Origin of the sequence: Spiroplasma endosymbiont of Megachile willughbiella (genome assembly GCF_964273395.1) — a bacterium.
Taxonomy (GTDB): Bacteria; Bacillota_I; Bacilli_A; order Mycoplasmatales; family Mycoplasmataceae; genus Spiroplasma_A; species Spiroplasma_A apis.
In genome coordinates this window covers 922,744-980,414 of record NZ_OZ187005.1, presented here as the reverse complement: position 1 = coordinate 980,414, position 57,671 = coordinate 922,744, and the positions used below count along the sequence as shown (strand labels likewise).

Here is a 57,671-nt window from a genome sequence, read left to right as displayed (position 1 = left end):
ATCATTTAATATTTTCTCACTAACTATTTTAGAATTTTCTATTGGAATATAAACTAAAAAATTTATATTGCATTTTAGTTTATGTCTTGCTTCTTCCCCCATGGCAATTAGTTTTAAACTTTTCAAATTATAGAGACAATAAGTGGGCTCCTTATGCAATAACTGACCATCTTTGTATATGTATAAAACTCTATAATCAAAGTCCAAGTAGTACATTAAATTTTCACGCTACTTTCATTTAAACTATTTTTTAATTCATGAAAAGGAAAGTTCTCTTTTAAATATAGATAAATACCAGAGTTTAATTTCATATAAGGGTAGAAATTATCAATAAAGTGATTCAAGGCTAAGTTAAAATCTTCAATATTGATTATATTTTCTATAATTAAATAAATGAAAATCAGTGAGGCACTTCTACTAACTCCTAATTGACAATGAACATACACACGCCTTTGTTTTATATTTTGTTTTATAAAGTTAATTGCAAATAGAAAATAATGTTTATTTAAAATAGTTAAATGATAACAATCTACAATGTTTGCTGCTAATTTATCTTTCGTTATTACTACATTGCTATTTTTAAATATGACGTTTTCTCGTTTGCAAAGATTTCTGTAAAATATATCACTCATTTTGACTTCACAATCTATTTTTAGTGTGTTAGAAAATTGATCGCCTAGATATAAGTTATCTAAAATTTTTTTGAAAGGCATTACTCAATCACCCCTAGAAACTCTCTTAAATCTGTTGCTAAGTTTACTACTTTTGGACCATAAATAATATGAATTTGATTATTACCAATGTCTTTGATTCCATAAGGTTTTGTTTCTTCTAACAGGTTTTTATTAATTTTATTTATATCTTTTACTGTTACTCGAAGCCTTGTAACACAGTTACCCATAATTATTATGTTTTCTTTGCCGCCTAAACCTTCTATAATTTTTGAAATATGTTTTTCTTTATTATCTTTTATTTCTACTTTGTTCAAATCTTTTGTTATTGCATCTACTCTTCCTGGAGTTTTTAAATTGAATTTCAATATACAGTAATAAAAGGTTATAAAGTATGTTCCGAATGCAATTGGTCCGATTATGAATAGCCCTCAAACATTTTGTATTTTTTTTCAGTTTATTCCATTTACAACAATTCAAGTTATTAAACCTGATCCTCTTGTTGATACTTGGGCAAAATTACAAAGATACATAGACATATAAACAAAACCAGTAAAAAAGATGTGAATAATATATAAATATGGTGCAGTAAATATGAACGTAAACTCAATCGGTTCTGTTGTTCCGGCTAGAAATGATGCTAAAGCAGCTGAGATAACTGCACCACCAACTACTTTACGACTTTGTTTAGGTATTGTAAAATACATAGCTAAGGCTGCACCAGTTAAACTAAACATATTTGTAGGAAACGTTCCGTTAACAATTCATGTATCTTTCGCATAAATCATTTCATTTAAACCAAGTTTTGCTATTGCTATATTGTAGATACCATTGATGATTTTTCCATCAGGAGCTATTCAAGATGCACCAACCTCTGTATAATACAAAAAGTAATTCATGACTTGATGCAATCCAAATGGTATCAATGCTCTATTTGCAATTCCATACAGAAATGGCGAACCAGCACCCATATATTTTCATCCTTCTCCAACAGCTACTAAACCTTTAGAGATATATATCCATACTATTCCGAGTGGCATTCCTATTATTCAAGCAGACAATGTACTTGCAACAGGGGAAAATCTCGGCCCTCCAAAAAAGGATAGAAATTCTGGGAACTTCAGTTTATAAGTTCATTTATGTACTTTGTATCCTATAATCCCAGCAATCATACCTCCAAAGGCACTATACTGAAACGACATAACTCCAAATCTAAATGCCAACCCAGCTTCTTTTGGATTTTGTAACATATTTGGTTGTAAAACTTGGAGCATCAAGTTTGCAGCAAAATGTAATGCAGCATAAGCCATTAAACCAGATAATGCAGCTGCTACTTTTTCACTTTTGGCTAGACCAGCTGCTAAACCGATAGCTACTAAAAAGTCTATGTTTGTTATTGCAATCATACCAATATTTTTTATAGCATCTACTGCTATTTTTACACTACCTTGATAGGTACCCACTTCAGTTGCAATTGCTTGACCCGCATAACCAATTGCTCCTATTAAAGCTAGTAACGGAATTACAGTGACAGGTACCAATATGGCTCTTCCGAAGTCCTCTAAACTTTTTCTTATATTAGATAAAAATCTCCTAATAGGGATATTCTTTATTTTCAAATTTGTTCACCTCCATTATTATTTTATTTAGTTGTCACTAACTTGAATTTCTAAAGAATTTAATTATTTCAATATTTTCTTTAAATATTTAAAATCAACAAATAAATATGCAACGTATTTAACCACTCACAAAACTTTTTCTTTTAACACTTTTGTGTTAACATAGGAAAAGGGAGGGTATAAAATGAAAAAATTATTAAATATATTAGGGAGTTTGTCTATGACTATACTGCCTGTAACTTCGATTGTTTCATGTAAAACTAAAAATGAAGCAAGTGAAAATAAACCAAGTACAGAAGAAAAAGAGGAAGCGCCAGACTTTTCTTCTTTAATTTCTCAGTTTAAAAAAGAGGTTTCTACTATAATATCTGAAGAATTATTCAAAACTAGAGAAAAACTTTTCGAGTTAGAGAAAGATGCTAAATTAAGAAATAAATTTTTAGTAAAAGAAAACATTGAAAAAAACTCAAAGCAAAAGAATTTAAGTGAAAACGACAAAAAGAATTTTGAATCTGACATAAAAACATTATTATCAATAGATAATATCAAAAGTGAACTAAACAAATTAAAAAATAAACCAGAATATAACGTTATCCTAGATGGTTTAGAGGACATTTTTGAAAATATGAATGTAAATTTTGAAAGTGCAGAATTCAAGTATAAAAATTTCTCAAATCAAGAAGGACAAAAATCTTTAAAACAAAATAATGCTAGCACAAAAGATGATGATTATACATCAAATGTTATTGTAAACTTTGATATTAACACTAAATATAAAGATCAAACCAGTCAACAAGCAGTTTATAAAACTACCAGTAAATTTGTTTACTCATTAACAAGTAATGAAGCTTTAAAAGAGTTTGGTACTACATCAGTTAAAGAAATACAAAACAAATACTTTGTAGATGAAAATGAAAGTACAGAAAAAGGAATTTGATTAGATGCAAAAAATCTAGGTTTAGATGAGAAAAATGGTTTATTGTTAGATAATAACAATAAAGTTGGAGAATACTTTAGAAATAAAGAATTTGGGGATAACTTCTTGAAATACTTTAAAAAAGAAGTTTTAGAGACTTCTAAAAATCCAATCATACAAAAATTGAATTTATCTTTGGACAACGAGAATGCCTTTTCTAAAATTGACTGAAACTTAAAATTAGAAAATAAAACATCCACTAAATATGAATGACAAGATGAAAATGGCAACGGGAAACCTATGTTTAATGAGATCTTTAGAAACAATCCAATAAAAGAAGAACTAGTTTTAGCAGGGGAAAAAGCTAGTGTAAACAAAGGTCTATACAACTATGTAAAGAATGAATCTGAGGAATGATTCAAAAAATATAACAGTGGAATAGATACTTTCAAATCTAAAAATCAAATAGATTTCAGCAAAAAAGATTTGTCTTCTACATCAAAGTTGGGGTACGTATACTTAAAAGGCTTACAATTTAAGATAGATGATGATTACACTCAAGAGTTACCAGAATTCAAATTGTTAACTGGCTATTCAGTAAATAAAAAAGAAAAAAATTGAGAAGCTAATAAATATAAATCTATTGAAGAATCAAAAACAGTTGCTTCTATTTATAATAATGCTAAACAAGGAATCGATGCCTATATTGAAACTTTTGGTATAGGAAAAACAGATAATACAAAGATCTTAGCTACATTTAGTGGTAAAACTCCAACTATGGGAAAAAACTTGTGAGAAACCATACAAAACACAAATGATTTTAATAAGCAAGCTCTTAACTCATCTTTATCTTTAAAAAATGATTCACAAGATCAATTTAATCAAAAAGCTTACAGAGATTACTTATTAAAAAAAGGGAATCAAGAAACTTTTAGTTGAAGATTTGTTAGAAACTCATTCAACATGATATTCAACATTAATAATACAGGTGTAGTATACGAGTATAGAACTTATCAAAATGGTAGGTATACAAAAGAAACAGGTGAAGAGAATCTTGAAATAAACTTTGCATTAGATTTTGTTAATATAACATTTAATGTTGATAAAATTTGATTAGAAAAAGAATTGACAACTTTCCTAGTAAAACAACCTTAATAGAAAAATAAGAAACTAAAAAAACTTATGTTGTTTTCGAAACAAACATAAGTTTTTTTAATGTCTATCTTTCGTTTAAACTTAAACCCACTTGAAGTGAAAAAACTATATTTTTAAATAAATTAAAAATAAGTCAATTATCATTCAAATAGGAGTTTTTTCGCCAATAGGGAAAACCTTTCCATCCTTGCTAAAATATGTTGAGCAACTTCCATATATATGTAAATCAAGAAATTCCTTGAAGTTACAACTAAGTGTTGAGGTGATTGAAACTATAACAAGGGGATTTTGTTGTTTTACCAGTTTTAAAAATCTTGAGATTTTATTATTATTACCAGAGATGCTAAAAACTATTACTATTTTTGATTCGACATCTAAAAGTTCAGAATCATATAGTGAAGAAAAAACCTTACAATTGATGTTATTTTCTAATAAATTGAAGTATAAAAAATCTACAATTTTTTTCGTTTTGCCTGTCGAGTAAAGTATTATTTGTCTGTAGTTTTCTGTTTTTATTATGTTTATTAATTTTAATAACTGATCTCTAGTTTTGAGTAAACTTGAAGTTTTTTTTATATCTTTAATAATTTGTTTCTCGTATGTATCAATAATATTTGAAGTTTTGATATGTTCTTGATAGCATTGATTATCAAGGACATATCTAAAATTTTTAAATCCACCTAAACCAATTTTTTTAAGCATACTAGATATTACTGATTTCTGTATTTGTAGTTTGTTTGCAATTGCTTTTAATGAAGAAGTGCTAATTGTTGATAAATTATTTAATAAATAGTCAGCTAGTTTTTTTTCTTGTGGAGAATAATTACTCATACCCTGCAAGATAATACCTCTTATATCCATGGTTATATCCTCAACTAAACTTCTTATAAAATAGACTACACATAATATAAAAAAATACTAGAAATAATATCTCATTTTTTTTATATTTTTGAAAACCTTTTTTATCATAAAACAACTTTTAAGTTATTTTATGATATTATAAATTTGCAAAAGGAGAAAGTACAAAGTATGAAAAAATTATTAAATATATTAGGAAGTTTGTCGTTAACAGCTTTACCTGTAACAACCATTATATCATGTGGTTCTAAAAACAAAAGTACTGAAGAAACACCCGAACCAGGTACACAAGAAGAAAAACCTGATTTTGCATCAGTTATTGCTGAATTCAAAAAAGAAGTAAGTACTATTGTTTCAAACGAATTGATTAAAGCTAACAAAAACTTGATTGAGGTAGAAAACAAAGGTCAAGCAGCTAATAACGAGTTCTTAAAGAAAGATGTAATACAAAAATATAAAGGTGATGAAGCAAAAAAAGTAACAGACGAAGACAAAAACAAACTAAAAAACGATATAAACAAAAAATTAGCAATAGATAATATCAAGAATGAATTAAATAAATTAAAAGAAAAAAGTGAGTATGATATCATTCTAAAAGGTGTAGAAAATGTTTTTAAAGATTTTACATTAGATTTTGATAATTTGAAAATAGACTATAAAAGCTTTAAAGACCAAGAAACTATGCAAAGGGATGGTTCTGAAGTTCAACCAAAAGAATCATTTACTTCAAATATAAAAATTCCCTTTAAAATAAAAGCACTTTTTAAAGATCAAGAGTCTAAAGATGATGAAAGCACACTTATAGAAAGTAACTTTATTTATTCTTTAACAGATTCTAGTAATATAGAAAAGTTGGGGAATTCTATTGTACAAACTTTACAAAACCAATTTTTTAAAGACAAAAAGGATGATAATAGCAGTGCTTGATTAGATGCTAATTCATTAAAAATCTCTGAAGATGATAAGTTATTACATGATAATAACAAGGTATCTGACTATTTTAGCAACGTGAATTTTAAAAATGGACTTGTAAGTTATATACAAAGAGACTTAGAAGAAACAAAAAATAATGAGTTTGCAAAAACTTTGACATTTGCTGAAGGGGTTGAAGTTTTATCAAAGATTGAATGATCACATTCAATCGAAAATAAACAACCAACTTTATACGGTTGAAAAGATGAAACAAATAACGGTAAAAAAATGATGGATTTATTATTTAAAGGACTTAGCGATAAAAAGACAAAATCATTAGGTTCATCAGAACAAGAAGTAGAAGAATCATTATACAATTATATTCAAGAAAACTCTAATAGTTTATTCGAAAATTACAAAAGTAACACAGAAAGCTGAGTTGCAAACTTAAAAGATGATGCCATTAAAGGAATTGATTTATCTTCAACATCAAAAATTGGATACGCTTACTTAAAAGGGTTACAATTCAAAATTGGAGATGATTATACTCAAGAATTACCTGAGTTTAAAATTCTAACAAGCTACTCAGTTGATAAAAATGAAAAAAATTGAGAAAATGATACATTTAGTGCGATAGAAAAATCAAAAACTTTAGCAGCAATATATCACAATTCATTAAAAGGAATAAACAGTTTTAAAAACAATTTTGGTATTACTAATACAACTGATAGCAATGCAATTACAGCGTTTAGTGGTGTTAAACCTAATAGAGCTAAAAACCTATGGGATACATTAAAAAACACCGGTAACCAATATAAACAAGCCTTAAACTCATCGCTTTCTTTAAAAGATGATGATCAAAAAGAATTTAGAGAGATTTTACTTAAAGAGGGAAATCAAGAAACTTTCGAGTGAAAATTCGATCGTTCAACTTTTAATCTAGTATTTGGTATTGATGAAAGAGGATTATTTAATAAAATTGTTTACTATGCTGGTGAAAAATATCTAGACATCAATTTCGCATTAGATTTTGTTAACATCAACTTCAGGGTAGATGGCATTTGAACCACAAAACATAAAAATCAAATATTATTCGAAAAAAAAGCGTAAAACAAAGAAACAGGTAGCAAAACCTGTTTTTTTTTTTTTTTTTGAAATAACACTTTTAAGTTATTTATGATACTATAAAAACAAATATATAAGGAGGAAAAACAAGAATGAAAAAATTACTGAATTTATTAGGGTCTGTCGGTTTGTTGGTTACACCAACTACAACTATTGTTTCTTGTAATTCAAAAAACAAAACAGAAAGTGTACCTAAAGAGGAAACAGATAATACAAAATTCTTTTCAGAAGCTATTAAAGATTTTAAGAATGAGGTTAGCGAAATCGTAACTTCGAATGTTCTAGAGGCTAATAAAAGTTTGATGGAAATCGAAAATAAGTCACAGCAAAATAGTTTTCTAAATAAAGAAAACATTAGAGAATATAGCGGCGGGAAAGAAAAAGATTTAAACAAAACAGATAAAGAAAATCTTCATAAAGATGTTTTTACTAAAATGTATGTTTCAAAAATAAAAGAAGAGATAAATAATTTAAAAAATCTCAACAAATATACTTTAATTTTAGGAAATATAAATGAAGTTTTTGAAGATTTGGAAATTAAGTGACCTTCTCTAAGTATTACTTATAATGAAAATTTTGAGGACTCGGCAAATCTAAAGCAAGTGGGTAACGAGGATAAACCCTTTGCATCAAATGTATATTTAGAATTTGAAATCAAGACAACATATATTGATCAAGCTAATAATAAAGCTGACTTCAGTGTCAAAAAAGATTTTATATATTCTTTAACCAACTCAAAAGTAATCGAATTATTAGGTAAAACTGTTTTAAATGATATGGAATATGGTTATTTAATGAATGGTAAAGAACAAAGTAAAGCATGATTAGATTCTTCATCTTTAAAAATGGAAGATAAGGATAAAAACTTACTAGATAATAATTCAGTAGTTGAGAACTACTTTAACAATAATTCGTTCAATAAGGACTTGACAGACTCTGTTAAAAAAGTTCTTGAAGATAATAATCATGATTCTCCTTGAGTAAAGAATGCAAAGCTTTCTTTCTCTGAAAATAAAGGTTTTTCTAAGATTGAATGAAAGTCTAAGCTTAATTCAAATAGGATGCAAAAACCAAAACTTTACTATATTTCAAATACTTTATATGGTGATGCTGAAAGACTATTTAATTATGTTTTTAATAGAAAAGAAGAAATTGAAAAAGAAAATAAAGTTTTGGGAGGGGTTTCTCAAGAAGTTGATGTTCAAATCTACAATCACTTAAATAGTGTTTGGACAGAAATGGTAGAAAACTATAGAAACGAAATTGATTTATTCAAGGAGAAGGCTAAGGAAAAACTTGATTCAAATAATTACGAGAAATTTAAAGCTTTTGATTTGTCTTCAACCTCTAATTTCGGTTTTGTTTATTTGAAGAGTCTTGAATTAAAAATTGGAAGCTATAGTCAAAAACTACCTGAGTTTAGATTGTTGACTGCCTATTCTGTTGACAAACAGAAAAAAAACTGAAATGGTAGCGAAATCAATGATTTCAAAGAAAGTAAAGCATTTGAATCTGCATACCATAGTACAATCAAAGGTGTGAATAGTTTTAGACAAACTTTCGGAATTGTGGATAAATCTTCTGCTGGTGGATTTACATCAATTACAGGTCAAACACCTGGTATAGCAAAAAATCTGTGATCAACTTTCAATAGTAGCGAAGCATGACTTAAATACGGTGTTAATGATTCACTTTCTTTAAATAACGGTATTCAAAAAGAACACAGAGAATATTTACTAAAAACAGGGAATCAAGAAATATTTGGATGAACCCTTTTTGGAGAGAGGTCAAATACTAAAGTTAAAGTTACTTCAAAAGGATATATTAATAGTGGAACTGTTTTAGAAGCACAGGGTAATCCTACCGAAGATGTTAATTTTAGACTTGATTTTATAAATATTAATTTCAGAATACCAGGTTATTGAAATATACCTGCTAAAGGCAAAACAATCATCGGACGTGTTTAAATATTTTTTCTTAAAAAATGTCTCAATTTATTAGAGACATTTTTTTATTTTAAAATTACATATAATGATTTTTCTATAGTAAATCATAGCAGAGAGTACTTTATTTGGTATATAATAGTTAATAGATTGGAGAAAGCTAATGGAATTTAAAACAATTGCATTCGATGTAATGGGTTCAGATAATGGTTTAATTCCAGCAGTTGATGCTGCTATTAAACTATTAGGTGAGCAAAAAGGGTTAAAAATAATTTTCGTTGGAGACGAAAAAGAGATTAAAAGTTGCCTACACAAGAAAAAGTATAACCACGACCAAGTTGAAATCTTTAACACTACTGAAGTAATCGATATGAAGGGTGATATAATGGACATTCGAAGAAAAAAAGACTCTTCAATGGTAAAAGCCCTAGAACTAGTTAGAGATAATAAGGCCGATGCTGTAACCACTGGTGGAGCAACAGCACCCTTTATAGCTGGTTGTCATTTTATATTGGGTAAAATTAAAGGTATAGAAAGACCTGGTTTTATGCCTGTTATTCCTACCATCATTAAAGATAAAGTAACCTTATTACTTGATGTCGGTGCAAATTTAGAATGCGACCCAGAGGATATCGAGAAGTTCGCTATTATGGCAACTGCATATTCAAAGTCAGTAAGAGGTGTCGATTCACCGAAGGTTGCATTATTAAATATTGGTGAAGAAGAATCAAAAGGCTTTGACATGCACAAAAAGGCTTATAAACTTTTAAAAGGAAATAAAGATTTAAACTTTATAGGAAATATTGAACCTAGGTATTTAACATCAGGTATCGCAGATATCATAGTTTCGGATGGATATTCTGGTAATGTTGCTCTTAAATCAATCGAAGGGATTGGTAAAATGTTGCTTACCGAAATCAAAAGTGCTATAACTAAAACACTTTGAAGAAAAATGGCAGCGTTAAGACTTAAAAAAGCGTTTAAGGAAGTATCTGTTAAGTTCGATTATAAGAATCACGCGGGAGCAATACTTTTGGGAGCTAAAAAAATCGCATTCAAATCTCATGGATCAAGTGATAAAAAATCTTTTTATGCTACATTAAGAATGACTTATGAAGCAATTGAAAACGATGTTTTAAATAAAATGACTAAAGCTTTAAAATTATAATTATGCAAAATTTCTTTAAGCAATTTGATATAACAATAAATAATAAAAGTTTTTATAACGAGGCACTAACTCATAACTCTTACTCAAATGAAAATAGACTTACAAAGAATTATCAACGTCTTGAATTCTTGGGAGATGCTATTTTACAAATGAATGTAAGTGAATACCTGTTCAAAAAGTTTCCAAATTATAATGAGGGAATTTTAACCAAGTATCGTAGTTCTATGGTTAGAAGGGAGAGTTTGGCTCAAATTTCTAAAAATATTGGTCTAGGAAAGTTTATTAGGTTAGGTGTTGGAGAGTTGGAATCTAAGGGTTATGAGAAGGAGTCAATTTTATCTGATATTTATGAATCATTAACAGCAGCTATTTATTTAGATGGAGGTATTGTTGCCTTAAATAAGTGATTAGAGGCCACTATATTTAGTAAAGAAAATACTAATGATTTTTTAGAGCATGTAACAGATTACAAATCTGAATTACAAGAAATCATTCAGCTTGAAATGAGAAGTCAATTATCTTATTCCACTGTAAAACAATCTAAGGTCGAAGAAAATAAGACTCTATTTATAGTGAAGGTCATGATTGATGGGATGATTTATGGAACCGGTGAAGGATTCAATAAAAAGCAAGCAGAGCAACAAGCGGCAAAATCAGCTTTATCAAAAATTAAAAAAAAAGCTAAATAGTAAATTATGTCCCTTATTTGGGACTTTTTTAGTGTGGAAAACTTTTAAAAAAGTTTTTGGTTTTAGTGAAAAGTCTATATAATAACAATTGTGTTATATAGGATGGCTATATACAAAAACAAGAGGTAAAATAAATGATATTTTTAAAACGAATTGAAGCGTTTGGTTTTAAGTCTTTTGCTGAACCAACCACTTTAAATTATGGTTATGCAATGACTGGAATTGTAGGACCAAATGGTTCAGGAAAATCAAATATTACAGATGCTATTATGTGAGCGCTTGGTGAACAATCTTCCAAATCATTAAGAGGTGACTCTATGGAAGATATCGTTTTCTCAGGAAGTTCTGAACACAAAGCTTTAAATATGGCAGAAGTAACCCTTGTTTTTGACAACAGCACTAGAGCGTTTAGCTCATTGGAATATAATGAAGTATCCATAACAAGAAAATATTTTAAATTAAATAAAGAGTCTGAATACTATATAAATGGAACAAGAGTTAGACTTAAAGATATTCAAGACGTAGCTCTTGAAACTGGCTTAACAAAATCTAGCTTAGCGATCATATCACAAGGTTCAATATCTTCTTTTGTTGAGTCAAGCCCAGAACAAAGAAGAAGATTATTTGATGAAGCTGCTGGTGTTGCTAGGTACAAAAAGAGAAAAGAAGAAGCCCTAAGAAAATTAATAAGATCTCAAGAAAACTTGGACAGATTGAACGATATCATAAACGAAATTGAAAGAAAATTACCAAGCCTAAAAAGACAGTCTTCAAAAGCATTAGAGTATCAAAAAAAATGAGAAGAACTTAAAAATATAGAAGTTTCTATTCTTGTTAAAGACATTCAATTGTACAAAAAAAGAATATTAGAGATTGACGAAGAAAAACTAAATCTTAAGTCAAAAATCTCTTCACTAGACAAAAACATTGTAATCAAAGCAGAAGAGTTTAACAATTTAAACAAAAAAAGTTTTATGAATGAAAAGGAACTAGCTTCCTTGAATAAAGAGTTTACTGAAATTGTTGACAATATTGGTAAATTAAAAATATCTAAAATCAATTTAGAATCAAAAAAATCTAAGCTTGATATCGATGAAAAAGAATTTAGAATTAGTGAATTGAAAAACAAATCTAAAGAATATGAAGTAAAACTAAACTCTGAAGAACAAAAGCTAGCAAGGTTATTGAATGAAAAACAAGATAAGAAAAAACTTGTTGACTCTTTAAGTAAAGAAAGATTTGATTTTAATAATAAACTTGACTTACTGAGAAAAGAAATAACTAAAAGTGAAATATTATTAGAGAATATCAATAATAAAAAGAATTCACTTGAAGGTTATTTTGAAGGAGTTAAAAATGTTTTAGAGAATAAAAAAACTTTAAACGGAATAATAGGAACAGTTCAGGAAATCATAAGTATTGACCAAGAACATGAGTTAGCTATGAGTAGTATATTGCAGAACTCAGTTCAAAATATTGTTGCAACCACAGCAAACGATGTAAAACAAGCTATAAATTTTTTAAAATCGAACAAGGCGGGATATGCAACATTTTTACCACTTGATACGCTAAAACCAAACTTAATATCTGGTGAAAAAAAATTTGCAATTCAAAACGCAAACGGGTTCTTAGGATTCGCAAATGAACTTATAAAAACAAACAAAAAATATCAAGTAGTTCTAGATTATTTAGTTGGTTCATTTATAGTAGTGGATACTTATGATAATGCTGTTGAATTAGCTAAGTTGATAAATTACAAATTCAACATTGTAACGTTAGATGGAGAGAGAATATTGCCACACGGTGCTATTGTTGGTGGAAGTAGAAAAATTAAAAGCACTTTAACTTTCGACGCATCTAAATTAACAGAATTAGAAAAGCGCAAACTTAGTCTTGATCATGAAGAGAGTTCGATCGTCAAAAAAATAGCATTAATAAATGAAAAAATAGAGTTACTAAGAGAAGAGTTAACAGAAACACAAAGTTCCATAGGTGCAGCGAAAAAAGCATCGGAACATTATGAAAAAGAAATTTCTGATGTTAAGGAAGAATATCGAATCCTAACTGGAAAAGAATTAAATAGTAACGTTGATTTAGTTCAATCAATTGATGAACAAATTATTGAAGTGGTAGAAAAGATTTCGCAGCTAGAATCAAAAAAAGAAGAAATAAATCAAAAAATAAATGTTATTCGCTCAGTTAAGGATAAATCTGTTGAAAAACAAAACGATTTAAATTTAACTATTGATGAAGAGCGCAAAATGTTGCAAAGGTTGAAAGATAATTACTCTAGCTTATCTACCGACAGATTGCTTCTATTTGAAAAACAATCTAATCTTACAGAAAGATTAGGACAAAACTATAATTTAACTTTTGAATCTGCGATAGAACTTGAAAAAGTTGCTATACTAGATGAAGATGAAACTAGAAAGAAAATAAATCTTTTAAGAAGCGAAATAAAATCCCTGGGAAATATTAATGTTGACGCAATTCAAGAATATGAAGAAGAGAACAAAAGGTATCAAAATTATGTTGAGCAAACTAATGATGTTCAAGAATCGATCGGAAGTTTAAAAACCGCTATCAACGATATGGACATTCAAATGACAACACAATTCAAAACCATAATTAAACAAGTTAATGTTGCGTTACCAAAAACATTTGCGACTTTATTTGGTGGGGGTACAGCATCTATTGTATACACAACCCCAAATGATATTTTAAATTCAGGTATTGATATTAAAATATCTCCACCTGGTAAAAAAATAAGTAACTTAAACTTATTATCTGGTGGAGAGAAATCAATGGTGGCTTTGTCTGTACTATTCTCTATCCTTAAAGTCAAACCTATTCCATTGGTTATATTGGATGAGGTCGAGGCTCCTTTGGACATAGCAAATGTTGAACGCTTCGCAAAGTACATTAAAACTTTTACAGAAAATACACAGTTTATGATTGTAACTCATAGAATTGGAACTATGGAAAATTGTGATATATTATTTGGAGCAACAATGCAACAAAAGGGTATTACAAAGCTTGTTCAAATTAAATTACTAGAAGCAAGAAAATTGAGTAATTCAAATTAATTTATTTTGGATTAATAAGGAGAAGAAATGAATAAAAAAATTAGCATTTCACTCATACTTATAGCTATAGCGATGTTATTGCTTTGAGTATGAACTTTATTTATAAAAAACTCTTCCATTATAATTGGGGGAAGTACGAGTGTGAACCCGTTTATGCAGGAGTTAACTAAAAATTATTATGAGCATAATGGAAGTAAAACGGACTTCGTTTATAACTCAACAGGTAGTCAAGCTGGTGTTAGTGGGGTAGAAAAAAATATGTACACCGCAGGATTTATTTCTAAGGAAGTAAAAGAAGAAACATTAAGTGAAAATAACAGTTTTTCTAAAAAGATAAACTATCAAGATGTCCTAAACGAAAATGATTTGAAGGATAGTCTTAAAGCCGATAAAGTTAGTGGTGAGTTTGAAAATAACTCATTTGCTTCATTGGAGTTTGCACTTGACGCCATCGCAATAATTTATAATGCTCCTGAATGGTACAGAACTTTTGAATTCAAGTCTAATGTAGGGGATAATAAAATAACACTTGAAACACTTATGAACTTTAATTTAAAAAAAGATGATAATAATATTTTGAAACAGATATATTTAGGTAAACTAACTTGATTAGATCTTGCTAAGCATTTGCTAAAAGAGAAAGGCTATAATATTAGCCTTCCGAATTTTGAAGACCAAAAAATCAATACAATAACTAGAGAAAGTGGTTCAGGAACACGAAGTGCATTTACAGATCTAACAGGAATAAAGTCTTCTGATATGAAGTCTTCTGAAGTTAATTCTAATGGAAGCATGTTTAGGAATATAAGGGATAACATCGGTATTGGATATGTTTCTTACGCATTTGTATCATCTGTTTATGAAGAAGTTGATGCTTCTGGTAAAGTGTCTAAAAATAATGTAAGAATTGCAGGCATCGGTGGTAAAAAATTAGGCAATAAAGCGGATTCAGGAAGCGAACCAGAAAATTGATATGGTTTAAAACAAAAAAATGATGGCAGCTGAGAACGAACTGAAGAAAAAAATGAAGAATTTATAAGATGATGCTATGAATTTAAAAGACCTTTCGTGTCTATTTTTAATCTGAAAAATAAAAACTTTAAATACTTATTAGAGTTATTTGTTTATATGATTTCTGATGAATCAAATGAAAGTTTTGAAAAAGAAGGACTTGTGAAAAATTTTGTAATTAATCCACAAGCAAAAAATAAAGTTAAAAGAGGTTTTGAAAATGGTTAACCAAAAGAAACTAATGGGTAGTACAAAGTTTAAAAAAAGAAAAGCAGATATCACAAATAAATGAACTGTTATTGCATTTACAACATTTGTAGTGTTTATCCTTGCTGTATTAGTTGGTTTTATTATTTATAAATCTATTCCTGCATTACAAGGAAACGACTTTTTAAATTTTATATTCTCAACTATTTGAAATCCTGGTAAAAATAACGATCATGATGCTAAATACGGTATTCTATCTATAATTGGTTCGACTATGATGATGCTTTTGATTTCTCTGATGTTTGCAATTCCTTTAACTATATTTAGTGCTCTATTCATCACAGAATATCTTAATAAAAAACTTAAAAATTTTGTAATAACAATCATTCAGTTACTTGCAGGTATTCCTTCAGTTGTGTTTGGTCTGTTTGCTTTAGATCAAATAGGGCCTTTAACAACAATGATGGGTGCGAAAAATGGTTCGAATATGATGACTGCAAGTATCACTTTGGCATTTATGGCACTACCCACAATGATTACATTATCTATTAATGCTATTGAAAGTGTCCCTGATAGTCATAGATTTGCATCGTTAGGGCTTGGCCTAACGAAAGAAAAAACAACTTTTGGTGTAGTTTTAACAAGTGCAATGCCTAAAATTATTACAGCTATTATTACTGGTGTTGCAAGAATAATCGGAGAAACTATGGCAGTAATATTAATTGCGGGTAACTCTACACAAGGATTGAATACTACCGGTGGGTTTCTTGACTTCATATTTTCTTCAATTAGGACTTTAGCTGGAACGATAGGTCTAGAAATGTTAGAAAATAACGGATCACATCATGAGGCGGCATTGTATGCAATCGGATTAGTTTTATTCTTTTTAGTAATAATAATCAATCTTTTGATATTAGCAATAGGGAATTTTAATAAAAGAAAAAGAAAAAGTATTAGAGAAATTAAGCGCAAAAATAAAATGCGTACAAAAAATACGCAAACTTCAAATATATATGATTCTTACAAATTAACTTTACTTGTTAAAAGTTGCACTGATAAGAGAATTAAAAAAAAGGTATATAGTTCAACTATGAAGTTCTTTATGATAACTTCGACCGCGATAATTGTAGGATTCACTTCTTGAGTAATTCTTACGGTGCTATTTGATGGTCTTAGACATTTTGACGCTAGTGCATTTATTCAAATAAAAGGTCAAAGATCTGGTATATTTGCTACCATTTTCACTACAATTCTCCTAGTGATTGGTTCCATATTATTTGCAATACCTTTGGCTTTATTTGCTGCAATTTATCTTGCTGAATATGCAAGAAAAGAAAGTAAGTTTGCAAAAACAATTAGATTTTCAATCAGTGTATTGTCTTCAACTCCAAGTATTGTTTTTGGTGTATTCGGTTTAAGTTTATTTGTAATTGCTTTTAAAATCCCAATGTCTATTTTTGCTTCAAGTTTAACAATGACAATAGTTATATTACCTTCATTGATTTCAGTTTTTGAAGACGCGATGACGAGTGTTCCTGAAATGTATAAAGAAGCAGCATATGGTTTAGGGATGACAAAAACGGGTGTCATTTGAAAAGTTGTTTTACCAAACTCTATGCAAGGGATAGTTACAGGGACTATTTTAGCAATTGCAAGAATCATAGGAGAATCAGCACCAGTTTATCTGACATTAGGAACCGCTGTTAGAATGCCAAGTGAAGGATTTTTATCATCAGGTGCAACTTTAACAACGCAGATTTATATGATGGCTTCAGAAGGAAGTAGTCCAGACACTTTAAATGTTGCTTATCAATTAGCATTGGTTACGGTACTAATGGTACTATGCTTAAATTGATTTAGTAAGTACATCGCTAAAAAATTAGAACCTACATACAAGAAAGTGAAGTTTAAAAATAAATTAATCAACTACTTTAATAAATTGTGAACCTTTAACTACATGAAGGTATTTCAAACAATTCGCTCTTGAACGTTAAATATAGGAAGTAACATTAAAAATATATTCAGTTTCAAAAAGACTAAGGCAAGCATAAATGTATCACGGTCACGTAATAAGTTAATCAAAAACATAATTAAGGAGGCAAGGGAAAATGACAGAAAATCAGAACTTAGAGAAAAAAACAATAGTTAAAGATGATACACAAGAGTTGAGTTTCGATAAAAAAGCTCTAAGTAAACCTAAAAAAGTGCCAATGAAAAATAGAGAAAATGTTATAGAAATAAATAATTTGGATTTCTTTTACAATGGAGGAACCAAACAAGCATTGTATAATATTAATATGAGTATTAAAGAAAATACAGTAACAGCCCTTATTGGTCCTTCTGGTTGTGGAAAATCAACTTTACTCAGATCAATAAATAGAATGAATGACTTGGTCGATAATACTTCGATAAAGGGCGAAATTGTTGTTAATGGTGACAATATTTATAAATATGGAACAGATGTGGTTAAATTAAGAACCGAGGTAGGTATGGTTTTTCAAAAAGCTAATCCTTTTCCAATGTCTATTTATGATAATGTTGCTTTTGGTCCGAGAAACCAAGGTGTTAATGATAAAAAGGCATTAAATCAATTAGTTGAAGATTCTTTAAAAAAAGCTGCACTGTGAGAAGATGTTAAAGATTATCTAAAGGACTCAGCACTTGGATTAAGTGGTGGACAACAACAAAGGTTATGCATTGCTAGAGCAATAGCAATGAGGCCAAAAATACTCTTAATGGATGAACCTACAAGTGCTCTTGATCCAATAGCTACTTTAAAGGTTGAAGAGTTAATATTAAAATTAAAAAATGAGTATACAATAGTAATAGTAACCCACTCAATGGCGCAAGCAACAAGAGTAAGTGATTTCACTGCTTTCTTCTTGCAAGGTCAGTTAGTGGAACACGATAGAACTAAAAAAATATTTACCAATCCCAAAAATAAAAAAACAGAAGATTATATCTCTGGAAGATTTGGTTAGGAGGAAGAAAGGATGTCTTATAATAAAATATTAGACAATGATATCAATACAATTAAAAAAGACTTAATCAACCTCGTTGAGGAAACAAAGTCTCAGTACGCAAAGACATTTGAAGCCTTGAAACATCAGAATATGGAGTTTGCTGAAGAAGTCATAGTAAGAGATCTTAAAATAAATGATTTACAAAATAACTTCACAAAAATGGCACTTTGAAAAATAGCAAAACAACAAATGGTAGCTGGTGACTTGAGACTAGCTGTGGGTGGGGTTTTAATTAGTAGAGAAATAGAGAGAATTGCAGATGTCGCTAAACACATTTGTAAATTCACTATTAAATATAAACCTGAGCCAATTGAAATAAATTATATCTCTAAAATGTTTGATTTAGTAAATGTGATGCTAAATATCATATCTACACTTATAGATAATTATGATAGTGACCAACATCAAAAAGTTATTAAGATAGAGCATGATTTAACAAACGAGTTCTCAAATTTAAGTAATATATTAGCAGAAAAATTAATAGATGCCAAAGACAAAGGTCAAGCACGAAAAATTATAACAATCGTGAGACAGTTAAAAAATCTAGAACGTGCTGGTGAACATCTTATTAATACAGAGGAAACACTTCAGTTTATTAGAACTGGTAAATTTGAAGAAATTCCCACAAGTGTCGAGAATAATCTTGATATAAAATAAGTGGAAATTATATTGTATAATAACCACAAGGAGTGAGTGAAATGAAAAATAAAAAGAAACCAGTAATTGCTAGTTTAGATGGACTATGCAAAGCTGGAGCAATACTAGGTCTTGTTTTTGCAGGAATTGCAATCGGTTCATCAATTTTATCATTGTTGCTTTTATCAATCAATAGTAATATTTACTTTAAGTTTAATATTAAACCCTTTATGGTTGCAATCTATATATTTCTGATAATAATTATTGGTTTACAAATTGGAACCATATTTATGTGTTTATCTATAAAAAACGGAACAGCAAAATCAAATATTGCGGGAGGTATTTATTGTTTAGTTCTTACTTCGCTTATAGCCGGAATATTTATATTAGTAGGAAAGTATGTTTTGAAAAACAATGATAATTTGGAACCAGCCGCTAAGGATATGCCAATCAATACAGACCCTGGAAAAGATAATAGCTCTGAATGAACTAGAAATCAACAATTCGGTAACGGGACACAATGAAACAATCCACAATGAAACAATCCACAATGAAACAATCCACAACCTACCAATATGGAGCAAGATCCAATTGAAAGTAAAAAAGAAGACCCAACATCCGATAAAAAAAGTGATTAATAAAATTGAAAAAACTATCTGAGATACTTTGTAAACGAATATATCTAAGATAGTTTTTTTTATTTATTAAACAAAGAATATAATTAATGTTTTAGCAAGTAACAAACAGTTTAACATTTTAGTAATTTTATTACTAAAATTTGTCCTGTAAAAAAGTTTTCATTAAGTTTTATTTCTATGTGTGTAGTTGTATTTCCAATTATTTCAAAATATTTTTCATAATGTTTTTCATTTAAATCTAAACCTGTATACTTAGATAAAATTTTTCCAAAAGCTTTTGAAGGATCTTCCTCTTTAGATATTTTTTCACTTTTGAAGGTGTTATCATTTAAAAAATCAGTGTTTAATTTGTAATTGAATTTAACTATTGAAGAGTTTAAAAAATCCGCTTTCAAGAAACTTCCATTGTTTGTTATATAGATACTATGGTCAAAAACCAAATAGTCAAAAAAGTTTTTCTCATCATTTAGAAAAATTCGTTTATTAGCTAACTTATTAAATTTTTCTTTGACATCTTTACTTATTAAATTGATGAAATCTTGTTCATTCTTTTTAAGAGCAGGTAAAATTAACTCCATTTTAGTTTTTTCTATTAATTTTATAAAATTATTTATTCGATCATAATTATATAAAAAAACATCAAACTTAAAAGTTACAGGATGTCCTAAGCAATAGTAACCATCTTTGTCTCTGAATGTTAAAGTTACACTATAATCTGAACATTTTTCTACTATAAATTCTGTAGAGTTTAATATTTTCTTTCCTATTGTATAATCTTGAAAATTATCTTCTACGATCTCTTTAATATTTTCTTCAATGTAGACATTAGGGTTTTTGTTTTTTATAAAATCATAATGACTATATAAATCAATGTCTCCATTTTTCAAAAACTCTTGAGCTTCGTTGTCAACTACTTTTGTTGATGCGCTAATAAGTCCTGATAAACTTACGCTAAAATTCATTGCAAACATAATTTTTAATCATTTCTTCATTACCACACCACCATATTTTTTAATTGTTCTAGAAATATTAAAATTATTATACAATTATATTGCAAGAATAGGAGAAAAAAAATGGGTTTTTGAAAGAAAATTAAAGAAAAAAAAGCCTTAAAAAAGCAAATAAAGCAACATCAAAAAGAGCATAAAAATACATTAACCTTTTCGAAAGATATTAAAAATTTAAGTAAAAAATACAAGGAAGCAGATAATGAGTTTTTTGAGGAGCTTGAAAATGTTCTGATAAAAACCGATATGGGTATGAAAATGGTTTTAGAAATATCAAATAAAGTAAGAAAACGTGCAAAGGCTAAAGACGGTTTCTCAAAAATAAAGCAATATCTTGTTGATGCACTATATTCTTCATATAGTGAGTCAAGTAAAACTAATAATAGTTTAAATTATAAAGATGGTCGCCTTAATATTTATTTGATTGTGGGTGTTAATGGTGTTGGTAAAACAACAAGTATAGCCAAAATTGCAAATTTTTACTCCAATGAAGGTAAAAAAGTGCTGATCGCTGCGGGTGATACATTTAGGGCTGGTGCCGTGGAGCAGTTAGAAGAATGATGTCATAAACGTTTAAAAGGTGTTGACTTAATCAAATCAAACTCTTCTGACCCAGCAAGTGTTGTATTTGACGGTGTTAAAAAAGGTATTAAAGATAACTATGATATATTACTAGTTGATACAGCGGGTAGATTGCAAAATAAAGATAATCTTATGAGAGAACTTGAAAAAATAACAAAAATCATAAAAAAAACAGTAAGTGATGGTCCTCATGAAAGGTTATTAGTGATAGATGCCCAGACAGGACAAAATGGTATAAACCAAGCGAAGGCTTTCTCAGAGGTTACTCAAGTTACAGGTATAATATTAACTAAGATGGATGGTACAAGTAAAGGTGGGATTGCTTTAGCAATCAAAGATATACTAAATATCCCTGTTAAATTAGTTGGTTTTGGTGAAAAGCCAGAAGATCTTAAGCCTTTTGTTGTTGATGAATATATAAGTGAGCTAACTAGCGATTTTATGGAAGATGATGATAATGAAGGAGAATAATATCAACAAAACTATTGAGCTAACAAGTCTTTATGATTATTATAAAAAACTTCTTACAGATAAGCAGAAAAAGTATTTTGAGTTATATTTTTTTGAAGATTTAACACTACATGAAATAAGCCTAGACATGAGTGTTTCAAGAAACGCAGTTTACGATAGCATATCAAAGACAATAGCAACACTAAATGATTTAGAAAAAAACTTAAAACTTTACAAAAAATCTAATATCATTAAGGAAAAAATTGAAGAATATCAGAAAAATAAAATTTCAAAAGAAGATTTTATTTCATTTATTGAAGGAGTAGTTTAATGAATATACTATTGGTTGGTGATGTATACTCTAAAAGTGGTAGAGATGCCATTTCTAAGTATCTTAAAGATATTATAATAAAAGAAAAAATAGATTTTACTATTGTTAATGGAGAAAATATTTCTCACGGTAAAGGAATTAACAAAAATCATTACACTTTTTTAAAAAAAATGGGAGTCGATGTTATAACTAGTGGTAATCACATATTTAAAAGCTCAGATACAGTGGATTTTATTGATAATGTTGATGACCTACTAAGACCAGCAAATATGAATTCATATTTGCCGGGTAAAGGTTCAAATGTTTATAAAGCAAAGGGAAAAAAAATTAGAGTAACAAATTTGATGGGTAAAACTTATATGGAACATGTAAATAATCCATACGAGTCAATGGACAAAATACTTTCAGAGGATAATAGTGATATTCATATTGTAGACTTCCACGGTGAGGCGAGCGCTGAAAAAATCGCATTTGCATGAAATTATGATGGGAAAATAGATGTTTTAGTTGGAACACATACCCACGTTCAGACTGCTGATGAAAGAATTTTAAATAAAGGTACAGCCTTTATTACTGATATGGGTATGACAGGAGCTTATGACTCGATCATAGGTGCTAACCCAGAAGAAGTGATAAAAAAAGAAAAACTTGGTATTCCTACTAAGTTTGTACCAAGCACAAACGAAGGAATGTTAAACGGGGTTATAGTCTATTTCAACGAGAATAACCAGCCAACCTCAATTAAGAGAGTTTTTAAGTATAACGAGCATAAAAAATAAATATATTAATCGATTATTAAATATATTTTGCGAGTGTAGAAATATTCTTATAAGAGTGCTTTTATTAAGTTGGAAGCATTTTTTTTTTTTTTTTTGAGAAAACAAAAGTAAGGTTTTCCTTAATATCAATAGCTTTCTTAGATATTTTTAAACATTAATCCAGTCATCATTGATGATATTAATGAGTTCAGCACCTTCTTTCTTATATTTGAGCATAAGTTACTTTTGTGAAATTAAAAATTTTTTAGAGTTTAAAATGATTATTAGTGACAAATTCTAAAACTCTAAAAAAAATTACTTTTTTGTCTAAATTAAAACTAATTTTTTTAGTATCGTTGTTATTAAATATATTTTATATATATCAATTTTACTAGTACGGTTAACTTATAGACTTCCTTTATGTTAAAGGTTAAATTTTTTGAGATGTTTCATAAACTTGATTATTTATAACTTTTTGTATAACGCAACTTTAAAGAATTCAAACTTGATTTATTAGACTCACATAATATAAAAACTTGATATAAAAAAGTTCTCCTTATATATCCTTATGTTTGAAAACATAAAGTATACTTAGAGAACTAATTTTTTTATTAATTATTATTACTCATTTAAAAAAGTTTGTGTTTCATTAAAGTAAAGGTTTTTTCCTATAAAAACTCCTCTTTTTTTCAGACGAACACTTTTAATTATAAAACAAGGTATTCAGAAAAAATAATGAATAAATGGAATATAAATCGTTGCTTTACACAACTTGTGTAATTTGATATCAAAATTAGTTTTCAAATCTACTTTAAAGAAATAAATTATTTTAATCTTAACATAAATAGAACAAAACTCAAATAGTACTAAAACTAGCACATAAACTATAAATGAGTTGTTTCCTAAGCTAAACACATTTTGATTTATGCTTATAGAATAAATAAACCCTAGCTCCAAAAGTAAAGAACATAAATAACTGAAGTAGAAAAGTACACGAAAGTTTTTAATCTCAATATTTGACTTTTGGTTTTTATCGAATACACTTTCTTCACGCGTATTTTCATTTATTTCCATTTTAAGTATATTGGATTTTTTAATTATTAATTCTTTGCCAAGAAATAAAATTGCCAATAGAACAAAGAAGGGTATAAAAATTATAGTAACCCCATTTCTGGTTGTTAAAATTGATAATCCAAGTAATATGAAACCCACAGTTGAAATCAATCCTATGATTTCTGGATAAACCTTAACTTTTTTTAAAGTTATTATTATCAAAGCAAGCGTATTAATTAATGCATAACCAATTGAGAATGAATATAAAATAACGACTCCTGTAAAATTTTGAGTAATAGTAGGTTCATAGTCATTTATTAAGTTATAAATTATAGTACCAATTGCAGATCCTATATAAAGCAACCAAACTGATGACATAAGTAATTGATAGTTTTTTTCTTTCATATTAGGTCAACTCCTTTCTGAATTTAATTGATTAATTTGTTAATCATTATTGAGAGCCGATTTACTATAAACCTTTATTTTGATGAATTATTGAGGAAACTAAATTGTTGTGTTGCCGCAACACTAAACACCCCAGTTGAGCATAGTAATTATTTTTCATTTTCATCCTTCTTTCAAGAATAACCCTTAAACATATATTATTCTTTATTTTGTAAAAATATTTTTTATCCTTTAAAAAAGTTTTTTATTTTTTTCAAATTGATATTAGGTCAACCATTTGTCAATTTATTACAAAACACTTTTAAAAAAGTTCGTCACTAGTTTGAATCTGATGAATTAGATAATATACCAGCTTTTAGAGTTTATTCAATCATAAAATGATTTAGTTCTTTCATTTATAACCCTTTTACTCATATTTTGTTTATATGTGACAACTCATTTTGTTATAAAATATTAGTTTTTCTAAACTGCCAAACTTTATTTTATATTAACTCAAAATAAGGAAGTATATTTAATGATTATTAATCAAAACAAATATAAAAAAGTTTCGCTCCCGTTTTTACTTAAATTCTTCCGACCTGATAACAGTCTTAAAATAAATATAAAGCATACAAATTTCGCGTTAGTGAGGCTTTTTTGTTAACTTCATCTATATGTAGTATTTTTAGAACTAACTATAGTTTATATACCGCTGAAATAATTATTCATGCCCACAAATTATTCAAGCGCAATCTTGGTAGCACAAACTAATTTACCCGAAATCAGGTTCACATTTTGCATTCTTTAAGTTTGTAAAAAATAAGGCAAGAGTAATCATTTTCATGCATTTTTAAAATATTGAAAAATTAATTTGCTAATTCTTATTTTACAATTATAATGTTAATTATAAATACAAAAACAGATATGAATATATAAGTGAACAATAATTAAAAGGGAGAAATGAAAATGAGTCTAGAAAAAAAAGAATATAAAGATTTAATCAAAGAATTTACACAAGTAATATCTATTAAGAGTAATGATATTAAAAATGAAAATGCTAATATGAATAGTAGTACAGCAAGCGGTAAGATGATGAAATTTGCGTCTGTCAGTGCTAAACAGTTCGCTCTAAAAAACTTAGTTGATAAGTTTCATGCAAACTTGCATGAAAAGTCTATAATACATATACACGATTTAGATTATTATCCTACAAAATCAACTACTTGTGTTCAATACAATATTGAGGAAATATTCAAAAATGGTTTTAGAACTAGAAATGGATTAATTAGGGAACCACAATCAATTGGTGTTTATTCAGAACTAGCAGCAATAATATTCCAAACTACTCAAAATGAAATGCATGGTGGTCAAGCTATTCCTGCTTTTGATTATTTTATGGCACCAGGTGTTAATAAAAGTTTCAGAAAAGCATTATTGAGAAATATTAAAAAGTATTTGGAATTTAATGATATCGAATACAATGTAATGAATATAAATCTTTTATTAAAAGATGATGAAATAACTTTTGAAAATATTAATAGTCAAAAATTAAGCAACTATTTAGATGGTCAAAAACTTAATGAAAAAGTTCTAAATAAAATAATAAAAATTTCTACAAAAGAAGTAACTGCAGAAACAGATCAAGCTATGGAAGGTTTTATATATAATTTGAATACCCAACATTCAAGAGGAGGTAACCAGGTGGTTTTCTCTTCAATTAATCTTGGAACCGATACCTCAAAAGAAGGTAGACAGGTAACAAAATCATTGTTAAAGGCATTAAGAAATGGTTTAGGAAATGGAGAAACTTCAATTTTTCCAATAGTTATTTTTAAAGTTAAAACTGGAGTCAACATTGATGAAGAAAGCTACAAAAAAGCTATGAACCTATCGCAAGATGTTTGATTTGATGAAGCCAATGAATGAAAAACTCCAAACTTTGACTTATTTTTAGACGCAATCAGAACAACCAGTTTAAGACTATTTCCAAACTTTATGTTTTTAGATCAACCTTATAACAAGCACCCGCTTTGGAATCAAAAGGATAAAAATTCTTGATATTATGAGCCAGCAACAATGGGTTGTCGTACAAGAGTTTTCGAAAATGTAAATGGAGAAAAGACTTCAATAGGTAGGGGAAACTTAAGTTTTACTTCTATAAATTTACCATATATTGCGCTGGACCTACTTAGAGCTGAAAATCTAATACAAAACAATGAAATAAACTATAATATGATTGACTTCGACAATATTAAAAAAGAATTTATTGATAGGGTCGAATATTACGCAAACGAAGTGTGTGAACAAATGTACTCAAGATATCAGTACCAATGCTCAGCATTAGCCAAGGAATTTCCATTTATAATGAATAATAATATTTTAAGTGGAGGCTCAAAATTGAAGCCAAATGATAAAGTTGAAGAGGTATTTAAACAAGGAACTTTAACAGTTGGATTTATTGGTTTAGCAGAAGCGTTGAAAGCTTTATTGAATGAACATCATGGTGAATCTGAAACTGCTCAAGTATTTGGATTGGAAGTAATAAAAACTATCAAAAATGTTACAAATTTATGAAAACAAAAATATAAATTAAACTTTGGAGTAATTGCAACACCTGCAGAATCTGTGGCTGGAAGAATGCTAAAAATCACAAGAAAAGAGTTTGGTGAGATTAGTGGAGTAACAAGTAGAGACTATTTCACAAACTCAAATCATGTTCCTGTATATTACAATACAACAGCGATTAATAAGATAAAAAAAGAAGCCGCTTATCATGAATTAACTTTGGGTGGAAGTATCAGTTATATTGAATTAGACGGAGAGGCTAAAAAAAACTTACACGCTGTTCTTTCTATCATCAATGCAATGAGAGTTAGTGGAATCAATTATGGAAGTTTAAATCATCCTGTTGACAGATGTAAAAATTGTCATTATACTTCTTTGATAGCTTCGTGTTGTCCGGTCTGCTCTAACGATGATATTTCAAGAACTAGAAGAATAACTGGATATCTAGTTGGAGATCTTGATGGTTGAAATCAAGGTAAACAAGCAGAAGAAGCAGAAAGGGTTAAACATAAATTATAGTTTATGAAAATTTTGAAAATTTACAAAGAAACTATTAGTGATGGTCCTGGTCTTAGATACTCAATCTACTTATCGGGTTGTTTGCATGCTTGCAAAGGATGTCATAATATAAGAAGTTGAAGTTTCAAAGTAGGTAAAGTTTTTGACAAAGAATATGAAAAATCTATAATTGAGGATTTGAAAAGTAACCCATTACTAAATGGTGTTACCTTTAGTGGTGGTGATCCTATGTTTAGTGCGATCGAACTTTTACCATTTATAAAACTTATAAAAAAAGAAACTAATTTAAATATTTGACTTTATACTGGATTCACTATCGAAGAACTAACTGAACAAAAAAATATAAATGAAGATACGCGAGCAAGATTTGAAATATTAAAATATATTGATACATTAGTTGATGGTAGGTTTGTGAAAGAATTACTAGAGCCAAACGTTTTGTATAGAGGAAGTAGTAATCAAAGGTTAATTGACACTAAAGAGTATTTAAAAAAAATATAATGTAACTCCTTGCGGAGTTTTTTTAATGTAAGTTGATTTATAAACTACAATTTTTGTTTCTTTTGTGTATGATTGAGGCGAAAGGATGTGGTGAGGTGAAGAATTTATTATAGAAAGATAAATATGAAACACGATAACTCGTTGAAAGATAGGTTGTGAATAAATAAACATGAATAATTCATTTGCTGGAATTCAAAAAGAAGTTTTAAAGAGCGAAGAAGAGCTCACCAAAATAGTCAACGACATTTTAAGTTTTAGTGACTTGATTCAAATACTAAAGAGTGATTTTGCCACACAAAAAAATGATTTGGCAAGTTTGTTCAAAGAAAAACAAGTTACACACGAAGAATATGTCCAGGAATTAAAAAAACTTCAATCCGTTTATAAAATTCATATAAGTGATATTAAACAATCTGTTGGAGCTACTCAAAAATATGCTTTCGACAAGTACGAAAAAAATATAAAGTTCAAAAAAGAACATAAACAGGAAATAAAAAATATCTTAAAAAGTCTTAGTGATGAAATAGATGAATTAAAAAAAGTCGATAAGAAAAATTCAAGTATATCTACTTTGAAAGAAAAGAAAAAAAGTTTAGTTAAGCCAATAAGTACAAACTTTTTAAAAGTATTTAGTATTATTGCAGTCCCTTTAATATTGGTATGCACACTTTTGGTTAATTACTTTGTTTACTTTCCTAATACAAGAAATGGAGAGCTTGACTTATCTAAATCAGAATACTTAATAGCATTTATTATTGTTATTTTAACCCTAGTAATAACTGGTATATATTTTTATTTCTTAGTATTCAAGGTTTTAAAAAAATCCTATATTGATAGAGAGAATAATATATTCAAACTTACATCTATCGGTGTTTGTGGTTCATTCCTTGATACTATTGGAGTTGGTTCATTTGCTGTTGCAACCGCCGGTTTAAAAGCAACAAAAACCATGAAAAACGATGCATTATTACCAGGTACTTTGAATGTAGGGTTAGGTATACCTAACTTAATTGCAGGTACTGTATTTGTGGCAGCAATTGATGTTGGTACAATCACATTGGTTTCGCTAGTTTTAGCGGCAATTATAGGAAGTTTTTTAGGAGCTGAACTTACCAAGAGAATAAGTGCGAAATATATTAGCGTAACTATGGGAACATTGTTAGCTATAGTTGGTATATTAATGTTTTTGATACAACTAGATATTTTACCTAGTGGTAACGCAACTCGTTTGGAAGGTTGAAAACTTGGTTTAGGTATAGGGTTATTCTTTGTTTATGGTGGGTTACAAGCATTTGGTATTGGTCTTTATGCTCCTGCATTAGCAACTATTACTTTATTGGGTATGGATATAAAAGTTGCATTTCCAATAATGACACTTGCATCAGGTTCTGCGTTTCCACTTGCTGCTTACTCATATTACAAAAATAACAACTACTTGCCAAAAACTAGTTTTGGATTAATGGTAGGAGGAACCTTGGGTGTAGCTCTAGCGTTCTTAGTAGTTTTTGTGGGTATTGAAGTAGGTGCAGAAGTGAAAACTGCAGTGTTCACTAATTATTTAAAATGATTAGCTATACTAGTTGTATACTATGTGGCATTTGTATTAATCATGTCATATGTTAAGGCACGAAAAAAATCCGCCAATTCAACAAAAATAACAGAGCATCAAATAATTTATGCAATTAATAATCGCTCTACGTGAGATGTAGATATTAATCATCATTTATCAATCTTATTAAAAAACTTTAATGAGAACAAACAAGCTTATGAAAAATCTTAAGACTTGTGGAAGGATGATAATGTATGAAAATTGGAATACCTAAAGAAATTAAACCCCAAGAAAACAGGGTAGCAATCACACCTGCTGGTGTAAAAGAATTAATCAAAAATAATCACCAAGTATTTGTAGAAAAAAGTGCAGGTATAGGAAGTGGCTTTTGTGATGAAGACTATAAATTGGCAGGCGCCAAAATTATCGATGACGCAGCTGAAGTTTGAAAAAATGATATGATCATAAAAGTTAAAGAACCTCTAAAGTCAGAATATAAATATTTATATGAAGGACAAATTGTTTTTACATACTTACACTTAGCATCAGACAAAGTTTTAACAGAAGAACTTTTAAAAGCAAAAGTTACTTCAATAGCTTATGAAACCATACAAACACCCGATGGTGCAATCCCACTATTAAGACCTATGAGTGAAGTTGCTGGTAGACTTGCTGTAATCAACGGTATGTACTTCATGTTCAAAACTAACGGAGGAAATGGACTTTTAATTAACGGTACACCTGGAACAGATCGAGCAAAAGTAACAGTTATTGGTGGTGGTGTTGCTGGTAAGGCAGCAGCTAGAATGGTAGCAGCCATTGATTGTGATGTAACAGTAATTGAAAATTGTGAAAGAAAAATAAGAGAGCTTCATGATTTATTTGGTAATAAAGTTCAAATACTAAAATCAAATCATTACAACATTGAAAAATCAGTAGTTGTTAGTGATTTGGTAATTTCAACAGTTTTAGTCCCTGGTGCATCGGCTCCAAAACTAGTGACAGAGGACATGGTTAAAAAAATGCAAAAAGATAGCATAATTGTCGATGTAGCTATTGACCAAGGTGGTAGTGTAGAAACAATAGACCATGCAACAACTCATGAAAATCCTACCTTTAGAGTTCATGATGTAATTCATTATTCAGTAGCCAATATGCCTGGGGCTGTTCCTAAAACAAGCACCATAGCATTAACTAATGCTACAATACAATATGTTATTGAAATTGCAAACAATGACATTAAAAAACTTATAAAATCAAATGAGCAAATTAAAAAAGGAATACAAACTATAGAAGGTAAGTTAGTGTTCAAAGGTGTAGCTGATGCTCATGGCATGAGCTTAACAGATATTGATAAAATCTAAAAACTAAATTTAATCGGATAATACATTCTTTATCCGTAATAATTAGAATACTAAATTTATAAAAAATGTGAATGTATTATTTAATAAATAAAAGTGTAAGAAGTTTTCTTGAGTTAGAAGTTGTTTTGAATATAAAAAAAAAAAAAAAAAGAATGAAAAGTTCTTTTTTTAAACTCTGCAAAAAAAGCGAAAGAATGTAGAGTTTATGAGTCTGCTAAATTTATTTGATGTATGGTACAAAAAATCTTTTTTTGCATAGGAAAATAGAAAAAGTTACTGCTCTTTTAAAATACAATTACTAACTAAAAAAATATTGGAAACTTGAAGTGTTTTGTTATTCCAATAACACACTAATTTTAAAAATTAATTATAATGCTTAAAAAAAGTTAGAAAGTTTTCAAAGTTAGTGAAAAAATTGAATTTTGAAATTACAAATTATATAACTCGAGAGACAAGAAATAGAATTAAAAAAAGTTTTAAGTGCAACAAAAAAAATAATTAATATATATTAAAAAGGTTTTAGAAAGTATACAACTATCGAATTTTCAGAGAGAAAAGCTAAATTAAATCTTAAATAATAATAAAACTGGAAACTAAAATTTAAATAATTTATTAAATATAGAATGGTGCGGTACTAAAACGCAAACTATAGCACATTAAAAGGTCTGCCTACTAAATAAAAAGGCAAGATAAAAAGTTTTAAGAAGTCTGCTTATGTTAGCGAAAGTTAGTTAAAGAGAAATGAATTACAAAAGTATAGAGAAATAATATGACTACAAATCGAACAGTGGGTTGCGTGATAAAATTGTACTTAGCAAGGGAAAGAAAGTTTCAAAATGTTAAAAGCTAGAGTCTCTTTCGTTAAATTTAGAGGGTGGAGATGTTCTTTTATGTTTTTCTCTACAAAATTGATAAAGTGATAGTGTAAGAATACTTTATATAAAAAACAAGTTGCCTAAAAAAACAACTCGTTTTTCCTTTTTTATAAATTCTGTTTGTCAGTAGATAGTTTTTATGTGTTGCTTTTATTTACACGCTTTTTTTATTTATTGTGTCACCAAATTTGCTAACAATATCTTTATTTTTAATATAATTGATCAAGTAATATATTCAGAAGAATACAAGAACAGAAATAATGAAAACGGCATCTATTATTAGTAGTGAAAGGTATATTTTTTTAGATTTTCAGATCTCGTTGTTAACAAGAAACAAAATTGAAATTATTAAACTTATTAGAAATAAAAAACCTGCTACTCAAAATAATACAAAAGCTAATATAAAGTTTCCATAATTTACTTCTCCTATCACAGAAATTAATATTCATAATAAATTAGAAATGAAACCTATCGCTGACACAATGATCAAGGCACAAGATACCTTCTTAGCAGTTTTATTGAATAACATAATTAATTTGACCCCCAACCAACATCAAATATTACACATCCATAAGTACCTATTCATACACCACTACCATTATCATATGAACTAAAAATAAAGGAGTTAACTACCAAAAATAAACTTAGCAAAGAAACGGCTACAGCAGTACCAGGAAATCACCCAGATATTGCATCTACAACATCTATTACATTTGATGCCGTATCTAATATATGAGCTGCTGTTTGACTTTTTTCATGATCAAAAATTATTTTTCCTCACCCGAATCAGTACCACTTAAATTCAATTGTAATTCCATCTATTCTAGGTTGTGGCTTTGAGTCTAAATAGTTTAAGTTATTTTTGAACTTTATTAAAGAAATATACTCATTGCTAAAATAAAAACTTTTATAAAGTTGTTTTATTTCTTTTGTGAAAATATTATTATTTAAGCTATCAACATTGATTAATATCAAATTATTTTTCACATAGATAGATGCTAAGAAGTTTGCTTTCGCCGCTTCTCTTACTTCGTGATTTAAGGATTTGAAATAATTATCTAAATAATTATATTTACTAATATTATCTTGCTGTTTGATACTATTATTTAAAGTCATATTATTTTTGATTTTATCGTTTAATACAAGGTTATTTGATAAAAGAGATAAAGGAGATGCTATAATGCTTGTTATTCCTATTATGCTCAGCAATTTTTTCATTGTTACCTCCTATAACGTGTAAACTGTTTAGTGCTTTACAACGGGATAATTTTAATAGAATCAAATAAAATAGCAACATATTTATTAACTTTGAATTTAAATTTCATATTTTCTTAAGTTAAAACTGCAAAAGTATTTACAAAACTTTTTTAGTGTTAATTTATTGTCAAATGCACGCAATTCATTAACATCAAACATTTTGGTAGCGAGTAAGTATCAAAGAAAAAAACAAGGCTAGAAGCTTTTATTTTTTTTAAGTACCACTTGCAAAAACTAAAGGCCCTTTAGTAAATTAATTTTTGTAGCATTAAACAATTATATGACAAAACGACAAAACCACAAATCCTCTCATGCTGTTTACATAAATTTAAGAATACAGTAAAACAATTGTCTTTCAGAAATAAAAACAAAGTTGTGCAAGTTAAAAAAAGAAGGGGCTTTAAAATTTGAAATGCAACGGTAACGAAAAAAAGTTCAAGAACTATTATAAAAACTAGGAAGGATAATAAAAAGCAAATGATTATTACGTAGAAATGTTTTTAAATAAAGTTTCTTACTAGGTGTAAATATAGCATATGAAATGAAAAGAGTTATTTAGTATTAAAAAAATAAAAGCATCCAATATTTCACACTGCCTGAATACTTTAAAAATATTTATTAAGATCTTAATAACTACATTCTTATACTTTAGTTATAAATAAACTTAATATTGATTTGATTGTTTATCATTAATGGAGAGGAAACTCAAAAAACTTTTTAGTAGTCTGATTTAATTTTATTTGAGGAATTATTTAACTTGTATAAAGTCACTCTGAGTAAATTGCTTTTAGGAGAGGCAAGGTTGATTTTAATAAAGTTATACTAAGATTGGTACAATTAATTTTAATGCCTTCGTATTTATTGTTTAAATTATTCCTTTATAATTTTAACAAAGACAACAAAATAAATTGATATTATCTTGTGAGTACAAATCTCAGAAATTAATATAGTAAACTAAAAGTAACAATTAACACTCCTTAAGTAGTGTTAACATCTTATTTTGTTATTTTAGAGATGAAATTTGAGTTTATATGAGAGTCTAATTTTACAATGTTTTTAAAGATATTTTAATATCTTGTTAGAACAAAAACGTCCATAATTTGTAAAAGTAGTAATTAAACAAAAAAGAAGGTATAATTATACCAATCATAAAGCTAGTCTTTATTAAGATAACAGGAGTTGATGTTATGAAGAGACACGATAAACTGAGAAATTTACACGAAGCACTTTTTGCATTGGACAAAGAAGTTAAAAATGTTTGTAAAGGTGTTGAACAAAGGTTGAGAACTTTACCAAAGTATAGAGATACTTATGAAAGAATATTGACAGAAGTAGAGTTTGAACGTAAAAATGAAATGTATGGTAGATCAACAATTTATGACTTTGAAAGAATGAGAATAAATTTGGAACAGGATGCAGGTAATGTCATTTATGAAGCTATCAATGTAATTGGTAACGACGAATTCATCAATAGAAAGCAAAACGTTATCTTTGCTTTTTGATTTTTAGGTCAATTTGACGTTTACGCGCTTGATCTTTCTCACGAAGATTAATATTGATAAATACAATAAAGTTGTATTTTTTTTATGCTAAAATCACAATAATGTTTAGGAGCGGTATTATGGAACCATGAACACTGATATGAAGTTTATTGAGTAAGATATTATATACAATTGGTGGTATCACTATTTTGCTACTTATTTTGCTACTTATTATAAGACTTGTGAAACTTAATTCTTTAAGTTTTAAACCCACTGCCTTTCAAAAAGGAGAGTTAATCAAGAAAAAAATGTTCAAAACAAAAGATTTATACGAGCTTGCTTGATACGGAGATATTGATCCAGAGAGTGAATACATATTGATTGGCGTACATGACTTAAATAGAAATCGCAAAGATTTTGAGCGCTTAAGTAACTATTTTGCTCAAAAGAATAACTTAATATCTGTTGTAAGTTTTGATCAAAGAAATTGTGGTGATAACAAAGATTTTTTTGGTTACCATCCAGGAGTACTAATATCAGATTTAAATGAAATAGTGGATTCTCTTAGTGAGAATTACAAAAGTATGAAAATTATCATACTTGCAGAGGGAATATCTTTTGCGAGTTGTCTATATTTATCAAAAAATAAGAATGTGCATAAAATAATTTCAAGTTCATTGAGATTGAATATAGCATATAATAAGGAACCAGGCTATAATTTTAAATTATTTATGGGAACAATATTTAATATGAACACTTTTTTAAAAGAACATATCAATGGTTTAGATTTAGTTGATGATATCAGTTATGCAAAAAGTTTAGAAAAACAAAACTTAGAAAAAGGTAGATACTCAGTTCGAAGTTTATTTCTTATGAATAAAGTTAACAACAATATTAAAAGACACATCAACAACTCAAATAATAAAGTGACTTTAATACAACCTACAAATGATTATTATTCTGATGCAAAAAAGACAGCAAAACTTTTAAGTGCATTGAATGAAAACTCTTATGAATTAATTTTGCTTAAAAATTACAAACACTATACATTAAATCACAAACATTCAGAAGAGGTCTTTGAAAAAATTGAAAATGCAATAAAGAAAAGTGATTAAAAACTTCACGATTAAACATTACAGTATAAGATGTTAGATTATCAAGAAACAAGTTTTGTCACAACTTTATTATTACAATCAAAAACAAAAATTGGGAATCAAAAATTAACCCTTACATAGATATAAAAAAATCATAAAGCTATTTCAAAGAAATTAGTAGTTTCACGTTTTATTTATAGGCTAGAAGTTCAATGCTGTAACTACAAAATGAAAAAAACTTCAATATCTATTAAAAATACGGTAAAATAAAAAAGTAATGTTCAATGGGCGTTGAACTATATATTTAAAGGGGCTATCAAAATGGAAAGATTAAAGTTTGAAAACTCTCGAAATTATAAAGGTATTGTCGAGAGTGTATTTGTGTCTGATGGTGAAGTTGTCAAGGTTGGCCAACTTCTAGCTAAAATTTCAACACAAGTTGAAAGTTTTGAAATTACTTCACCAATTGAGGGTATTGTTAAAAATGTATATGTTATTGAATCATTAATTGTGACTAATGGAGACATTATTTTTGATATTGTAAGTAGTTCTGAACAAACAATGGAGCCAACTCTTGATTTCACTAGCGGCACTGAAATTTTCAATGCTGATGATATACAAATTGGTATGGAAACAAAAAATATTTTTCCTACAGATAAATTTATGAGTGAAAATGAGAACTTCAAAAAAAGTGATGAATTTTTAAAAGCAAACTTTGATTCAAATGTAGAAGAAACTTCAAGAGATTTTGAAAACGCAGAAAACAAAACTGTCGAAAGCGAAGACACGCACACATTTAAAAATGAGTTTTTGAATAAATACGACGAAAGCATTAATGAAAGAGTGGACTCAGTGAATTCAAATGTCGAGCCCCTAACTATAAGTGATTCAATAACAGAAGAACTATCGCTTTGAGAATTGAATGAGAAAAAACGTGAAAGCAGTTTCACAGATGAATTTAATAAAAATTTAGAAAACAATCAAACAAGGAAAGACAATAATGATAACGTCTCGATTAAAGATCTTGAATTAAATAATCAGAGTGTTTCACATGTAAATGAAGAAGAACTATTGTCACAAATAGCTCACGAAATAAAAAGATTGAACAAAGCCTTAGAAGAAAAAGAGAGTGATTCAAACAAAAAAACGAGCCTAGTAATTAATGTAGACGAATCACAAAGTAATTATCTAGTAGATCGTGATGAAAAAGATAGAAAAAATGAGTTCTTAAATAAAAAACTTGAAGACTTGATGCTATCGGATAAAAACTCTATGGAAAAACTAGAAAGTCTAATCAGCAACAATGACCTTTTGAGTGAAGAGGTACGATTACTGAAGTTGGAAAACGAAAAACTAAATGAAAAACTACAACTTATAGAGAAAAGTTTTAGTTTAAGTTCAAAAAATAACGAAACTACAAAAAAATTTAAAATGAGTTTTGAAGTTGATATTACAGCATTAATGACTATATATACATTAATGCAAGAACCTTATTTAAAAAAAGGAATTGAACTTTCTTTATGTACTTTTTATTTAAAAGCATTCAATATGGTTTCAGAAAAATTTAATTTATTAGATGTCAATAAAAATACAATATCACTTGGTACCATAGACGAAAAAGGATTAAATTTTAACAACTTAGCTTTTGACTCTAAAATACCTTTAGATACTTTGGCAAACATAATGAGTGAAAAAGTTTCTCAATCAAATGACTCAAAACTAGTTATGTTTGAACTTTCTAATCATTCAGCAGAATACGTTAATTTAAATTTAGAAAACACTTCAGACATTTTATTAGTAGTGGGTGCACCAAGGTCAAAAGTGAAAGAAGATATGATACTTTCAAACATTGTAACAGTTTCATTTGAATTTGATTTAGATATTCTAACAAGCAGTGTTGCACTAAATTTTGCTAAAGAGTTTAATTATATAATTGGAAATCCTGGATTTATAATTTAAAATTCCCTTTTAATAAAAGGGAATTTTTTATTTTAAAGTTGCTACCATTTTTTTAGGTTCAAGACATTTATTATATGAATATCTAAAAAGTAGAATTCCTTGAAGGAAGTCATAAAAAAATACTTTGATAGTTTTTTTCTTATAAAAGTTTCTAAAATAATGGTGTGGTTCTAAGTCATTTTAAACGTTTATCACTACAAATTATTAAAAAAGATATTCAATACTCTTAATTATGACCATATAGAATAGTAACAACAATTACAATAATCGCTATAGTTCAAAATATTAAGAATGAAAGTAAAACTACTAATTTACTTCATGAAAAAAATTTGTGCATAACTTTATCAAAAAATCTAAAAACTCCTCATATGATAAATGGTAATGCCAAAAACGAACCCGCCAACACTGACCCAACTAAAATACTCATATTTACCCCTCATTTAATATATTTTACAACTAAAATTGAAAGGTATTATCACAATGCAAAAAGAATTTTTATTTTCCTTATCAACTAACGCATTTCAGGTTGAAGGAGGTCGAAGCCTGCATGGCCGTACCGACTCTATCTGAGATTGATTTACAAAAACGAATTATCACATACCACCGACCGGAAGTACTAAAAGAGAGATCAACTCCATAGAATTTAGTAGTGACCTTTATCATAAATACAAAAGCGACGTTAAAATAATGAAAGATCTTGGTATCAACTCACTGATTTATTGCCTTGACTGGACACGTTTATTTCCCAAAGATGAAAACTTTGTGAATCCTATGGGAGTACAATTCTATGATAATTTTTTCAAAGAGTTATGTGAAAACGGTATTAAACCAATACCAATACTATTCCACTGAGACACACCTTTATGGCTTGAAATCAAAGGTGGCTGATGTGAAAAGTATGTTTTAGATGCTTTTCGTAATTATTGTGCAGCAGTGTTTAAGTACTTGGGTAAGTATTCTGACATTTGATTTGTTAATGATGAGAACAAGACATTTATGTTGGATGGTTACCTAGGAGAAGCTATTCCACCAGGTTATAAAAGCGTACATAAGTTTGCTACTGCACTTCATAATTTAGTAGTTGGGGCTGCCATCGCTAAAGAAGAATTTCAAAAAGCAAAAGATTTAGGGTATGTAAGTAAGGAAGCTATTATTGGTATCGATGATGATTGGTCACCTCCAATAGTTTTCGACAATAGCGAAGAAAACAAAGAAGATTTAATCAAAAACTATAATATTTGGATGCGAGATCTTTGGATTCAACCTAATTTGCTTGGGATATATCCAAACGAGTTCATAGATTTTTTAAAAATAAATAATATTAACGCTAATATTGTTGATGGTGAGTTAGATTATATAAAAAAATACACCTTAGACTTCATAGGATGGAATTTTTATAGGCCTTACTTTATTGCTGATAGTAAAAAAGAAGTAAATCCAAAGTTAATATATAATAAACCTCTCAAGTTACCTTTCGGTGAATTTCAAATAGTACTCCCAAGGTCGCATAAAAAATATACTAAATGGCTTTGGCCGATTGCACCAGAATATTTAGAAATAGGGTTAAAAGCATATAAAGAAAATTATAATTTACCAATTATGATAGTAGAGAATGGTTTTGGTGATTTTGATCTTAAATCTAACGAAATGATTCTGGATTATGATAGATTAGAATATTTGCAACCAATATTAGAATCTGTTAGTAGATGTAGAGAATTAGATTTAAATTTGTTTGGTTATTCCTTATGAACTTATTGCGATATATTTTCTCCAAGTGAAGGTTATCGAAAAGATTATGGGATTATATCTGTTGACTTTAATTCTCCTATTAAAGAAAGAAAACCAAAATTAAGCTATTGTTGATACAAACAGGTAATTGAATCAAATGGAGTTAATACTTCAATTGATAAAACTAAATTAGAAAGGGATTTAAAAAATATTTTAAGAGATTGAAATATTTTGTGGAAGTAGATGTGATTAAACAATTTAAAATAAATAATGAAGAAGAAGCACAGCAACTTGATAAAGACTATAATGATTTTTTAGATAATATAAATAAGAAAAAATATATGTCAGTGCTGGAAGAGCGTAAACGTTTGAATAAAATTAACATTGTGTCAAAAATTAAAAGACCCCTATGTGAAGTGTTTAATGCCTTTTTGGTGATATCTTTAGAAGATATGAACCCCAATTTATCAATAGGCGATCTTGAAGAGGGATATTGATACAAGTCAAGTAAAAAAAATAACAATGTTAAGTTCAAGTTGAATAAATTTATTCCTAACAAGGAGATTCAACTTACTTGAATAGCAAATAATCAAATATTTATAAAAACTGTCACATTTTATTCATCAAGAGATGATAGCTTTACTAAAATAAGATATTCAGATTACGTTAAAGGAGATACTTCTATTATGGGTTTTTTTGAGCGTCATATTTTATCGGTTTATGTTAAGAGACAAAAACTAGCTTTTCATATTCAAATATTAAAAACTAAATTAAAGTTAAATATGGTATCAGAAGAAAACGAACATAAGGTTTTAAAAAAGATTGAGAGGTTATTGAGCTTTTCAAAAAGCCTAAGTTAATGAATGAAAAAAATGAAATTCTCAAAAGACTTTTGGTTTGGAGCTGCTACAAGTGGTCCTCAAACAGAAGGTGATTATAACAAAAGCAATCCAAATATATTTGACGACTGATACAAAAAAGATCATTCTGCATTTTGAAATGGTTTGGGACCCGATAAAACTTGTGACACGTATAATAAATATGTAGAAGATATACAATTGATAAAATTTATTGGCTTAAATAGTTTCAGGACCTCTATTCAATGAACAAGACTTATTAAAAATTTTCAAACTATGGAAGTTGATGAAGATGGCTTTATGTTTTATATAAATTATTTTGAAAGTATAAAAAAAGCAAATATTATACTTGTTGTAAATTTATTTCACTTTGATATGCCTGTTAGTCTTGCAAAGTTAGGGGGTTTTGAGAATCGAGAAGTTATATATAAGTTTTCCGAATATGCAAAAATATGTTTTCAAAAGTTTGGTAATTTAGTTGATTACTTCACAACTTTTAACGAACCTGTTGCAGCAGCAGAAAACCAATATTTATACGGTTTCCAACCACCTTTTGTAAAAGATTTTAAACGTTTTATAGCGGTTTCTAATAATACTATGCTAGCTCATTCATTAGCGGTGCAAGAATTTAGAAGTATATTTGGTACTAAATCAAACAAACAAATCGGAATAATTTTAAATTTAACTCCATCTTACCCAAAAAACTTAGCGATAAGAAATATAAAAGCATCTATGTTGCGTGATTTAATTTTTAACAAGTTTTTTCTGGACGCTGTGATAAAAGGTAAGTACCCTATAAAGCTTATCAAGTTCTTAACTAAAGAAAAATTGATGTTTCCTGTTCATGGAGATGATGCAAACATATTGGAAAATGGAAAGATTGATTACTTAGGTGTAAATTATTATCAACCATCTAGAATAAAAAAATCCTGTTCGATTAACAACACACCACCTTGAAATTGATTTGAAACATACAGATGAAGCAAAGGACGCTTCAACCCCTATAGAGGGTGGGAGATCCACCCTAAAACCATTTATAAAATTGGTATCCTAATTAAAAAACGTTATACAAATATAAAGTGATATATCTCTGAAAATGGTATGGGTGTTGAATCAGAACATAGATTTAAAGACTCATCTGGTGTAATTAACGACTCTTATAGAATTGATTTTATAAAAGAACATTTATATTGACTAAATAAAGCCATCAATAAAAATTCGAACTGTTTTGGTTATCATGTTTGAACATTCATAGATTGTTGAAGTTGAGCAAACTCTTTTAAAAATAGGTATGGACTAGTAGAACTTGATTTAGAAAAAGGGATAAGAAATATTAAATACTCTGCGTTATGGTATAAAACACTATGTTCAACCAAAGAATTAACTATAAAAGCAATTAAAAAAAGTAAATAAGAAGCACTCCTATACCTCGTGGGAGTTTTTTTCAGTTTTTAATATTTTTTCCATTTTTGAAGTTCTAAAATGGAAAAAGATTATAATAATTTTAAAGGAGGCAAATGGAATGAAAAAAATATTATTAGTTTGCTCGGCTGGTATGTCTACCAGCATGCTTGTAAAGAAAATGCAAATGTATGCAGCTTCTAAAAAATTGGATTATGAAATAGTTGCCAAAGGTATTGCCGAAGCTAAACCAGAACTGAATTTGTATGATGCCATAATGGTTGGACCACAAATTAGTTACGCCCTTGAAGATATCATAAACATGACTAACAATGTTCCGGTTGAGTTGATACCAACCCAAGTTTATGCAATGGCTAAAGGCGAAGAAGCAATGAAACAAGCTGAAAAAATGATGAGTAAATAGTTAAACATTTATATCAATTTTATTAATTATTAAATTTGTCTAGAAAGAAGGTTTTTATTATGTCGAATAATAAATTTAGTCCTGATAACAAGACACGATCTAGTAAAAGTAATGGTTTTAAACCATGATTTAAAACCAAATTCATACCAAAAGTGGCAAAAATAGGTAATCAAAGACATTTGGCTGCCATTCGTGACTCATTTGGTACAATGATTCCACTTATTATTGCTGGATCAATAGGTGTATTGGTAAACGCAATAGTGTTTGGTGGCGCTGGATCAGGATATGTGTCGTTATTAGGTTTATTTGCAAAAGCAAGTCACCCTGAGTTAACGTGGGATGGTATCTCTAAACTCTTGGGTGGCACAACAAATGGTTGAGGACAAACTTCAAAGATTTGTGGGCTGGCCTTTGGTCATATGAATACAGTAACTGTTGGAATGATGTCAATTTATTTTTCATTCTTATTTGGTTATTATATATCACTAAGTAGAGGATTTCAGCAACCAATAATTGCTGGATTAGTATCAACTGCTTCATTTATGTTGGCTGGATTAGGAGAAATTGCATTCTTCATGGATGCAAAAGGTTTGATTGGTGCTATTCTATTTGGAATTATCGCAACCGAAGCTTTTGTATATCTTTCATCATTAAGAGCACTTAATATTAAAATGCCAGATGGCGTTCCTCCAGCAGTTGGAAAGTCTTTCGCAGTATTTTTACCAGCTGTAATCACATTGGCTGGAATAGGGGTATTAAATATTTTTGTGTTAGCACCAGCGATAATAACTGGTAATCTAACCGTGACAGGTAATAATCAAGCTCAAATTGCAACAAATCTTCAGGAAGTTGAAGGTTTACTGGATAAAGTTAGGGGATTAACAAATACTCAAATTGCTGAGTTATTGAAAGTAGATGCAGATTCACCCTGAATTAAAGATATGTTTAACAACTTAACAACTGAGAAGTTCAGTCAGTGATACAATAGTCAAGGAAATGATATTAAGTCATTGGTTGCAGCTTTATTTCTAAATCAAGGTCAAAATGTAAGTTTAGGTGACTTTCATCATTTAAATGCTGATAATATCTTAAACTTTGGGTTAGATGCAAATGGTAAAATAGCTGCCCTTACTGGGTCTTATGTTTCTACAAAACTAGGTCCTACACAGTTTGGTTTGAACGCTGCAATTTATCAATTCTTTACTTCTTGATTTATTGGATTCGCTACAGGTAGTGGTGGATTAGGTCTTGCAATAGTATTCATATTCTTTGTTGGATTCTTCTGATTCTTTGGAGTTCATGGATCAAATCTAATGGCCGGTGTATTTGAACCTATATTTTGGATGGTTCTTGGAATAAATACATCATTAGTTAATGGATTAGGTTATGATGTCGCTGCTGCAACAGGATCAATGGGTGTTTTCACTAAACCATTTTTCGATTCATATATGTATGTTGGGGGTAGTGGTGCTACTCTTGGATTATTAATAATGACGTTTGGATTCTCTAAACGACGCGAATTAAAAGAAGTTGCTAAATATGCAACACCAGCAGGGGTTTTTCAAATAAATGAGCCAGTTATTTTTGGTTATCCAATAGTTTTAAATGTTGTGTACATTGTTCCATTTATTTTTGCCCCTATACTTAATTTATTTATAGGTTGAATATTTTCACCAGCTGTTCTGGGGTTTGTAAAATATTCTTATGTAGCTGCTCCCTGAACAGCTCCATGATTTGTAAGTGCCATAATTACTTCATTAGATGGAAAAGCAATTATTCCAGCAATGATTTGCTTTGGTGTGGATTTATTATTTTATTTACCGTTCATATTATTAGACAATAAGTTATATTTCAAAAAATTAAAAGCTAATAACCCTGAAAAATATGAACTAGAGAAAAAATATTATTCTGATAAAGTATATCGTTATGAAGTTGACACAGAATCTAAAGTTAAATATTTAGAAGAAAAATCTGAACTGATGTTAATGGATGCTGAGTCACAAATTACTTTTTGAAGTAGAAGAATGACAAATAAAGAAAAACTTGAAAAACGTAAAGTAGAGCTAATGAAAAAAGCACAAGTTAAACATGATAAATACATTGAACAATCTAAAAAAGTAGCTAAAGCTAGAAGCGAAAAACTTATGGCTTTAAGAAATAAAAAAAGATAATTAACTTAGATTTTTTAAAAGTTCTACCTTTGGGGTAGAACTTTTAAATAACAACATACAATGATAATACAATTATTAGAATTATTAACAATGAGGTTACCATTGCACCAATTAAATATATCTTCAACTTATTTTTGACAAAGTGATGAAAAAATCTCTCCAGTAATTCAATAACTATATATATAATAAAATAAATAATCAATGGTACAAAGCTAAAGTAAGCTACACTTGAAAAATGCATTGTCTATCTCCCTTTGGTAAATCAAGTACATTATAACAAGATATTAATATAGAATAACTTTATAGGAGAAAAATATGAAAGATTTGAATTTTGAACAAGTATCATTCACTATTATCGCACACGCTGGTGAAGCCAAGGGAAAAGCTATGGCAGCAATAAAGTGTGCTAAAGAAGGTAATTATAAAAAAGCACAAGAGTTAATCGTAGAATCTGAAAAATCTTTAGCCGTTGCCAGTCATACACATATGGATATAATCTCAGCCGAAGCATCAGGGGAAAAGATAACTATACCAGTTTTATTTATGCATGCTGAAGATCAGCTTTTAACCACTGAGACTGTTATACTTTTGTCTAAAGAAATAATTGAGATTCACGAAAAAATAAATAAATAATTAGAGGATGGAGAATATATTATGATAAAAGCATTATGTATAGATATCGGGGCTACCTCTGCTAAATGTGCACTTTTTGAAGATAACAAAACCTTATTTAGATTTTTTGTAGATACCACGAATAATAAAGATATAGTTAAAAGAATACACGAAAAGTTTAATAAAAAGTGTGAGGAATCTAACATAAAAGCCGATGACCTATCATTCATAGGGATTGCCTGCGCTGGATTAGTTGATTCCACAAATGGTATAGTTGTATTAGCTTCTAATTTAGGATGGAAAGATTATCCGCTCTTAGAGACCACTAAAAAATTATTCAAAAGTAATAAAGTTTTTATACTCAATGATGCAAAAGCTGCCACTTATGGAGAATGAAAGTTGGGTTTAAAGGGTAAAAAGAGTTCAATGGCTCTTTATTGTATCGGAACAGGTATCGGTGGTGGTGCTATATTTGATAATAAATTAGTAATGGGAGATAGCTCTGGACTACCTAGTGAACCCGGTCACGGTGGTGGGTATCAAAATACAATCAAATGTGCTTGTGGTCTAGAAGGGTGTATTGATCCAATTAGTTCAGCTACTTGAATTGAGAAACAATTAAATTTGGTTGGTAGTAAATCGACAGGAAAACTTGGTGAGTTATATAAATCAAACAATAACTTACATATAATTGATATCGTAGATTTATTCAAGGAAAAAGACAAGGAAGTAATTAGTATATTTGAAGAAGCTGTGGAACCATTGGCTAAATCAATGTCTACACTAATTCATTTCTTGGACTTTGAAACTTTTGTAATTGCTGGTGGACCATCGAATTTAGGACAACCACTTTTAGATATTATTAAAAATCAACTTAAACGCTTTACACTTCCCAACTTTTTAAATAAGTTAGATTTGCGAACTGCTAGCCTAACTAATTGATCAGGAACTTATGGTGTCTATGAGTACGGAAAAGATAACTATAAAGACTAAAAACAATATTATTAAATTGCAATTAATTCTAAAAGCACTTATTAATGAGTGTTTTTTTTGTTAAAATTACAATATTATTGAGGTATTGTATGAGAATAAATGAAATTAAGTCTGAAACTAAGAATTTAGTTTTGATAGCAAGAGTTGAAAAAGTAATATTATCAACAGGTAACAACGGTTCAAATTATCTAGTAGTTTATTTAGTAGATAAGACAGGAAGGGTTGAAGCAAGGCTTTGAAATTGTGATGACGCAGATTATGAAACTATCAAAGCAGATAGTGTTATAAAAATTGAGGCAGTTGTAAACGTTTATCGACAACAAATTCAGTTAAAAATAAATACATATGAAGTTTTGAAAGAAGAAGATTTTCATAAGTATGATATTACTGAGGAAACTTTTTCTATATCAGCTCCTATAAACGTCGAGATGAATTTTAAAGTCTTGATGGAATTTTTAGAAAAGTTAACCAATGAAACATATAAAAAAATAACCATGTCAATTATTAAAGAATATGAAGATGAATTTAAAACATATCCTGCAGCAACTTCTATACACCATAATGTAGTTGGTGGCTTATTTTGACACAGTTTTTCACTTTTAATGGCAGCCAAAGGATTGAAAGAAGTGTATCGTTATGCTGAAATTGATTGAGAACTAGTTTACTGTGGAACATTGCTACATGATATCGGTAAAGTAGTCGAAATGAAAGGTAAAAGAGCAGCAGAGTATACTGATGAAGGTAAATTACTTGGTCATATCTCTATTGGTAATACCTTCATATCATTGAAAGAAAAGGAACTAAATATTGATTCCAAATTTCATAATGAAATTGTTAAATTACAACATGTAATTTTATCAAGTCACGGTAAGAATGAATTTGGTTCTCCTGTTGAACCAGTTTTGATAGAAGGTATCATAATTTCTTCGTTAGACGCACTTGATGCTAGAATTTACAAAGTTAACGAAGAGCTTATGAAAGTAGAAAATTCAGGTTGATCTTCAAGAATAATGACAGAGGATGGAAGAAGTTTTTTGAGACATTATAAAAAATAAAAACACTTTACTTAGGGAAACTAGTAAAGTGTTTTTCTTATTCTTTTAATGCTTTATATATTTCACTAATTGCCGACATTTTTGATTCGTCCTTATTTATTTGGAACAATAATCCTTCACCTTTTTGATACTTCGGAACTATATGTTCATGATAATGAAACACTGATTGATAAGCATCACTTCCCTGATTAGAAACATAATTGAAACCAATAGGTTTCATAGGCAATTTCTTAGTTAATAATTCAGCAACTTGTTTTTTGGCAATTGCAACTTCCTTTAAAAACAAGTCATCAGTTTCTTGTAGGTTATTGGAATGATTTTTAGGAATAACCAAGGAGTGTCCATCTGTATTCGGAAACATATCCAAAAATGCCAATACAAACTCGTTTTCATAAATAATATTACTTTCTATTTCTTTGTTTGATATTTTACAAAATATACAATCTTTCATCTTATTTACCTCTAATCTAATTGTACAAAAAATATAAAAAAAAACTATTTTAAAATAGTTTTAATCGTCTTTATCTTTATCATTTCTTATGTATTTACCAATTTGATCATATAAACCAGCAAAGTAAATTTCTTTTGCGTTAAGATATTTTGAGTATAAAGTTGTTTTAGCTAAATCTGCTGTTCCTGTATCTTGTGATACTAGGTATTTAATTTGATTTAAAATTGTTGACTGTTGGTCATTTAAATCTTGCACGTCTTTTGAGTGTAATTTTTTATTATTCTCTTGATTTCAAACATCTTTATATCTTGAATTGTTTATCAATGATGGACCAAACTCGATTGCTTTACCTTTACCATCTGCATCCTTAATTTCGTATACTTTACCGCTGCTATCATTTTCTTTACTTCCACCAAGCAACTCAATCATGTATAGAGGAAGTACAATTACAACTTCTGCTATGTTAGAGTTCTTTGCGTCTACAAAATAAGGTGTTAGGTTATCAAATAATATCCCTGGTTTCTTAGCTTCTTTAACTTTATCTTCATATTTAGCTCCAGCAATAGGACTTGTTCCTAATGATGTACCATTTTCATATAAAGTGAACCCTTTGAAACCTTGTAATCCAAAGAAAGAATCGTAAGCATTTGTATTGTCTCCATTATAAACTGGCAATTTTTCTTTTTGATCTTCAAATGCACTAAAGAGCTTTTTAATGCTTTCACCGCTTTTCAACTCTCCATTTGCTTGATTTATTTCTTTAATACCTTCTACAATTTTTTTGATAGCATTATTATTTTTGTTCTCTGTATTGTCAAACTTCAGTGATCAAACCATTCTAACGTTCGTAGTTCAATCTGTAGTTGTTGAGCTATTTCAAGATTGTGTTTTTGAGAAAATAGGAGACCCAGTATTGATATAAGGGGAACTTCCTTCTTTTGCAGCCGACACTGTGAACATATCTGCTTCCATGAAAGACATAGTTAATAAGTTTTCAATAATTCCTGATAATAATTTATTTTTGAAGTAATCTTGAAAACGTAATTTTAAAGCTGTTTTAGACGAAATATTTATTTTTGTTGATTTGCCATCGTTTAGCACAACGAAAAACGGTGATTCTTTTTTATTAGCGTATTCTTGAGTTAATTGTTCAAGAGTAGGTAAATTATTTGATCCACCTTTACCATCTTCATTGAATACTTGTCATCTCTTATCGTTTATTTCGATGTAACTACCAACGGGAACAGTTTTTTCGTTATCGGTTTTGTATTCTTTTATTTTAGTTTCTTGGATTACATTCAAGTTATATAAAGATTTCAATAATGAATTATCTAATCTTTTACCACTAGCTATTGATTTTGTGTACTCTGTGAATAATAAGTCTTCTGCGATAGAACCAGCGTTATTTAAATATGAATCGATGTAAGACTTTGGTATAGAATCCTTACTTTCACCACTAGCGTAGTCATATTTTTTTAAACCTAATTTATCTAAATTATAATTTGTAGATTCATAACCATATTGTTGACCTATTAATTCGTCTATTATACTTACAACAACCTTTGTAATATCTTCATCTGAAAACATATCTCCAAAGTCTAAACTAGCCATATCCGAACCTTTTAATTTTGCGATTAGTTGTTTAGCCAATTCTCTATTTAGTTTTGGAGTTTTAATTCGTTCTTTATTACATGCGACTACAACTCCAGAAGTAGAGGTGAATAAAGAAATAGCACCTAAGATTCCTAACAATTTCTTCATTATTTTATACCTCCGTTATTTTTTTTGTAATTGTAAGCTATTGAGTTTAAATCGTAAATACTTAGTGAATAGTTAAATGCGTTAGTTTTAAAAGTTTGAACACTTTGAGCACCATTTTTGTCTACTGCGTGTCATCAAACTTTATTTATTTCCTCTGCTAATTTATCGGAGTTGAATATATCATTTTTTACTATTTCTTTTGGATAACCAATATTTGTTTTTGTGTCTAATTCTTCGATCATTTTTTTGTATGCGTCAACAAAAACTCAAGAAGGGTTGTTTGTAACAACAATTTTCATAGATTTTATTGCTCCAATTGTTCAATCACCGATTTTTTTAGCAATAGCTTGAGCTTTTTCGTTATTTCCATCAGGTCCAAATATAACAAATTGTTCTATAAAAGATTTGTCTTCTGTTAGCTTATCTTCTTGTTTGCTGGTCATTGTTTGGAAATAGTCATAAACCATAGTTACTCAATAAAATTCTTTTTCTGATGAGCTTGAAATTGTTGCTCAAGCTTTAACTTCTGCCATTATGTCAAATCCAACCGGTGATCCTTTAACACCTTTTAACAAGGAGTTATTTACTAAGAATTTTAGATATGGATTAGTAACTGTTGAGTTTAACTTATCAAAATATCTATCTTCACCTGTTTTTCTTCAAAAATCATAAATTTTTTCTTGAGTTGTTAATTTATTAAACTCTTTAAAATCATTAAGACTCTTTTGAGTTTCTTTATCAATACCATTTTTTGTATCGTCTATTATTTTTTTAGCACCTTTTTCTTTAGTTGTTGTAGATGCTTCTAACTCCTTAAATCCATCTATTGAAACTATATGAATACCAGAGGAATCTATGTATACTAACTTATCTTTATCTTCATCACTAAGCTTTCTATAAAGGTTATTTGATGCCTTATCGAAGCTTCCAGTTCTGTTTAAAGCTGTTATCAATTTACCAAAGTCCTCTTTTTTATATTCTTTCTCAATATCGGTTTTTGTTGTTCACTCAGGGACTTTCACTTTATCATTTTCATCTGCTCTAGTAACATCAGTTTTATATCTTTCACCTAAAATATAATCATATACAATTGAACTCAATGTTGGTGTGAAGTCAGTTGTATTTGTCAGTGTCAATAAATTATCATAATGTTTAACTGTAGCTTTAGAATGTGTTGTTGAACCTTTTGCCATAATTTCACTTCAAGATGTTTTATCAGTAATTATTTGTTTTAAAAGTGTTCAAGTTTGTTTAGAATTAACTTCGTTATCTCCTTCAAAATCTGATGGTAATATACCGTCATCGAAAGTTTTATTATCAGAAAAAGCAATAGTTATTTCACTAATAGCTATTGGGGCTTTGGCATTGTAATATTTGTTTAAAAAGAATTGTTGTGAATTACTCAACATACCCGCTCTAGTATCAGCTCCACCTGTAACTAATTCATTTAAATCGGTTGGAACATCATATTTTATATTACTTTCTTCTATTTTCAATGCTTCGTCAACTTTTGCTGAAATTTCATCATCAGTACTTTGATCATTAACACTTGATTTTACTCACTCACCAGATGCTTTAGTAGAGTTTATTATTTGTTGTAAAGCCTTAACATCTGATTTTGCTGCATATAGTAATTTATCTTTATCATCTTTAACAGATTTTAAAGTAGCTAATTTTCTTTTAACTTGTTCAACTGTTATTCAAGTAACTCCTAATTGGTCGGTATTTAAAAGAATATCTAGAAGAGCTTTTGTAACGTTGTTAGAAGAATCTGTTAATAAAATATCAGATTTATATTTACCTTCTAGTAGATCTACATCCATATCTTTTACTTTATCTTGATAAACAGAATACTTACCAACAAGCATTTCACATCATTTATCTCATCATTTTTTACCATTATCTTTTTTATATTTATCTTTTTCCCTTTGAATTTTTAAATCCACAGCTTTATTTAAGGTGTTTCATTTATCAGATAAAGCAGAAGCTAAACCAGCGCTTATGAAAGCGCTTGAGTTATTCAATTTGATTTCTCCATTTTCTCTAAAGTTTTTTTCAGAGTTAATTAAAATAGATGCATTGATTGTTTTTAAAAAATCTAATGCAAAAGTTTCTCTGTTTTTAGGTCCATTTTCATTAACTAATTTTCATAATACGTCTGATGCATCGATATTAGCTTTTCCATTCAATGAATTTAAAAAATTAATTAGAATAGAATTTCCATCTTGTTTTTTGTCATAGTTCGTACAAGCAACTGCCATCGAACCAGCACTGGCAGTAATTGCAAAACTACCTAGTAGTGTTAATAATTTTTTCACACTTTTCACTCCTTGATTTTGTATCAACATAATTATAAAGAAAAAAAGACTAAAAAAGAGTGAGAAATTCAATTTATTTAAGTACATAGTATAAACAAAAAAAATTATAATTTGTAAATAAATTATCTATTTTCTTCATTCAGGCAATATAATTAAAGAGGTTAAGGAGTTTTAAAATGCACACATTAAAAATTATTAATTTACACGTAAAGATTGAGGATAAGGAGATCTTGAAAGGAATAGACTTGGAAGTTTCATCAGGGGAAATTCATGCTTTGATGGGTCCAAATGGTAATGGAAAATCAACATTACTGATGGCTATAATGGGTCATCCAAAGTACGAAGTAACTGAAGGAGATATTTTGTTAGACGGAAAATCTATTTTAGATATGAGTGTGGATGAAAGAAGTAGAGCAGGGTTGTTCTTGGCAATGCAAAACCCTCAATCTATACCTGGGGTAAGCAATTTAGAATTTTTGAAATATATTGTAAATTCTCATAGTGAAGAACCTAAAAAACTGCAAGAGATTTTTAAAGATATTAAAGCCAAAGCAATGAATTTAGATTTTGATTTAAATATGCTTAAAAGATTTGTTAATGATGGTTTCTCAGGTGGAGAAAAGAAAAAGAATGAAATACTACAATTGAAAATGTTAAACCCTTTATTTAGTTTGATAGATGAAATAGACTCAGGACTTGATGTAGACGCTCTAGAAATTGTTTCTAAAAACTTGAATGATGATGAAATCTCTAAACAAGGTTTGATTATCGTATCTCACTATGATAGATTTTTTAAAAAGATAAAACCAACTCATGCACACGTTATTATAAATGGAAAAATTGTAAAAAGTGCGGGTGGCGAGCTTGTTGACCGTATCAATAAAGAGGGTTACAACTGAGTTAAGGATTTAATTTAGGTGAACAACATGTGAAAAAACCCAAATTTTATTGATTATAGAAATAATTTAGCAAGTGAGTTAGTCTTAAAAGCGGATGAAAACAAGGTAATTTTATTAGGTGATTCTGATGGAAAATTAAATATTGTAATAAAAGCTAACACTAGTGTTAGCTTAACAATCTTGTTTTTGCCGATTGAAAACTCGGAAAATGACAAAAACTTCAATATTAACATAACTATAGAGGATTCTTCAAGGCTAGACTTAAAAATAGCTAACCTTATGAATTGTAACGCCAATGATAATCTTGAAATCAATTTAAAAGAGACAAGCTCAAGCATTGAATTCTATAGTGCTACTATTGTTAACAAAAATTTCATCAAAAATAGTGTTATAAAATCATTACACAATGCACGTAACACTAGTTCAAATATTAAAGCATATGAAGTATTAAAAAATGAATCGAAGGGTTTTATAAGATGCATCAGTGATATTAAAAAAGGATCAAGCTCTAGTGAGGCACATCAAGAATTAAGATTATTGGTGTTAGATAAGAAAGCAAAAGCAGACTCTGACCCTGTATTATTGATAGACGAAAATGACATCGTTGCTAGCCATGCAAATGCTATTGGAATGCTTGACCCTGACCAAATATTTTACTTATTATCAAGAGGACTTAACAAAGAAGAAGCACAAGAGTTGATAATAAATGGATATTTTGAACCTGTGTTTCTTTCATTAAACGACGATGAAATCGTAATATATCTTAAAGATATATTGAAAGGAATGATTTAAATGGACTATAAAAATTATTTTCCATATTTTAAATATAATCCAGATGAAATTTATTTTGAATCAGCAGCAACAAGTCTAAAACTAGAACAAGTTATCAAAGCAGAAGCGGAATATAATGAAAAAATTGCAGCAAATACTCATAATGACTTATTTGATAATGCTTATAAGGCTAATGTTATTTTGGACACAACAAGAAAAATGACAGCTAAGTTTATCGGAGCGAAAAATCACAATGAAGTAATTTTTACCAGTGGTGCGACTCATTCATTAAATCAAATCTGCTTTGGACTCAAAACATATTTGAAGAAAGATGATGAAGTAGTTTTAACAATTCTAGAACACTCTTCAAATTTATTACCTTGAAAAGTATTAGAAGAGGAAATAGGGATAAAAATAAAGTATCTAGATTTAAATGATAACGGATCAATAGATCTGAACAAAATAGATAACACAATAAACAAAAAAACTAAAATAGTATCATTCGCTAGTGTTTCTAACACAGTTGGAGCAAGCAACGATGTTCAATCAATAGCTAATGCCATCAAGAATATAAATAACGATATTATCATTGTTGTTGATATTGCTCAGTCAGTACTGCATACGAGAACAAATGTTGAAGAATGAAATGTTGATTTTGTTGCTTTCTCTTCACATAAAATGTTCGGACCTTTTGGATTAGGTATACTTTGAGGGAAAAAAGAAAAATTAGATATATTAAAACCACTTATTTATGGTGGTGGTAACAACGTTAATATCACATTAAATGAGTACAAACTTGCCCAGATTCCTCAAAAATTTGAGGCTGGAACCTTGAATTTAAGTGCAATTTATGGTTTTTTAGAAGCACTTAAGTTTATTGATAAGATATCAATTGAAAAAATACAAGAATACGAAGAAGGTTTAAAAAGATATTTGGTTGATGAATTATCCAAAATTGATGTTTCTAAATTTGAGTTTTATAACTTGAAAAATCCACAACCAATTGTTTTATTTAATATGATTGGTGTTAGTTCGCAAGACTTCGGAGCATTTTTGAATAAAAAATACAAAATATCTGTAAGAGTTGGTAAACATTGTGCAAGATTATCACATTTAAAAACCGGAGCATTAACTACTATTAGAGCTAGCTTTTCAATTTATAATACACGTAATGACATTGATATATTCATTAAAGCATTACTTGATTGTGAAAATTGAGTTAACGAATTAATTTAAATAGAAAAGAAAAAAATTATGTTTAATAAAGAAGATAAAATTATTTTAAGACAAATTATTATGGAACACTTTACAAGTCCATCTAACAAAGGTTTTTTAGAACTTTCAAAAGGAATATTTAAAAATCAGGACTCAGCTAGTTGTTCAGATGAAATCAATGTACAAATAATTTTTGAAGATGGAAAAATAGTAGATAGTAGATTTGATGGTGTTGCTTGTTCAATATCAACTGCCTCTATTGATATATTATGTGATCAAATACGTAATAAGGGTAAAGAAGAAGCTCTTAATATTTTGTATAATTACCATAATATGATTTCGGGAAAAAATTACAATGAGGATATTTTGGATGAATTAATAGCTTTTTGACAAATTCACCATCAAGGCAATAGAATAAATTGTGCTCTATTAGGAGCTGACGGTTTGAGATATATTTTAGAAAATGAGGTTAAGTAATGAAGAAGTTAAAACAAGAGGAAGAAATTAAAAAAATAAGTGAATATAAATACGGATTTAATGAAGGGGAAGTATCTTCGTTTAAGGTTGAAAAGGGGATTAATGAGGACATTGTTCGTCAAATTTCTAAAATTAAAGGTGAACCTGAATGAATGTTAGAGTACCGTTTAGATAGTTTCAAAAAATTTTCTCTTAAACCACAACCAAATTTTGGTCCAGACTTGAATTTTGTGGACTTTCAAGATTATTATTACTATACCCGAGGTACAGATAATGTTGCCACAAGTTGAGATGATGTACCTGAAAATATTCGTAAAACATTTGATAGATTAGGTATTCCCGAGGCAGAAAAAAATTTCCTAGTTGGTATAAATGCGCAATGAGACGCCACTCCGATCTATGAACAATTACAAACTGAAATATCAGAAAAAGGGGTCATTTTTACTGATTGTGACACAGCATTAAAAAAATATCCAGAATTATTTAAGAAGTATTTTGGAAAATTAGTGCCAAATGACGACAATAAATATGCAGCATTAAATGGTGCTGTTTGGTCAGGAGGAACTTTCATTTACGTACCTGAGGGTGTTAAGTTAGATATGCCGCTTCAAGCGTACTTTAGAATTAATTTCAAGCAATCAGGTCAGTTCGAAAGAACGCTGATTGTAGTTGAAGATGATGCTCAAATTCACTATATTGAAGGTTGTACAGCCCCTGTTTACTCAAAAAACAATTTACATGCAGCAATAGTTGAAATATTTGTTGGTAAACGAAGTAGTGTGCGATATACAACTGTTCAAAATTGAAGTGATAATGTTCTTAATTTAGTAACTAAACGAAGTCTTGTTGAAGAGGATGGAAGAATGGAATGAATTGATGGTAATATTGGTTCTAAAATCAATATGAAGTACCCATCTTGTATTTTAAAAGGTGATCGTTCACAAGGTGATACAATTTCTATTGCGGTTGCTAAGAAAGGTGTTTATCAAGATGCCGGAAGTAAAATGATACATTTAGGCAAAGAAACCAAGTCAAAAATAGTATCAAAATCAATTACTTTCCAAGGTGGAACTGCAAATTATAGGGGTTTAGCTTATATTGGTGAGAATGCAACAAATTCTAAGGCAAGAGTTGAATGTGATACTTTAATATTAGACAATCAATCGCACTCAGATACCATCCCACAAAATAAGGTTCACAATAATGAGTCACAAATTGAGCACGAGGCTACTGTGTCAAAAGTGAGTGAAGAACAATTATTTTATCTAATGAGTCGTGGTTTGAGTGAACAACAAGCACTAGAAATTATAGTTATGGGTTTTTTAGAACCATTCACAAAAGAATTACCTCTTGAGTATGCTGTTGAATTAAATCAACTTATAAAAATGGATATGGAAGGATCTGTGGGTTAATAAATTTAACCCATTTTTTAATATATAAAAATATTTTAGTTTAAAACTCCTTTAAAATGTTTCAAAGGAGTACAAGTATGAAAAAAATAATAAACTTAGTTTTGCTATCGTCAATTTTTGTTAGCGCACTTTCTTCCATTAGCTGTTCCACTATTTCAAGCACAACGCAGCCTAAAAATTCTTTTAAAAACTTCTATGTTTTAGGAGATAGTCTTAGTGACACTGGTGGCTATGAAGCAATTGCAAATAGCGTCATAAAATCAAATAATCAAGATGCTATTTTTAAATATGCCGGTTACTATAATAAAAATACTCATAAAAATAACTTGGCATCAGCATCTAATGATCAACCCGCTGTGGAATGAGTAAATAACTTATTAGGATTTGGAAATATGGGTCCTGCAGGCGAATTGTTGAGTGATGAATATAAAGGCGGAAGGAACTATGCTATAAGTGGTGCAAGAGCTAGCGATGATATAACATTAAACTTAACAGAAATTGGTATAAGAAATTTTAAAATGAAAGCAGATTTATTTTCTCAGGCTAGTGCTTTGACTTTGCAAAATAAGTTATCAAAGGGAGATTTGGTTTTCATTGAAATTGGTGGAAATGATATGAATGCAGCTCTAGAAGCATTTTTGAGTAGTCGTTCTATAAAAGATGCAACGGATTTGCTTAACAGAAGTAAAAATAATATTAGCAAAACTTTAGACATAGTTTTAAAGACTGGCGCCACTGTCTTATATATGAACTCACCAGATTTAACCTTAATACCAATTTTAAAAGGTGGCGAACTTGATAAGAATGGTAAAGTAACTAAACTCTCTGAAATGGCACCAAAGTTTACATCATTAATAAAAAAATATGATATGCAATTTTCGAATGAAATATCAGAAATAATCGATAGTTATAAAGAACAATACAAGGGACAAATAGAGTATTATGATTTATACGGTAATTTCAAAAATATTATGAATGATTATAAAACATTGATGTTAGAAGAATTTAGTTTAAAAATAAACACTTTGAATAACTTTGGTTACTCGTATACAAGATCACAATATGAAGACAAAACTATCGTATATGAATTTAGAAATGACCCGATTTCAACACATAAAAATATGGATATAAATGAGTTTTTCTTCATTGATGGTGTTCATCCAACCAAGTATGTTCATCAGTTTGTCGGTAAACTTATTTATAATGAAATCTGTGACTTATGATATCAAGGTCTTAACAAAGTTTCGATCAACCTTGAACTTATGGGAAATGATAAATATAAGCAAAACAGATAAAGGCTAATGTAAAGCCTTTTTGTTTTATTTTTTTTATATTGATCTATCTATTGCTTTTTAATATTTATTTCCTATAATATTTATGATTTTGAAAAATATTTTTTAAAATAAGAAAGGAAAGACATTGGATATAGATTCAAAACATAATTTGAATTTCTAAATAACATGTAAAAGATATTCTTAGTTTCAATCTTACAGAAACGTGTAATGAGGATATATAGTGAAAGGGTAGATTTTATAGAAACTACCAAATAATGAATTGTTAATAATGATTCTTATACGTCATAATTATTTATTTGAAGCACTATTTTCTAAGAAATATCATAATACTCAGTTTTTTAATATGTTATATCTTTTGTAGAACGTTTTCGCACTAAAATATATTACCCAGTATTAATTTAACAACTCATTTTATTGATTACTTATAAATAGAGAGAGGTGTCAT

General features: G+C 28.7%; 48 protein-coding genes (1 of these 48 running past the window's edge). 35 read left to right on the top strand and 13 right to left on the bottom strand.

The features are described 5' to 3' along the window. The 3 genes from ACI2WZ_RS04260 to ACI2WZ_RS04250 form a co-directional block, all read right to left on the bottom strand. Positions 1-126 carry the 5' end (the start) of a hypothetical protein gene (locus ACI2WZ_RS04260; RefSeq protein ID WP_500244758.1) on the bottom strand. 507 nt of this gene lie to the left of the window's left edge, so only the first 126 of its 633 coding nucleotides appear in the window; it begins with the start codon at positions 124-126; its stop codon lies off the left edge, out of view. 89 nt (positions 127-215) lie between these two features. Next, positions 216-713, bottom strand: a complete 498-nt coding sequence (locus ACI2WZ_RS04255) for a dual specificity protein phosphatase family protein (protein WP_500244757.1) — start codon at positions 711-713, stop codon at positions 216-218. Continuing rightward, positions 713-2,290: a PTS transporter subunit EIIC gene (locus ACI2WZ_RS04250; RefSeq protein WP_500244756.1), complete on the bottom strand. Its 1,578-nt coding sequence runs from the start codon at positions 2,288-2,290 to the stop codon at positions 713-715. Before ACI2WZ_RS04250 ends, ACI2WZ_RS04255 begins: the two co-directional genes overlap by 1 nt. Positions 2,291-2,474: 184 nt before the next feature. Between ACI2WZ_RS04250 and ACI2WZ_RS04245 the strand changes: the two genes are divergently transcribed. Beyond that, positions 2,475-4,361 (top strand): lipoprotein, encoded by a 1,887-nt coding sequence (locus ACI2WZ_RS04245; protein WP_500244755.1) that lies wholly within the window; start codon positions 2,475-2,477, stop codon positions 4,359-4,361. Positions 4,362-4,466: 105 nt separating this feature from the next. Here ACI2WZ_RS04245 and ACI2WZ_RS04240 read toward each other — a convergent pair whose 3' ends face one another. After that, positions 4,467-5,222, bottom strand: a complete 756-nt coding sequence (locus ACI2WZ_RS04240) for a MurR/RpiR family transcriptional regulator (protein ID WP_500244754.1) — start codon at positions 5,220-5,222, stop codon at positions 4,467-4,469. Positions 5,223-5,390: 168 nt separating this feature from the next. Here ACI2WZ_RS04240 and ACI2WZ_RS04235 point away from each other — a divergent pair, with 168 nt between their 5' ends. The 10 genes from ACI2WZ_RS04235 (at position 5,391) to ACI2WZ_RS04190 (ending at position 19,657) form a co-directional block, all read left to right on the top strand. Further along, positions 5,391-7,241 (top strand): lipoprotein, encoded by a 1,851-nt coding sequence (locus ACI2WZ_RS04235; protein WP_500244753.1) that lies wholly within the window; start codon positions 5,391-5,393, stop codon positions 7,239-7,241. 107 nt (positions 7,242-7,348) lie between these two features. Next, a complete protein-coding gene (locus tag ACI2WZ_RS04230) occupies positions 7,349-9,223 on the top strand; it encodes a lipoprotein (RefSeq protein WP_500244752.1) in 1,875 nt (624 codons plus the stop codon). A 139-nt stretch (positions 9,224-9,362) separates the two neighbouring features. Next, complete coding sequence (plsX, locus tag ACI2WZ_RS04225; protein ID WP_500244751.1) at positions 9,363-10,367, top strand: phosphate acyltransferase PlsX; 1,005 nt, start codon at positions 9,363-9,365, stop codon at positions 10,365-10,367. Then, the gene (gene rnc / locus ACI2WZ_RS04220; protein WP_500245184.1) at positions 10,364-11,056 is read left to right on the top strand and encodes a ribonuclease III; all 693 of its coding nucleotides are present in this window, start codon (positions 10,364-10,366) and stop codon (positions 11,054-11,056) included. Before plsX ends, rnc begins: the two co-directional genes overlap by 4 nt. A gap of 134 nt (positions 11,057-11,190) precedes the next feature. Beyond that, entirely contained in the window at positions 11,191-14,142 is a 2,952-nt protein-coding gene (locus ACI2WZ_RS04215) for an SMC hinge domain-related protein (RefSeq protein WP_500244750.1), read from the top strand. Between the two features lie 27 nt (positions 14,143-14,169). After that, positions 14,170-15,381, top strand: coding sequence for a phosphate ABC transporter substrate-binding protein (gene ptsS, locus ACI2WZ_RS04210; RefSeq protein WP_500244749.1), 1,212 nt, complete (start codon positions 14,170-14,172; stop codon positions 15,379-15,381). After that, complete coding sequence (gene pstA, locus ACI2WZ_RS04205) at positions 15,374-17,509, top strand: phosphate ABC transporter permease PstA (protein WP_500244747.1); 2,136 nt, start codon at positions 15,374-15,376, stop codon at positions 17,507-17,509. Before ptsS ends, pstA begins: the two co-directional genes overlap by 8 nt. A 61-nt stretch (positions 17,510-17,570) precedes the next feature. Further along, positions 17,571-18,341 carry a phosphate ABC transporter ATP-binding protein PstB gene (pstB, locus tag ACI2WZ_RS04200; RefSeq protein ID WP_051372152.1) on the top strand — a complete coding sequence of 257 codons (771 nt, stop codon included), beginning with the start codon at positions 17,571-17,573 and terminating at the stop codon, positions 18,339-18,341. A 12-nt stretch (positions 18,342-18,353) separates the two neighbouring features. Continuing rightward, positions 18,354-19,040, top strand: coding sequence for a phosphate signaling complex protein PhoU (gene phoU, locus ACI2WZ_RS04195; protein WP_500244746.1), 687 nt, complete (start codon positions 18,354-18,356; stop codon positions 19,038-19,040). A gap of 41 nt (positions 19,041-19,081) precedes the next feature. After that, a complete protein-coding gene (locus ACI2WZ_RS04190) occupies positions 19,082-19,657 on the top strand; it encodes a hypothetical protein (protein ID WP_500244745.1) in 576 nt (191 codons plus the stop codon). 110 nt (positions 19,658-19,767) lie between these two features. On the opposite strand, the gene ACI2WZ_RS04185 is transcribed toward ACI2WZ_RS04190, so the two are convergent. Continuing rightward, on the bottom strand, positions 19,768-20,649 hold the full coding sequence (locus ACI2WZ_RS04185) for a hypothetical protein (protein ID WP_500244744.1): 882 nt from the start codon (positions 20,647-20,649) through the stop codon (positions 19,768-19,770). A gap of 81 nt (positions 20,650-20,730) precedes the next feature. Here ACI2WZ_RS04185 and ftsY point away from each other — a divergent pair, with 81 nt between their 5' ends. The 3 genes from ftsY to ACI2WZ_RS04170 are packed head-to-tail and all read left to right on the top strand — an operon-like array spanning position 20,731 to position 22,806. Then, complete coding sequence (gene ftsY / locus ACI2WZ_RS04180) at positions 20,731-21,717, top strand: signal recognition particle-docking protein FtsY (protein ID WP_500244743.1); 987 nt, start codon at positions 20,731-20,733, stop codon at positions 21,715-21,717. Then, entirely contained in the window at positions 21,704-22,027 is a 324-nt protein-coding gene (gene ylxM, locus ACI2WZ_RS04175) for a YlxM family DNA-binding protein (RefSeq protein ID WP_041612620.1), read from the top strand. The genes ftsY and ylxM overlap by 14 nt, the downstream gene beginning before the upstream one ends. Continuing rightward, positions 22,027-22,806, top strand: coding sequence for a TIGR00282 family metallophosphoesterase (locus ACI2WZ_RS04170; protein WP_023789959.1), 780 nt, complete (start codon positions 22,027-22,029; stop codon positions 22,804-22,806). The genes ylxM and ACI2WZ_RS04170 overlap by 1 nt, the downstream gene beginning before the upstream one ends. Positions 22,807-23,406: 600 nt before the next feature. Here ACI2WZ_RS04170 and ACI2WZ_RS04165 read toward each other — a convergent pair. Further along, positions 23,407-24,243: a hypothetical protein gene (locus ACI2WZ_RS04165; protein WP_500244742.1), complete on the bottom strand. Its 837-nt coding sequence runs from the start codon at positions 24,241-24,243 to the stop codon at positions 23,407-23,409. A 945-nt stretch (positions 24,244-25,188) separates the two neighbouring features. Here ACI2WZ_RS04165 and ACI2WZ_RS04160 point away from each other — a divergent pair. The 4 genes from ACI2WZ_RS04160 to ald all read left to right on the top strand — a co-directional run bounded on the left by ACI2WZ_RS04160 (position 25,189) and on the right by ald (position 30,720). Continuing rightward, entirely contained in the window at positions 25,189-27,306 is a 2,118-nt protein-coding gene (locus tag ACI2WZ_RS04160) for an anaerobic ribonucleoside triphosphate reductase (RefSeq protein ID WP_500244741.1), read from the top strand. Between the two features lie 3 nt (positions 27,307-27,309). Continuing rightward, positions 27,310-27,807 (top strand): anaerobic ribonucleoside-triphosphate reductase activating protein, encoded by a 498-nt coding sequence (gene nrdG / locus ACI2WZ_RS04155; protein WP_500244740.1) that lies wholly within the window; start codon positions 27,310-27,312, stop codon positions 27,805-27,807. A 169-nt stretch (positions 27,808-27,976) separates the two neighbouring features. Next, positions 27,977-29,587, top strand: coding sequence for a sulfite exporter TauE/SafE family protein (locus ACI2WZ_RS04150; RefSeq protein WP_500244739.1), 1,611 nt, complete (start codon positions 27,977-27,979; stop codon positions 29,585-29,587). A gap of 23 nt (positions 29,588-29,610) precedes the next feature. Continuing rightward, complete coding sequence (ald, locus tag ACI2WZ_RS04145) at positions 29,611-30,720, top strand: alanine dehydrogenase (protein WP_500244738.1); 1,110 nt, start codon at positions 29,611-29,613, stop codon at positions 30,718-30,720. 1,029 nt (positions 30,721-31,749) lie between these two features. Here ald and ACI2WZ_RS04140 read toward each other — a convergent pair. After that, complete coding sequence (locus tag ACI2WZ_RS04140; protein ID WP_500244737.1) at positions 31,750-32,124, bottom strand: hypothetical protein; 375 nt, start codon at positions 32,122-32,124, stop codon at positions 31,750-31,752. Positions 32,125-32,126: 2 nt separating this feature from the next. Next, the gene (locus ACI2WZ_RS04135; RefSeq protein ID WP_500244736.1) at positions 32,127-32,813 is read right to left on the bottom strand and encodes a hypothetical protein; all 687 of its coding nucleotides are present in this window, start codon (positions 32,811-32,813) and stop codon (positions 32,127-32,129) included. A 1,226-nt stretch (positions 32,814-34,039) separates the two neighbouring features. Here ACI2WZ_RS04135 and ACI2WZ_RS04130 point away from each other — a divergent pair. The 3 genes from ACI2WZ_RS04130 to ACI2WZ_RS04120 all read left to right on the top strand — a co-directional run bounded on the left by ACI2WZ_RS04130 (position 34,040) and on the right by ACI2WZ_RS04120 (position 37,386). Continuing rightward, positions 34,040-34,405 (top strand): hypothetical protein, encoded by a 366-nt coding sequence (locus ACI2WZ_RS04130; RefSeq protein WP_023789943.1) that lies wholly within the window; start codon positions 34,040-34,042, stop codon positions 34,403-34,405. A gap of 68 nt (positions 34,406-34,473) precedes the next feature. After that, the gene (locus tag ACI2WZ_RS04125) at positions 34,474-35,448 is read left to right on the top strand and encodes a serine aminopeptidase domain-containing protein (RefSeq protein WP_500244735.1); all 975 of its coding nucleotides are present in this window, start codon (positions 34,474-34,476) and stop codon (positions 35,446-35,448) included. A 300-nt stretch (positions 35,449-35,748) separates the two neighbouring features. Then, positions 35,749-37,386, top strand: a complete 1,638-nt coding sequence (locus ACI2WZ_RS04120) for an acyl-CoA carboxylase biotin carboxyl carrier protein subunit (RefSeq protein WP_500244734.1) — start codon at positions 35,749-35,751, stop codon at positions 37,384-37,386. A 226-nt stretch (positions 37,387-37,612) separates the two neighbouring features. Here ACI2WZ_RS04120 and ACI2WZ_RS04115 read toward each other — a convergent pair whose 3' ends face one another. After that, the gene (locus ACI2WZ_RS04115) at positions 37,613-37,813 is read right to left on the bottom strand and encodes a hypothetical protein (RefSeq protein ID WP_500222215.1); all 201 of its coding nucleotides are present in this window, start codon (positions 37,811-37,813) and stop codon (positions 37,613-37,615) included. A 53-nt stretch (positions 37,814-37,866) separates the two neighbouring features. Here ACI2WZ_RS04115 and ACI2WZ_RS04110 point away from each other — a divergent pair, with 53 nt between their 5' ends. The 5 genes from ACI2WZ_RS04110 (at position 37,867) to ACI2WZ_RS04090 (ending at position 43,967) form a co-directional block, all read left to right on the top strand. Further along, the gene (locus ACI2WZ_RS04110; RefSeq protein ID WP_500244733.1) at positions 37,867-39,357 is read left to right on the top strand and encodes a glycoside hydrolase family 1 protein; all 1,491 of its coding nucleotides are present in this window, start codon (positions 37,867-37,869) and stop codon (positions 39,355-39,357) included. A 2-nt stretch (positions 39,358-39,359) separates the two neighbouring features. After that, a complete protein-coding gene (locus ACI2WZ_RS04105) occupies positions 39,360-39,974 on the top strand; it encodes a hypothetical protein (protein ID WP_500244732.1) in 615 nt (204 codons plus the stop codon). A gap of 3 nt (positions 39,975-39,977) precedes the next feature. Further along, positions 39,978-41,384: a glycoside hydrolase family 1 protein gene (locus tag ACI2WZ_RS04100; RefSeq protein ID WP_500244731.1), complete on the top strand. Its 1,407-nt coding sequence runs from the start codon at positions 39,978-39,980 to the stop codon at positions 41,382-41,384. 109 nt (positions 41,385-41,493) lie between these two features. Continuing rightward, positions 41,494-41,796, top strand: coding sequence for a PTS sugar transporter subunit IIB (locus tag ACI2WZ_RS04095; protein WP_500244730.1), 303 nt, complete (start codon positions 41,494-41,496; stop codon positions 41,794-41,796). 59 nt (positions 41,797-41,855) lie between these two features. Beyond that, on the top strand, positions 41,856-43,967 hold the full coding sequence (locus ACI2WZ_RS04090; protein ID WP_500244729.1) for a PTS sugar transporter subunit IIC: 2,112 nt from the start codon (positions 41,856-41,858) through the stop codon (positions 43,965-43,967). Between the two features lie 43 nt (positions 43,968-44,010). Here the strand turns inward: ACI2WZ_RS04090 and ACI2WZ_RS04085 are convergent, their stop codons facing one another. After that, a complete protein-coding gene (locus ACI2WZ_RS04085) occupies positions 44,011-44,208 on the bottom strand; it encodes a hypothetical protein (protein ID WP_023789925.1) in 198 nt (65 codons plus the stop codon). Positions 44,209-44,282: 74 nt separating this feature from the next. Here ACI2WZ_RS04085 and ACI2WZ_RS04080 point away from each other — a divergent pair, with 74 nt between their 5' ends. The 3 genes from ACI2WZ_RS04080 to ACI2WZ_RS04070 all read left to right on the top strand — a co-directional run bounded on the left by ACI2WZ_RS04080 (position 44,283) and on the right by ACI2WZ_RS04070 (position 46,627). Next, positions 44,283-44,600 (top strand): PTS sugar transporter subunit IIA, encoded by a 318-nt coding sequence (locus tag ACI2WZ_RS04080; protein WP_500244728.1) that lies wholly within the window; start codon positions 44,283-44,285, stop codon positions 44,598-44,600. A 21-nt stretch (positions 44,601-44,621) separates the two neighbouring features. After that, positions 44,622-45,572 (top strand): ROK family protein, encoded by a 951-nt coding sequence (locus ACI2WZ_RS04075; RefSeq protein WP_500244727.1) that lies wholly within the window; start codon positions 44,622-44,624, stop codon positions 45,570-45,572. Positions 45,573-45,661: 89 nt separating this feature from the next. Further along, positions 45,662-46,627, top strand: a complete 966-nt coding sequence (locus ACI2WZ_RS04070; protein ID WP_500244726.1) for a 3'-5' exoribonuclease YhaM family protein — start codon at positions 45,662-45,664, stop codon at positions 46,625-46,627. A 37-nt stretch (positions 46,628-46,664) separates the two neighbouring features. Here ACI2WZ_RS04070 and ACI2WZ_RS04065 read toward each other — a convergent pair whose 3' ends face one another. From ACI2WZ_RS04065 to ACI2WZ_RS04055, 3 genes are read right to left on the bottom strand one after another with little or no spacing between them, the layout of a single operon-like run. Further along, complete coding sequence (locus ACI2WZ_RS04065; RefSeq protein ID WP_023789917.1) at positions 46,665-47,078, bottom strand: HIT family protein; 414 nt, start codon at positions 47,076-47,078, stop codon at positions 46,665-46,667. A gap of 60 nt (positions 47,079-47,138) precedes the next feature. Beyond that, a complete protein-coding gene (locus tag ACI2WZ_RS04060; protein WP_500222198.1) occupies positions 47,139-48,839 on the bottom strand; it encodes a lipoprotein in 1,701 nt (566 codons plus the stop codon). Beyond that, positions 48,839-51,157 (bottom strand): lipoprotein, encoded by a 2,319-nt coding sequence (locus ACI2WZ_RS04055; RefSeq protein ID WP_500244725.1) that lies wholly within the window; start codon positions 51,155-51,157, stop codon positions 48,839-48,841. The genes ACI2WZ_RS04060 and ACI2WZ_RS04055 overlap by 1 nt, the downstream gene beginning before the upstream one ends. Before the next feature lie 176 nt (positions 51,158-51,333). Between ACI2WZ_RS04055 and sufC the strand changes: the two genes are divergently transcribed. The 6 genes from sufC (at position 51,334) to ACI2WZ_RS04025 (ending at position 57,226) form a co-directional block, all read left to right on the top strand. Beyond that, positions 51,334-52,074 carry a Fe-S cluster assembly ATPase SufC gene (gene sufC, locus ACI2WZ_RS04050; protein WP_500244724.1) on the top strand — a complete coding sequence of 247 codons (741 nt, stop codon included), beginning with the start codon at positions 51,334-51,336 and terminating at the stop codon, positions 52,072-52,074. A gap of 9 nt (positions 52,075-52,083) precedes the next feature. After that, complete coding sequence (locus ACI2WZ_RS04045; RefSeq protein ID WP_500244723.1) at positions 52,084-52,848, top strand: SufB/SufD family protein; 765 nt, start codon at positions 52,084-52,086, stop codon at positions 52,846-52,848. Next, positions 52,849-54,063, top strand: coding sequence for an aminotransferase class V-fold PLP-dependent enzyme (locus tag ACI2WZ_RS04040; protein ID WP_500244722.1), 1,215 nt, complete (start codon positions 52,849-52,851; stop codon positions 54,061-54,063). An 18-nt stretch (positions 54,064-54,081) separates the two neighbouring features. Then, on the top strand, positions 54,082-54,519 hold the full coding sequence (locus ACI2WZ_RS04035; protein ID WP_500244721.1) for an iron-sulfur cluster assembly scaffold protein: 438 nt from the start codon (positions 54,082-54,084) through the stop codon (positions 54,517-54,519). After that, complete coding sequence (sufB, locus tag ACI2WZ_RS04030; protein WP_023789901.1) at positions 54,519-55,931, top strand: Fe-S cluster assembly protein SufB; 1,413 nt, start codon at positions 54,519-54,521, stop codon at positions 55,929-55,931. Before ACI2WZ_RS04035 ends, sufB begins: the two co-directional genes overlap by 1 nt. Before the next feature lie 77 nt (positions 55,932-56,008). After that, positions 56,009-57,226, top strand: coding sequence for an SGNH/GDSL hydrolase family protein (locus ACI2WZ_RS04025; RefSeq protein ID WP_500244720.1), 1,218 nt, complete (start codon positions 56,009-56,011; stop codon positions 57,224-57,226). Positions 57,227-57,671: the final 445 nt, after the last annotated feature.